This is a genomic window from Mesorhizobium sp. C120A (genome assembly GCF_030323105.1).
Classification (GTDB): Bacteria; Pseudomonadota; Alphaproteobacteria; order Rhizobiales; family Rhizobiaceae; genus Mesorhizobium.
Map to the genome: position 1 here is coordinate 2784322 of NZ_CP100476.1, position 55152 is coordinate 2839473.

56 protein-coding genes and 2 pseudogenes (2 of these 58 cut by a window edge) are annotated in these 55152 nt (G+C 63.2%); 35 read left to right on the forward strand and 23 right to left on the reverse strand.

Going from position 1 to position 55152, the window contains the following annotated elements:
• Positions 1-861 carry the 3' end of a GcvT family protein gene (locus NL532_RS13435; protein ID WP_023682201.1) on the forward strand. Its footprint begins 1581 nt before the window's first position, so only the last 861 of its 2442 coding nucleotides appear in the window; its start codon lies beyond the left edge, outside the window; its stop codon occupies positions 859-861.
• 113 nt (positions 862-974) lie between these two features.
• On the opposite strand, the gene NL532_RS13440 is transcribed toward NL532_RS13435, so the two are convergent.
• Entirely contained in the window at positions 975-1367 is a 393-nt protein-coding gene (locus NL532_RS13440; protein ID WP_023682200.1) for a DoxX family protein, read from the reverse strand.
• Between the two features lie 207 nt (positions 1368-1574).
• Between NL532_RS13440 and NL532_RS13445 the strand changes: the two genes are divergently transcribed.
• On the forward strand, positions 1575-2063 hold the full coding sequence (locus tag NL532_RS13445; protein WP_023829224.1) for a hypothetical protein: 489 nt from the start codon (positions 1575-1577) through the stop codon (positions 2061-2063).
• Positions 2064-2137: 74 nt separating this feature from the next.
• On the opposite strand, the gene NL532_RS13450 is transcribed toward NL532_RS13445, so the two are convergent.
• On the reverse strand, positions 2138-2914 hold the full coding sequence (locus NL532_RS13450) for a VOC family protein (RefSeq protein WP_023682198.1): 777 nt from the start codon (positions 2912-2914) through the stop codon (positions 2138-2140).
• Between the two features lie 194 nt (positions 2915-3108).
• Between NL532_RS13450 and NL532_RS13455 the strand changes: the two genes are divergently transcribed.
• The 7 genes from NL532_RS13455 to NL532_RS13485 all read left to right on the forward strand — a co-directional run bounded on the left by NL532_RS13455 (position 3109) and on the right by NL532_RS13485 (position 9406).
• Positions 3109-3828, forward strand: a complete 720-nt coding sequence (locus tag NL532_RS13455) for a gamma-glutamylcyclotransferase (protein WP_023829225.1) — start codon at positions 3109-3111, stop codon at positions 3826-3828.
• 130 nt (positions 3829-3958) lie between these two features.
• Positions 3959-5314, forward strand: coding sequence for an NAD(P)-dependent oxidoreductase (locus NL532_RS13460; protein ID WP_023829226.1), 1356 nt, complete (start codon positions 3959-3961; stop codon positions 5312-5314).
• Between the two features lie 5 nt (positions 5315-5319).
• Positions 5320-6162: a class I SAM-dependent methyltransferase gene (locus tag NL532_RS13465; protein ID WP_023690824.1), complete on the forward strand. Its 843-nt coding sequence runs from the start codon at positions 5320-5322 to the stop codon at positions 6160-6162.
• A 12-nt stretch (positions 6163-6174) separates the two neighbouring features.
• Entirely contained in the window at positions 6175-7488 is a 1314-nt protein-coding gene (gene preA / locus NL532_RS13470) for an NAD-dependent dihydropyrimidine dehydrogenase subunit PreA (RefSeq protein WP_023668204.1), read from the forward strand.
• A gap of 454 nt (positions 7489-7942) precedes the next feature.
• The gene (locus NL532_RS13475) at positions 7943-8461 is read left to right on the forward strand and encodes an RrF2 family transcriptional regulator (protein ID WP_023668205.1); all 519 of its coding nucleotides are present in this window, start codon (positions 7943-7945) and stop codon (positions 8459-8461) included.
• Between the two features lie 32 nt (positions 8462-8493).
• Positions 8494-8952: a carboxymuconolactone decarboxylase family protein gene (locus tag NL532_RS13480; protein ID WP_023712065.1), complete on the forward strand. Its 459-nt coding sequence runs from the start codon at positions 8494-8496 to the stop codon at positions 8950-8952.
• A gap of 76 nt (positions 8953-9028) precedes the next feature.
• A complete protein-coding gene (locus NL532_RS13485) occupies positions 9029-9406 on the forward strand; it encodes a DoxX family protein (RefSeq protein ID WP_023690828.1) in 378 nt (125 codons plus the stop codon).
• A 2-nt stretch (positions 9407-9408) separates the two neighbouring features.
• Here the strand turns inward: NL532_RS13485 and NL532_RS13490 are convergent, their stop codons facing one another.
• Both NL532_RS13490 and NL532_RS13495 read right to left on the reverse strand, forming a co-directional pair.
• Positions 9409-10131: an SDR family oxidoreductase gene (locus NL532_RS13490; protein WP_023829227.1), complete on the reverse strand. Its 723-nt coding sequence runs from the start codon at positions 10129-10131 to the stop codon at positions 9409-9411.
• Positions 10128-10967: an SDR family oxidoreductase gene (locus tag NL532_RS13495; protein WP_023687992.1), complete on the reverse strand. Its 840-nt coding sequence runs from the start codon at positions 10965-10967 to the stop codon at positions 10128-10130. The genes NL532_RS13490 and NL532_RS13495 overlap by 4 nt, the downstream gene beginning before the upstream one ends.
• Positions 10968-11066: 99 nt before the next feature.
• On the opposite strand from NL532_RS13495, the gene NL532_RS13500 reads away from it, so the two are divergent.
• Positions 11067-11939 (forward strand): helix-turn-helix transcriptional regulator, encoded by an 873-nt coding sequence (locus NL532_RS13500; protein ID WP_023712061.1) that lies wholly within the window; start codon positions 11067-11069, stop codon positions 11937-11939.
• A 10-nt stretch (positions 11940-11949) separates the two neighbouring features.
• Here NL532_RS13500 and NL532_RS13505 read toward each other — a convergent pair whose 3' ends face one another.
• The gene (locus tag NL532_RS13505) at positions 11950-12591 is read right to left on the reverse strand and encodes a TetR family transcriptional regulator C-terminal domain-containing protein (protein WP_031203200.1); all 642 of its coding nucleotides are present in this window, start codon (positions 12589-12591) and stop codon (positions 11950-11952) included.
• A gap of 243 nt (positions 12592-12834) precedes the next feature.
• Here NL532_RS13505 and aptA point away from each other — a divergent pair, with 243 nt between their 5' ends.
• The 5 genes from aptA (at position 12835) to NL532_RS13530 (ending at position 17771) form a co-directional block, all read left to right on the forward strand.
• On the forward strand, positions 12835-14163 hold the full coding sequence (gene aptA, locus NL532_RS13510; protein ID WP_023712059.1) for an omega-aminotransferase AptA: 1329 nt from the start codon (positions 12835-12837) through the stop codon (positions 14161-14163).
• 69 nt (positions 14164-14232) lie between these two features.
• Entirely contained in the window at positions 14233-15483 is a 1251-nt protein-coding gene (locus tag NL532_RS13515; protein ID WP_023829228.1) for a Zn-dependent hydrolase, read from the forward strand.
• Positions 15484-15545: 62 nt separating this feature from the next.
• Complete coding sequence (gene hydA / locus NL532_RS13520; RefSeq protein ID WP_023712057.1) at positions 15546-16997, forward strand: dihydropyrimidinase; 1452 nt, start codon at positions 15546-15548, stop codon at positions 16995-16997.
• Entirely contained in the window at positions 16994-17371 is a 378-nt protein-coding gene (locus NL532_RS13525; RefSeq protein ID WP_023668216.1) for a hypothetical protein, read from the forward strand. The genes hydA and NL532_RS13525 overlap by 4 nt, the downstream gene beginning before the upstream one ends.
• Positions 17372-17387: 16 nt before the next feature.
• Positions 17388-17771 carry a hypothetical protein gene (locus tag NL532_RS13530; RefSeq protein WP_027050643.1) on the forward strand — a complete coding sequence of 128 codons (384 nt, stop codon included), beginning with the start codon at positions 17388-17390 and terminating at the stop codon, positions 17769-17771.
• Between the two features lie 17 nt (positions 17772-17788).
• On the opposite strand, the gene NL532_RS13535 is transcribed toward NL532_RS13530, so the two are convergent.
• The gene (locus NL532_RS13535; RefSeq protein ID WP_031193071.1) at positions 17789-18193 is read right to left on the reverse strand and encodes a cupin domain-containing protein; all 405 of its coding nucleotides are present in this window, start codon (positions 18191-18193) and stop codon (positions 17789-17791) included.
• A gap of 110 nt (positions 18194-18303) precedes the next feature.
• Between NL532_RS13535 and NL532_RS13540 the strand changes: the two genes are divergently transcribed.
• The 5 genes from NL532_RS13540 to NL532_RS13560 are packed head-to-tail and all read left to right on the forward strand — an operon-like array spanning position 18304 to position 22661.
• Entirely contained in the window at positions 18304-19095 is a 792-nt protein-coding gene (locus NL532_RS13540) for an ABC transporter ATP-binding protein (protein ID WP_023687997.1), read from the forward strand.
• The gene (locus tag NL532_RS13545) at positions 19088-19621 is read left to right on the forward strand and encodes an endonuclease domain-containing protein (RefSeq protein WP_084012971.1); all 534 of its coding nucleotides are present in this window, start codon (positions 19088-19090) and stop codon (positions 19619-19621) included. Before NL532_RS13540 ends, NL532_RS13545 begins: the two co-directional genes overlap by 8 nt.
• On the forward strand, positions 19622-20500 hold the full coding sequence (locus NL532_RS13550) for an ABC transporter permease (protein WP_023829229.1): 879 nt from the start codon (positions 19622-19624) through the stop codon (positions 20498-20500).
• Positions 20497-21651 (forward strand): ABC transporter permease, encoded by a 1155-nt coding sequence (locus NL532_RS13555; RefSeq protein ID WP_023729376.1) that lies wholly within the window; start codon positions 20497-20499, stop codon positions 21649-21651. Before NL532_RS13550 ends, NL532_RS13555 begins: the two co-directional genes overlap by 4 nt.
• 38 nt (positions 21652-21689) lie before the next feature.
• Positions 21690-22661, forward strand: coding sequence for an ABC transporter substrate-binding protein (locus NL532_RS13560; RefSeq protein ID WP_023682178.1), 972 nt, complete (start codon positions 21690-21692; stop codon positions 22659-22661).
• A 48-nt stretch (positions 22662-22709) separates the two neighbouring features.
• Here NL532_RS13560 and NL532_RS13565 read toward each other — a convergent pair whose 3' ends face one another.
• Entirely contained in the window at positions 22710-23168 is a 459-nt protein-coding gene (locus NL532_RS13565) for an Lrp/AsnC family transcriptional regulator (protein ID WP_023682177.1), read from the reverse strand.
• 123 nt (positions 23169-23291) lie between these two features.
• On the opposite strand from NL532_RS13565, the gene NL532_RS13570 reads away from it, so the two are divergent.
• Entirely contained in the window at positions 23292-24575 is a 1284-nt protein-coding gene (locus tag NL532_RS13570) for a cystathionine gamma-synthase family protein (RefSeq protein ID WP_023729374.1), read from the forward strand.
• Between the two features lie 245 nt (positions 24576-24820).
• On the opposite strand, the gene NL532_RS13575 is transcribed toward NL532_RS13570, so the two are convergent.
• From NL532_RS13575 to NL532_RS13585, 3 genes are all read right to left on the reverse strand, one after another.
• Positions 24821-26470 carry a thiamine pyrophosphate-binding protein gene (locus tag NL532_RS13575; RefSeq protein ID WP_023688002.1) on the reverse strand — a complete coding sequence of 550 codons (1650 nt, stop codon included), beginning with the start codon at positions 26468-26470 and terminating at the stop codon, positions 24821-24823.
• Positions 26467-27642: a CaiB/BaiF CoA transferase family protein gene (locus NL532_RS13580; RefSeq protein ID WP_023829230.1), complete on the reverse strand. Its 1176-nt coding sequence runs from the start codon at positions 27640-27642 to the stop codon at positions 26467-26469. Before NL532_RS13580 ends, NL532_RS13575 begins: the two co-directional genes overlap by 4 nt.
• An 82-nt stretch (positions 27643-27724) precedes the next feature.
• Positions 27725-28657, reverse strand: coding sequence for an alpha/beta fold hydrolase (locus NL532_RS13585; protein ID WP_023753549.1), 933 nt, complete (start codon positions 28655-28657; stop codon positions 27725-27727).
• 139 nt (positions 28658-28796) lie between these two features.
• Between NL532_RS13585 and NL532_RS13590 the strand changes: the two genes are divergently transcribed.
• The 4 genes from NL532_RS13590 to NL532_RS13605 all read left to right on the forward strand — a co-directional run bounded on the left by NL532_RS13590 (position 28797) and on the right by NL532_RS13605 (position 31909).
• Complete coding sequence (locus tag NL532_RS13590; RefSeq protein ID WP_050590969.1) at positions 28797-29672, forward strand: alpha/beta fold hydrolase; 876 nt, start codon at positions 28797-28799, stop codon at positions 29670-29672.
• Positions 29669-30118, forward strand: a complete 450-nt coding sequence (locus NL532_RS13595; protein WP_023741716.1) for a MarR family winged helix-turn-helix transcriptional regulator — start codon at positions 29669-29671, stop codon at positions 30116-30118. The genes NL532_RS13590 and NL532_RS13595 overlap by 4 nt, the downstream gene beginning before the upstream one ends.
• Before the next feature lie 98 nt (positions 30119-30216).
• A complete protein-coding gene (locus NL532_RS13600) occupies positions 30217-31224 on the forward strand; it encodes a ribonuclease T2 family protein (protein ID WP_023741715.1) in 1008 nt (335 codons plus the stop codon).
• Between the two features lie 70 nt (positions 31225-31294).
• Positions 31295-31909, forward strand: coding sequence for a hypothetical protein (locus NL532_RS13605; RefSeq protein WP_155923541.1), 615 nt, complete (start codon positions 31295-31297; stop codon positions 31907-31909).
• Positions 31910-31914: 5 nt separating this feature from the next.
• Here the strand turns inward: NL532_RS13605 and NL532_RS13610 are convergent, their stop codons facing one another.
• Positions 31915-33201, reverse strand: coding sequence for a GGDEF domain-containing protein (locus tag NL532_RS13610; protein WP_023829232.1), 1287 nt, complete (start codon positions 33199-33201; stop codon positions 31915-31917).
• A gap of 234 nt (positions 33202-33435) precedes the next feature.
• Between NL532_RS13610 and ettA the strand changes: the two genes are divergently transcribed.
• From ettA to NL532_RS13625, 3 genes are all read left to right on the forward strand, one after another.
• Positions 33436-35085, forward strand: a complete 1650-nt coding sequence (gene ettA / locus NL532_RS13615; protein WP_023688009.1) for an energy-dependent translational throttle protein EttA — start codon at positions 33436-33438, stop codon at positions 35083-35085.
• Positions 35086-35134: 49 nt separating this feature from the next.
• Positions 35135-35905, forward strand: coding sequence for a trans-aconitate 2-methyltransferase (gene tam, locus NL532_RS13620; protein WP_023753545.1), 771 nt, complete (start codon positions 35135-35137; stop codon positions 35903-35905).
• Between the two features lie 131 nt (positions 35906-36036).
• On the forward strand, positions 36037-37158 hold the full coding sequence (locus NL532_RS13625; RefSeq protein WP_023668239.1) for a beta-ketoacyl-ACP synthase III: 1122 nt from the start codon (positions 36037-36039) through the stop codon (positions 37156-37158).
• Here the strand turns inward: NL532_RS13625 and NL532_RS13630 are convergent, their stop codons facing one another.
• Positions 37159-37305, reverse strand: coding sequence for a hypothetical protein (locus NL532_RS13630; protein WP_023749129.1), 147 nt, complete (start codon positions 37303-37305; stop codon positions 37159-37161).
• 71 nt (positions 37306-37376) lie between these two features.
• Between NL532_RS13630 and NL532_RS13635 the strand changes: the two genes are divergently transcribed.
• Positions 37377-37994, forward strand: coding sequence for an MOSC domain-containing protein (locus NL532_RS13635; RefSeq protein WP_023829233.1), 618 nt, complete (start codon positions 37377-37379; stop codon positions 37992-37994).
• Between the two features lie 59 nt (positions 37995-38053).
• Here NL532_RS13635 and NL532_RS13640 read toward each other — a convergent pair whose 3' ends face one another.
• Together NL532_RS13640 and NL532_RS13645 are read right to left on the reverse strand one after the other, a co-directional pair.
• Complete coding sequence (locus tag NL532_RS13640; RefSeq protein ID WP_023729364.1) at positions 38054-38896, reverse strand: SDR family oxidoreductase; 843 nt, start codon at positions 38894-38896, stop codon at positions 38054-38056.
• Positions 38897-39041: 145 nt separating this feature from the next.
• A complete protein-coding gene (locus NL532_RS13645; RefSeq protein ID WP_023668243.1) occupies positions 39042-40004 on the reverse strand; it encodes a D-amino acid aminotransferase in 963 nt (320 codons plus the stop codon).
• A 152-nt stretch (positions 40005-40156) separates the two neighbouring features.
• On the opposite strand from NL532_RS13645, the gene NL532_RS13650 reads away from it, so the two are divergent.
• A complete protein-coding gene (locus NL532_RS13650; RefSeq protein ID WP_023735978.1) occupies positions 40157-40663 on the forward strand; it encodes a hypothetical protein in 507 nt (168 codons plus the stop codon).
• Between the two features lie 6 nt (positions 40664-40669).
• On the opposite strand, the gene NL532_RS13655 is transcribed toward NL532_RS13650, so the two are convergent.
• Positions 40670-40984: a DUF2293 domain-containing protein gene (locus tag NL532_RS13655; protein ID WP_023668245.1), complete on the reverse strand. Its 315-nt coding sequence runs from the start codon at positions 40982-40984 to the stop codon at positions 40670-40672.
• The gene (gene tsaA / locus NL532_RS13660; protein WP_023712421.1) at positions 40981-41487 is read right to left on the reverse strand and encodes a tRNA (N6-threonylcarbamoyladenosine(37)-N6)-methyltransferase TrmO; all 507 of its coding nucleotides are present in this window, start codon (positions 41485-41487) and stop codon (positions 40981-40983) included. Before tsaA ends, NL532_RS13655 begins: the two co-directional genes overlap by 4 nt.
• A gap of 166 nt (positions 41488-41653) precedes the next feature.
• On the opposite strand from tsaA, the gene NL532_RS13665 reads away from it, so the two are divergent.
• Together NL532_RS13665 and metF are read left to right on the forward strand one after the other, a co-directional pair.
• Complete coding sequence (locus NL532_RS13665; RefSeq protein ID WP_023688015.1) at positions 41654-42676, forward strand: ArsR/SmtB family transcription factor; 1023 nt, start codon at positions 41654-41656, stop codon at positions 42674-42676.
• Positions 42676-43593 (forward strand): methylenetetrahydrofolate reductase [NAD(P)H], encoded by a 918-nt coding sequence (gene metF / locus NL532_RS13670; protein WP_023829234.1) that lies wholly within the window; start codon positions 42676-42678, stop codon positions 43591-43593. Before NL532_RS13665 ends, metF begins: the two co-directional genes overlap by 1 nt.
• 449 nt (positions 43594-44042) lie before the next feature.
• Here the strand turns inward: metF and NL532_RS13675 are convergent, their stop codons facing one another.
• On the reverse strand, positions 44043-44960 hold the full coding sequence (locus NL532_RS13675) for a DMT family transporter (protein WP_023682155.1): 918 nt from the start codon (positions 44958-44960) through the stop codon (positions 44043-44045).
• Positions 44961-45170: 210 nt separating this feature from the next.
• On the opposite strand from NL532_RS13675, the gene NL532_RS13680 reads away from it, so the two are divergent.
• On the forward strand, positions 45171-46391 hold the full coding sequence (locus tag NL532_RS13680; protein WP_023668250.1) for an alanine racemase: 1221 nt from the start codon (positions 45171-45173) through the stop codon (positions 46389-46391).
• Here the strand turns inward: NL532_RS13680 and NL532_RS13685 are convergent.
• The gene (locus NL532_RS13685; protein WP_023690857.1) at positions 46388-47119 is read right to left on the reverse strand and encodes an SDR family oxidoreductase; all 732 of its coding nucleotides are present in this window, start codon (positions 47117-47119) and stop codon (positions 46388-46390) included. The two genes, NL532_RS13680 and NL532_RS13685, sit on opposite strands and share 4 nt — an antisense overlap.
• Positions 47120-47248: 129 nt before the next feature.
• Here NL532_RS13685 and NL532_RS13690 point away from each other — a divergent pair, with 129 nt between their 5' ends.
• Positions 47249-48148: a LysR family transcriptional regulator gene (locus NL532_RS13690; protein WP_023753542.1), complete on the forward strand. Its 900-nt coding sequence runs from the start codon at positions 47249-47251 to the stop codon at positions 48146-48148.
• Between the two features lie 25 nt (positions 48149-48173).
• On the opposite strand, the gene NL532_RS13695 is transcribed toward NL532_RS13690, so the two are convergent.
• The gene (locus NL532_RS13695; protein ID WP_023746924.1) at positions 48174-49403 is read right to left on the reverse strand and encodes a lytic murein transglycosylase; all 1230 of its coding nucleotides are present in this window, start codon (positions 49401-49403) and stop codon (positions 48174-48176) included.
• Between the two features lie 32 nt (positions 49404-49435).
• Entirely contained in the window at positions 49436-50233 is a 798-nt protein-coding gene (locus NL532_RS13700) for a glycoside hydrolase family 25 protein (RefSeq protein ID WP_023753540.1), read from the reverse strand.
• A 283-nt stretch (positions 50234-50516) separates the two neighbouring features.
• Between NL532_RS13700 and NL532_RS13705 the strand changes: the two are divergent.
• Positions 50517-51895: pseudogene (locus NL532_RS13705) on the forward strand (serine hydrolase domain-containing protein).
• A gap of 123 nt (positions 51896-52018) precedes the next feature.
• Here NL532_RS13705 and NL532_RS13710 read toward each other — a convergent pair.
• The 3 genes and pseudogenes from NL532_RS13710 to NL532_RS13720 form a co-directional block, all read right to left on the reverse strand.
• Positions 52019-52675: pseudogene (locus tag NL532_RS13710) on the reverse strand (class I SAM-dependent methyltransferase); the annotation flags it as partial.
• On the reverse strand, positions 52672-53970 hold the full coding sequence (locus NL532_RS13715; protein WP_031203211.1) for a BtaA family protein: 1299 nt from the start codon (positions 53968-53970) through the stop codon (positions 52672-52674). The pseudogene NL532_RS13710 and the gene NL532_RS13715, both read right to left, overlap by 4 nt.
• 31 nt (positions 53971-54001) lie before the next feature.
• Positions 54002-55152, reverse strand: partial view of a hydantoinase B/oxoprolinase family protein gene (locus tag NL532_RS13720; protein WP_286488130.1) — the final stretch only. Its footprint extends 2809 nt past the window's final position; the window shows 1151 of its 3960 coding nt (coding positions 2810-3960); the start codon falls outside the window, past its right edge; it ends in the stop codon at positions 54002-54004.

The window sequence follows — 55152 nt, forward strand, 5'->3', positions numbered from 1 at the left end:
AAGCTCATCGGCGATTTCACGCTGGCCAATATCGGTGCCACCAATTCCAACGGGACCGAGTGGTTCATCGCCGGCTCCGGTATCGCCGAGCAGTATCATATGCGCTGGTTCGAGGCGCATTTACCTGCGGATAGCTCAGTGCGCATGGAGGCGCTGGGGCAGAAACTGACCGGTCTGGCGATCGCCGGACCCAAGGCGAGGGAGGTGCTGGCGAAGGTCAGCCGCGCGGATGTCGCCAACACCGCATTCCCCTTCATGGCGGTCGCGAAAATGGACATCGGCACGGCGCCGTGCCTGGTCGGCCGCGTCAGCTACACCGGCGATCTCGGCTACGAGATCTGGGTGGCGCCGGAATATCAGCGCGCTGCCTTCCAGGCGTTGATGGCGGCAGGCGCGGAATTCGGCCTCGGCCTGTTCGGCTCGCGCGCGCTCAATGCGCTGCGGCTGGAGAAAAACTACGGCTCATGGGCGCGTGAATACCGGCCGATCTACGGGCCGCTGGAGGCCGGGCTCGACCGTTTCGTCGCCTATGGCAAGGATGCCGATTTCATCGGTAAAACCGGCGCTCTTGCCGAGCGCAAGCAGGGCGGCAAGCTCAGGCTGCGCACATTTATCCTCGACGCCGACGATGCCGATGTCATCGGCGACGAGCCGATCTGGTACGATGGCGCGGTGCGCGGCTGGGTGACGTCGGGCGGCTATGCGCATCACTCGAAGAAATCCGTCGCCATCGGCTATGTGCCGAAGGAGATCGCAGACAAGAGCGACGGCTTCGAAATCGAACTTTTGGGCAAGCGCCACGCGGCGCGCGTTCAGGCAGCGCCGCTCTTTGACGCGAACTTCGAGCGAATGCGCGCCTGAAGCGCTTCGGCTTCGCCGAGGCGCTTCAGATTCTTGTTTTGTGCAAGTCGTTTTTTGTGCAAGTCGTTATCCCAAAACCGCTGCGCACTTTTGGGCGACATGCATCAGGCGCGTCAGGTGCTGCGGCGGTTGTCGAGCGCGAAGGCGCCGGCGCCGGCAAACACCAGATAGAGGAAGATGAAGCAGAAGGAGATTGCCGCGTCGCCGCTGTTGTTGACCGGGAAGAAGTCGCGCGGGTAGTGCGCCATGAAATAGGCGATGGCCATCTCGCCGGCCAGAAGGAACGCGACCGGGCGGGTGAACAGACCGAGCGCCAGCAGGATGCCACCGGCGAACTCCAGGATGCCTGCCGTCGCCGTCAGGCCGGTAAGAGCGTGAGGCTCGGCGCTGACCGGAAAATTGAACAGTTTCTGCGAGCCATGTTCGACGAACTGCAGGGCTGTGATGATGCGCAGGACGCCGAGTGCCTGCGGCTGAAATCTGGCGAGACCGTCAAAAAGCTTCATCTAAACTCCATTTTTCCAACCATGTGGCCCGGCCATAAATCATCACCCGGCGCTGGACCATTCACTTCCCATGGCCTGTCATCAACAATCGGTGATTGCAATTATTTCCAGTCTGACTTCGAAATTTGCTCTCGTTATGGTTGCATAGATCTCGTTAAGGTTGTATATCTGCGAGTAGACACTCCAAACCAGACGGGTTCCTTCGCCATGAAAAAAGCCGCCATCAGCCTGTTCGCAATCCTCGCAAGCACCAGTTTCGCGATGGCCGCTGATGCTGGCTGCGATGCCTTCAAATGGCCGGTGACACGCGAGCAGGAACTGTTTCCGGCGGCGCCCGCCGCGCAGTCCGGTGCCTCTCTTGCTTTCGGCGAAGCCGCGGATATGGCGCTGGAGCCGGTCGATGCGGTCAGCTTCACGGTCTCACCGCAACGCGCGCCGGCAGCCGGCACGTTCGGCGCGACGGCAAACGTGGCCGTGCCACCGGAAGGAGAGCTCCAGATCAGCCTATCCGACGAGGCCTGGGTTGACGTCATTCAGGATGGCCAAGCCGTGAAATCAGCGGGTTTCAGCGGCGTGAAGACCTGCCCCGGCATCCGCAAGAGCGTGCGCTTCAAGCTGACGCCTGGCGCAGCCACGATCCAGCTCAGCGGCGCCAGGAAAGAGAACCTCAAGGTTGCTGTGCTGGCGCCAGAGTGACCGCCCCGGACGCGCCTCTCATCGCACCGGCGGCGCGATGAGAGCAGTTCCGTGCAGGCGAGTACCGGAGGGGATCAGCGGCCCGGCGCGATCAGCGCGAAATAAGCGCCTTGCGGATCGGTGAACTGGGCAATCCATTGGCCGGTCGGCACCGGCATCGGACCCATGACAATTTTGCCGCCATTGTCGGTGACGCGTTTGGCGGCTGCGTCGATGGCGTCGACATTGAAGTAGAACAGCCAGACCGGCACCGGCAGCTGTTGCGGCTTGTTCATGATGCCGCCGCCGGATTCAGGGCCGGCTGAGAAGGTCTGATAGATGCCCATCTCGCCGACGTCCATGCTACCGGCATCAGTCCAGCCGAACTGGCTGGAGTAGAAATCGAAGGCCTTCTGGCGGTCGGACGCATAAAGCTCGTGCCAGCCGACATGGCCCGGCGTCGTTGCCGGAAGGACGGGCTGGTCGGGACCATTGGGCTGCAGGAACATGAAGGCGGCGCCTTGCGGGTCGGCGACGACGGAGAAGCGGCCGACGCCGGGAATGTCGTCGGGTTCGCGGTGAACAGTCCCGCCGGCGGCTTTCAGTGCCTCGGTCGAGGCATCGGTATCGCTGGTGTGCACATAGCCGAACCAGGCCGGCTTCAGACCCGTCCTGGCTGCTTCCTCGGGCAGGGTCATCAGCCCGCCCACGCCACGCTCGGCGGAGTTCACCACGATATAGCGCGGCATGCTGGGCGCTTTGTCGAAGGGCTCGGCCCGCCAGCCGACCACGGTGGTGTAAAATGCTTGCGCCGCATCGAGGTCGCTGGTCATCAACTCGTACCAGAAGAAGGGCATTGGGGATTTCGGCATTTTCGGTCTCCTCACCTTCATGCATAGATCGTCGTCCGATCCATCAAAGGACGTTTTCAGCGACGCAAATCCGACAGCGAAGCGGAGAAAGTTCAACGGCTGCGTTGACACGTCGTTCCGCACTTCGGCCCACCGGCGGCTTGCACATGCGGCGGTTTTCGACTTTCCTTGGGCAAACGAGGGGTAGTCGTTTCATGCGCCTTATGTCGCTCACGCCTGAGCTTGTGTCACTGTGTCATCGCGAAGAGGTCGATCCCGGACCCGACTGCAGTTGGACGCAGCTGAACGATGAGGATTACCGGACCTTGGCCTTGCGGCTGTCTGAAGAAGCAGACGAGGGGCCTTTGTGGGTGTTCGCCTATGGCTCGCTGATCTGGAAGCCGGCTTTCGAATCCGTCGAACGCCAGCGCGCCACTGCTTTCGGCTGGCACCGCTCCTTCTGCCTCGACATGGTGCGCTGGCGCGGCAGCGTCGCGCAGCCGGGGCTGATGATGGCGCTCGAACGCGGTGGCCGATGCGACGGCGTCATCTACCGCCTGCCCGACGGCGACAAGCCGCAGCAGATCGAAAGACTGCTGCGGCGCGAGATCGACGATCATGAGAGTGTCAGCTCGGTCCGGTGGGTTCCCGTGCGCACCCAGCAGGGCCGGATACGGGCGCTCGGCTTCTGGGTCGGGGTGACGGGCAGGGGAACCTCGCTCGGGCAGCCGCTGGACAAGGTGGCGGGGGTGCTTGCCAGAGCCTGCGGCCATGTCGGCTCAGGCGCGGAATATCTCTACAACACCGTCAGCCACCTCGAGGAATTCGGCATCCGCGACCGCAATCTGTGGCGGCTGCAGCAACTGGTTGCCGACGAGATCCGGTCGATCCATGGCCGCTACGAGCTCCGGCCTTTCGCCCGTGCCATAGGCTGAAAGCCATAACATGAGTAGTCAAATCATATTATGGGCTAGTCTTTTCAATGGCTTGCGGCGAAAATTGACCAATTGATAAAAAAATAAAACGTGCTAGCCTTCCCCAAAACGAAAACGTGGGGAACTGACGATGCCAGAAGGCCAGTTCAAGGACGGCATTGCCGGCGGCCGGCTTGCCGCCGACCAGTACGCCGAGAATTTTTCCGACCTGCATCCGCCGCTCGATCACCACGAGGCGCTGGTCGAATCCGACCGCTGCTATTTCTGTTACGATGCGCCGTGCATGAATGCGTGCCCGACCTCGATCGACATTCCGCTGTTCATCCGCCAGATCTCGACCGGCAACCCGATCGGTTCGGCCAAGACGATTTTCGACCAGAACATATTGGGTGGCATGTGCGCCCGCGTCTGCCCTACCGAGACGCTGTGCGAAGAGGTCTGCGTGCGCGAGGTGGCGGAAGGCAAGCCGGTGCAGATCGGCCGCCTGCAGCGCTACGCCACCGATGTCGCCATGGCCGAGCACAAGCAGTTTTATTCGCGCGCTGAATCGACCGGCAAGTCGGTCGCCGTGGTCGGCGCCGGTCCGGCCGGCCTCGCCGCGGCGCACCGGCTCGCCCGCCATGGCCACGAGGTGACCATACTGGAAGCCCGCCCGAAGGCCGGCGGCCTCAACGAATACGGCATCGCCGCCTACAAGAGCATCGACAATTTCGCCCAGGCCGAAGTCGACTATGTCACGGGGATCGGCGGCATCGATATCCATAACGGCAAGGCGCTCGGCCGCGACTACCAGCTGTCGGATCTGATCCTGAATTACGATGCCGTCTTCCTCGGCATGGGGCTTGGCGGCGTGAATGCGTTGCGCACGGATGGCGAGGACGCCGATGGCGTTGTCAATGCAGTCGAATTCATCGCCGAACTGCGCCAGGCCAGCGATCTCTCGAGCCTGCCAATCGGCCGGCGCGTCGTCGTCATCGGCGGCGGCATGACGGCGATCGACGCCGCCGTGCAATCGAAGCTGCTCGGCGCCGAGGAGGTGACGATCTGCTACCGGCGCGGCCAGGAACACATGAACGCTTCCGAGTTCGAGCAGGATCTGGCTGCCGCCAACGGCGTCACCATCCGCCACTGGCTGCAGCCGAAGCGGGTCATCACTGAGGCCGGCAAAGTGTCGGGCATCGAACTCGAATACACCGCGATGAACGGCGACAGGCTTGCCGGCACCGGCGAGCGGCTTACGCTGGCCGCCGACCAGGTGTTCAAGGCGATCGGCCAGAGCTTTGTGCCGGCGGCACTCAACGGCAGCGGTGCTGCGATCGAACTCGAAGCCGGCCGCATCAAGGTCGACGCAGAAGGGCGCACCTCGCTCGCCAATGTCTGGGCCGGCGGCGACTGCATTTTTCGCGGCGACGATTTGACGGTATCGGCCGTCGCGCAAGGCCGCGATGCGGCGGAGAGCATCAACCGGAGTCTGGCACAGGGATAGAGATCATGGCCTCAGTGGAATCAGGCATCGCGCGTCACTACGACGTCTCGGATCTTGAGCAGCACATTCTTGCCGTGCTCGCCGATACCGGCGTGGAAATTGCCCATCTACGCGCTGGCGATCTCGAAGCGGTCGACGAGTTCCACATTGGCGGTATCGCCGCCACCAGGGAACTCATCGGCCAGATGGGTTTGAAGCCGGGGGCCAGGCTGCTCGACATTGGTTCCGGCGTGGGTGGTCCAGCCCGCTTCGCCGCCAACAATGCCGGCGCCGATGTCACCGGCATTGATCTGACGCAAAGCTATGTCGACATCGCGACCAGCCTGTCGAAGCGGGTGGGAATGGCCGACAAAGTCCGGTTCGTGCAGGGCAGCGCGCTGGACATGCCGTTCAGCAACAAAAGCTTTGATACGGCCATGATCCTGCATGTCGGCATGAATCTTCCCGACAAGAAAAAGCTGATGAGCGAGGCGGCGCGTGTGCTCAAGCCGGGCGGCGTCTTTGCCGTCTACGATGTGATGCGGCTCAAGGCAGGTGCGCTGACCTATCCGCTGCCATGGGCATCCGACGAGAGCATGTCCTTCGTTGCCACGCCCGACGACTATCGTTCGGCTGCCGCCGCCGCGGGGTTCTCTGTAACCGCCGAGCGCCCTCGTGGCGCCTTCGCCATCGAATTTTTCGACACGATACGGGCGCGCATGGCTGCGGCGCAGGCGGAAGGAAAAAAGCCGCCGCCTGGCGTTAATCTTATCATGGGCGAGAACGCCGGCACCAAGATCGCCAATCTCACCCCCGCGCTTAAAGGCGGCATTCTCGCACCCGTGGAAATGCTCCTTCGTCTCGGTTGAAAGGGACCTGTCATGGCAGACATCCGCAACAATTTCGTCGGCATCAAATCGCCCAATCCGTTCTGGCTGGCTTCGGCGCCGCCGACCGACAAGGCCTACAATGTCATCCGCGCCTTCAAGGCGGGCTGGGGCGGCGTCGTGTGGAAGACGCTGGGCGAAGAAGGTCCGCCGGTGGTCAACGTCAACGGCCCGCGTTATGGCGCGATTTGGGGGGCCGACCGGCGCCTGCTCGGCCTCAACAATATCGAGCTGATCACCGACCGCGATTTGCAGGTCAATCTGCGCGAGATCAAACAGGTCAAGAAGGACTGGCCCGACCGCGCCATCGTCGTCTCACTGATGGTGCCATGCGTCGAGGAAAGCTGGAAGGCGATCCTGCCGGTGGTCGAGGAGACCGAAGCCGACGGCATCGAGCTCAATTTCGGCTGCCCGCACGGCATGTCGGAACGCGGCATGGGCGCGGCTGTCGGCCAGGTGCCTGAATACATCGAAATGGTAGTGCGCTGGTGCAAGGCCAACACCCGCATGCCTGTCATCACCAAGCTGACGCCGAATATCACAGATGTGCGCAAGCCGGCGCGCGCCGCACTCTCCGGCGGAACCGACGCGGTGTCGCTGATCAACACCATCAACTCGATCACCGGCGTCGACCTAGACAGTTTCGCGCCGCAGCCGACCATCGACGGCAAAGGCTCGCATGGCGGCTATTGCGGCCCGGCGGTGAAGCCGATTGCCATGAACATGGTGGCCGAGATCGCCCGCGATCCGGAAACGCGCGGCCTGCCGATCTCCGGCATTGGCGGCATCACCACCTGGCGCGATGCGGCTGAATTCATGGCGCTCGGCGCCGGCAATGTGCAGGTGTGCACGGCGGCGATGACATACGGCTTCAAGATCGTGCAGGAGATGATCGCCGGTCTCGAAAACTGGATGGACGAGAAGGGCCATGCCTCGCTCAACGACATTGTCGGCCGCGCCACGCCCAATGTTACCGACTGGCAGTATCTCAACCTCAATTACATCGCCAAGGCGCGTATCGATCAGGACGCCTGCATCAAATGCGGCCGCTGCCACATCGCCTGCGAGGACACTTCGCACCAGGCAATCACCAACATGGTCGACGGCGTCAGGCATTTCGAGGTGATCGAGGCCGAATGCGTCGGCTGCAATCTGTGCGTCAATGTCTGCCCGGTCGAGAACTGCATCACCATGGAGCCGCTGGCCGCCGGCGTGATGGACCAGCGCACCGGCAAGCCGGTGTCGCCGGTCTATGCCAATTGGACGACACACCCGAACAACCCGATGGCCAAGGTGGCTGCGGAGTAGACTTGGGTTCCTCGCCCCGATCGACGTCTACGTTGTGCACTCATCTTCTGTGACTGGTCGGCGTGAGGGCTTGGTTGCCACGTGGTTCCCCCAATCCGTCGCTGCTTCGCAGCGCCGCCTTTCCTCCCTCCGGAGGGAAAGGAAGGGAGCTTTACTGGACGAACGTTGGACGGCAAAAAACTTGGCGCCGTTCCTCTCCCCCGTCGATCGGGGGAGAGGTGGCTCGGCGAAGCCGAGACGGAGTGGGGGTCGATCAGCGCAATATAAGACAATGCATGCGCCAAGCCGCCATACACGCTATCGCCACAGACCAGCCGCCCGGAAATGTGTGCAGGCCGCAGACCGGGATGCCCAAGTTCTGTGAAGCCATTGCTATATGTGAATTTCCGCATTTCCCTATTGCAGATAAAATTTATCTAGGATAAAAGATATCCATGAATAGGAGCGCAACATCGTGAAGCTGGGCGAGGGTGTAGAAGCGGCCATCCATTGCGCGGCCACACTGGCCAGCGTGGAGGGCAACAGCACGATACCGGGTGCTGCTTTGGCAGAGTCCTTCGGCCTGTCGCCGAGCTATCTGCTGAAACATCTGAACCAGCTGACGGCTGCGCGCATCCTGGAATCGGTGCCGGGACCGGCGGGCGGCTACCGGCTGGCGCGTCCGGCCGAGCGCATCACGCTGCTCGATATCGTGCTTGCGGTCGAGGGTCGCGAGCCGGCCTTCCGCTGCGGCGAGATCCGCCAGCGCGGCCCGGTCAAGATCGATGCTTCGGCCTATGTGAAGCCGTGCGGCATCAATGCCGCGATGCTGAAAGCCGAGCGTGCCTATCGCGCGGCCCTCGCGGAAACCCGGTTGTCCGACATCGTGGCTGACTACAAGGCCGAAGGCGATCCGCGATCGTTTGCCGCCAGCTGTGCCTTTGTGGCGCGCCATCAGCGGCCGCAGAAACCCGCTTCGACCAAACAGATTTAATCCCCCGCCAAACAGATGTGAAAGGAAAGACGATGAAACAGAGACTGCAATTCTTCGCCAAGGCGCCTGAGATCATGAAAGCCGTGTCGGCGCTCAACAAGGCGGTCGACGAATGCGGGCTTGAAGTGAGCCTGCTGCATTTGATCAAGCTCCGCGCCTCGCAGATCAATGGCTGCTCCTACTGCGTCGAGATGCATAGCCGCGAGGCGAGGCGCGATGGCGAAACCGAGACACGGCTCTATCTGGTTTCGGCCTGGAAGGAATCGCCGCTGTTTTCCGAGCGCGAACGCGCGGCGCTTGCTTGGACCGAGGCAACGACCCTGATCGCCAACAATGGCGTTTCGGACGAACTCTATGCCCGCACGCTAGAGCACTTCTCGGAAGAGGAACTGGTCAAGCTGTCGGTCGCGATCGGCATGATCAACACCTGGAACCGGCTCTGCATCCCGTTCCACGCCATTCACCCGATGCCGGTTGCCAAAGCAGCCTGACCGTCCGGTTAGTCATGGAGCGCCGTGGAAAGGGCGGCGCTCCACCTGTTTCATGCTTAAGTACGGGGAAGATTTCATGCCTGTCGATTTGCCTTCGACCCTGTTGTTTCTCGGCCGCCTGTTGCTTGGCGGCGCCTTCGTTGTCGCGGGACTGCGCAATGTTCAAAACGAGGCGTTCCTGACCGGGCTGATGGCCGCGCGCGGCGTGCCGCAGGCGAGATTGGCGTTGTGGGCCGGCATCGTCCTGCAGACCATTGCCGGCGCGCTGGTGATGGCCGGCCTGTGGACCGCGATCGCCAGTGCTGTGCTGGTGCTGTTTCTCATTGTCGCGACGCCGATGTTCCACAATTTCTGGGACCATCAGGGCCCGGACCGGGCCTCGCGCATCAACGGCTTCGTCGGCAACGTCGCCCTGGCCGGAGGCTTTCTCACGCTGATCGCGCAGTCGCTGTAAGGTCACGCCGCGAAGCGCAAACCGCCGTCGCAGGTCAGCACCTGGCCGGTCATGAAGCCGTTGGAGACGAGAAAGGCGATTGCGCCGGCGACGTCTTCGGCGCGGCCGATCCTGCCCACCGGGGTTTTGCCGGCATATTCGCTGAACACCGCCTGCCGCTGGTCTTCGGCCAGAAAATCCCACCATGGCGTGTCGATGACGCCGGGCGCCACGACGTTGACGCGCAGAGGCTTCAGTTCGACCGCCAGGATCGGCACCACCGTCAGCAGCATGCCGTTGACGGCGGCAATGCCAGCCACGCCGGGCGCCGACAATTGTGCCGACACCGCCGAGATGAAAGTGACCGATCCCGATCTGTTGAGCGTCGGTAAGGCTGCCTGCAAACAGGACAGCTGCGGCCTGACTTTCTCGTCGACGCCGCCGGCGATGTCTGAGAGGTCGAGGGTTTCGAACCGCCCAAGTCCCTTGCCGCCGCTGGCAGCCAGCACGAGGTGATCGAACGGTCCGAGTTCCCCAAAGAACTGGCGGACTTCGTCCGGCTTCGAAGCATCGAAGGCAGCTTTTTCGGCGGCGCCGCCGAGGCTCTTCCAGGCGCTGGTGAGCTTGTCCTGGTTTCGTCCGGTGATGGTCACCTTCATGCCTGGGCCCAGCAGTTGTCGCGCCGTTGCCAAGCCGATGCCGGATGAGCCGCCGATGACGACCGTGTGTTCGATCTTGCCGGTCATGAATGCTGTTCCTTCGATTTTGCGGAGGCTTGGCCGACGAGGTCGAGGCTCAGGGTTCGCAATTGCTGTCTGGCCTTGGCGTCATAGGCTTGTGCGTTGGCGCGGGATTCCTTTTGGCCATCGAAATAGAGGCCACTGCGGCCCTCCAGGGCGGGCGATGTCGCGAGGTTGAGAATGGCGTCGGCGCCGGTCTCGACCGAACTCCATGGCGTCACGCCGGCCTGGCGGACCATGGTGGTGTTCATGTAGCTCGCCGGATGCAGAGCGTTCACGGTGACGCCGCTGCCTTTCAACTCTCCGGCCAGGTCGATGGTGAACAGGATCTGCGCCAGCTTGCTCTGGCAATAGGCGCGCACGCCGTCATAGGAACGTGTCAGCATGACATCGCCGAAATCGATCGCCTGCTGGCCGGCCGAGGCGACGTTGATGATGCGCGCCGGCGAACTCGCCTTGAGCAGCGGCAGCAGTTCCGAGGTCAGCAGGAAACCGGCGAGATAGTTGACCGCAAAGCGCAGTTCGAAGCCGTCGGCGCTGAGCTGTCGCTTGGCGCCGGCCGTGCCGATGCCGGCATTGTTGATGAGGATGTCGAGCCGGTCGGTTTTTGCGCGTACGGCCTCGGCGAGGCGGCGGACCTCGGCTAGCGAGGCGAGGTCCGCGGCGAGGAACTCGGCTTTGCCGCCGGCGGATTCGATTTCTGCGACGGCTGCCTTGCCGCGAGCCGCGTCACGGCCATGCACCAGCACGCGCGCGCCGCCGGCGCCCAGCCTTTGCGCGACGACACGGCCGACGCCATCGGTCGAACCGGTGATGAGGATTGTCTTGTCTTTCAGATCCATATTCAGAGCCTCCATCTCTCTGGATGGAAGATGGGGCGCCTGACGCAGCCCAAACAGTTCAAACTTTATCCTGGTATCAATACTGCTATAATAGCTCTCATGGATGCTATCACGCACTCCGCTGAAGACAGCCGCCGGCGCGAGCTTGGCGCCTTCCTGCGCTCGCGCCGCGAAAGATTGACGCCGTCCGCCACCGGCATCGCGACCGGCCTGCGGAGACGCACGCCAGGCTTGCGTCGCGAGGAAGTGGCGATGATCGCCGGCGTCGGCACCACCTGGTACACATGGCTAGAGCAGGGGCGCGAGGTCAGACCCTCGGTGGAGGTGCTAGCGGCGCTCAGCGAAGCGCTGCGCCTCGACGCCGTTGAAAGGCGGCATCTGTTCATCCTGGCAGGCCGCCAGCAACCGGAGAACCGCGTGGCTGCGCCGGAAAAGGTCGATGGCCCGCTAATGCATATGCTGGAGAGCCTGGTGATGCAGCCGGCCTATGTCGTCGGGCGGCGCTGGGATGTGCTGGCCTGGAATCCGGCGGCGGTAGCGGTGTTCGGTGATTATGGCCTGCTAGAGGGCGACGCCCGCAACATCGTCCACATGGTGTTCACCAATCCGCATCACCGGCGCCTGCTGGTTGACTGGGAGCAATTGGCGCGCACCGTGCTGGCCTCGTTCCGGGCGGAAAGCGCCCGCTATGTGGGCGATGCGGATTTCGAGCGGCTGATCGTGCTTATGACGCGCTCAAGTCCGGAGTTTCGCGACTGGTGGCCGCAACGCGACGTGGCACGCCGATTGTCGGGGGTGAAACATGTCCGACATCCGAGAGCCGGCGCCATGACGTTCGAGCATATGAGCCTGTCGATCGACGACGGCTCGGACATGAAGCTGATCGTCTACACGCCGCTGGCCGAACAGAATTCGATCGAGAAGCTGCAGAATTTGCTTGAGGCGATGCCGGCGGAGCGCCGCAGCGCCTGACGCCCAAAGGTCAGCCCTTCGGCTTCAGCCCATCAATGAACAACTGCTCCAGAAACCGCGCCGCATCCTCGAAGCGGCCGTCGCCGCCGCGATCGGCGCCGAGCACGGCACGGACCTGGACATCGAAATCGGCATAGTGCTGCGTCGTCGCCCAGATCGAAAAGATCAGGTGCCAGGGATCGGTGCGGGCGATTTTTCCCGCGCGCATCCAGCCCTTGATGACGTTGGCCTTCTCGTCGACCAGTGTCTTCAGTTCACCCGCCAGCAGCGGCATGATGCGTGGCGCGCCTTGCAGGATCTCGTTGGCGAACAGCCGGCTCTCCCTGGGAAAATCACGCGCCATTTCGAGCTTGCGCCTGATGTAGCTCCTGAGCTCGGTCAGGGGATCGCCGATATCGTCGAGTTCGCGCAGCGGCGCCAGCCAGGTCGCCAGCAGCCGCTCCATCAGTGTCTCGTGAATGTCTTCCTTGCGGCGGAAATAATAGAGCAGGTTCGGCTTCGACATCCCGGCGGCCTCGGCGATCTGGTCGATGGTCGAACCGCGAAAGCCGTTGGCGGAGAAGACTTCGAGGGCTGCCTCCAGGATCAGTTCGCGCTTTTCCTGCTGGATGCGGGTGCGGCGAGGGGCGGAGCCTTCCACGGCGTTGGTCATGTGGCCGAGCCTTGGTCGCGCGGGTCATCTGGACCAATTCTCTGGACCAGTTTTTCTCTTACCCGTGGAGCGCACTTCGGAGGCCGCATTTCCGCTAGTAATCCCTTGACCGCCGACAGGGCGGTGCTAACGTTTGTCCAATCGGTCAAAAATTTGCGTAGCATGAAAACGCAGCAAAGACCAAGCTTTGGAAAGACCAAGCGTTAGCCGCACCGAAACAGGTTACAAGGGGAAGTCTTGGTCATGTCCAACCGGCTGAAAGTCACGCCGAACGATCTCAGCGCATTCTGGATGCCGTTCACGGCAAACCGGCAGTTCAAGCAGGCGCCACGCATGTTCGTGTCCGCCAAGGACATGCACTACACCACCAGCGACGGCCGCAAGGTGCTCGATGGCACCGCCGGCCTCTGGTGCGTCAATGCCGGCCATTGCCGTCCCAAGATCACCGAGGCGATCCAGCACCAGGCGGCCGAACTCGACTATGCGCCGGCCTTCCAGATGGGCCACCCCATCGTGTTCGAGCTGGCCAACCGCCTGGTCGATCTCGCGCCCAAGGGCATGGACCATGTCTTCTTCACCAATTCCGGTTCGGAATCGGTCGAAACGGCGCTGAAGATGGCGATCGCCTATCACCGTGTGAAGGGCGAGGGCGCGCGCACCCGCCTGATCGGCCGCGAACGCGGGTATCACGGCGTCAATTTCGGCGGCATCTCGGTCGGCGGCATCGTCACCAACCGCAAGATGTTCGGCACGCTGCTCGGCGGCGTCGACCACATGCCGCACACGCATCTGCCGGAAAAGAACGCCTTCTCCAAGGGCGTGCCGGAATATGGCGCGGAACTCGCCAACGAGCTGGAGCGCATCGTTGCCCTGCATGACGCCTCGACCATCGCCGCCGTCATCGTCGAACCGGTCGCCGGCTCCACCGGCGTCATCCTGCCGCCGAAGGGCTATCTGCAGAAACTGCGCGAGATCTGCACCAAGCACGGCATTTTGCTGATCTTCGACGAGGTCATCACCGGTTTCGGCCGTCTCGGCGCGCCGTTCGCAGCGGATTATTTCGGCGTCACGCCCGACATCATGACCACCGCCAAGGGCGTCTCCAACGGCGTCATCCCGATGGGCGCGGTGTTCGTGAAGAAGGAAATCCACGACGCCTTCATGACCGGCCCCGAGCACATGATCGAGTTCTTCCACGGCTACACCTATTCGGGCAATCCGATTGCGTGCGCCGCGGCACTCGGCACGCTCGACACCTACAAGGAAGAGGGCCTGCTCACCCGTGGCGAGGAACTGGCGCCCTACTGGGAAGATGCGCTGCATTCGCTGAAGGACGAGCCGCATGTCATAGACATCAGGAATATCGGCCTGATCGGCGCGATCGAACTGGCGCCGATCGCCGGCAGCCCGACCAAGCGGGCCTTCTCGGCCTTCGTCAAGGCGTTCGAGCGCGGCGCGCTGATCCGCACCACCGGCGACATCATCGCGCTGTCGCCGCCACTGATCATCACCAAGGGCCAGATCAACGAATTGATCGACCATGTCAGAGAAGTGCTGAAGGCGATCGACTAATCTATCCAGCCAGTCGGGCGGCGGCGGGAACCGCCGCCCGGTTGGTTATATGAAATGAGAGGACTTTGAATGGCCGCCCCGGGCGAGAATCTGCGAATCAATTCAGACCGTTTGTGGGATTCCATCATGGAGATGGCGAAGATCGGCCCCGGTATTGCCGGCGGCAACAATCGCCAGACCGTGACCGACGAGGACGGCGAGGGACGGCATCTGTTCAAGCGCTGGTGCGAGGCGGCCGGGCTCGAAATGGGGCTCGACGAAATGGGCACCATGTTTGCCCGCCGGGAAGGCGCTGATCCCAGCCTGCCGCCGGTTTATGTCGGCAGCCATCTCGACACGCAGCCGACCGGCGGCAAATATGACGGCGTGCTCGGCGTGCTCGGCGGGCTGGAGATTATTCGCTCGCTTAACGATCTCGGCATCCAGACCAGGCATCCGATCGTCGTTACCAACTGGACCAATGAGGAAGGCTCGCGCTTTGCCCCGGCGATGATGGCGTCCGGCGTGTTCGCCGGTGTGCTCGATCAGGCGGACGTGTATCAGCACACTGATAAACAGGGGAAAAAGTTCGGCGAGGAGCTGGAGCGCATTGGCTGGAAGGGAACCGAGAAGGTCGGCGACCGCAAGATCCACGCCTTCTTCGAACTGCATATCGAGCAGGGGCCGATCCTCGAGGACGAAGGCATCGACATTGGCGTCGTCACCCACGGCCAGGGCCTGAAATGGCTGCAGGTAACGCTGACCGGCAAGGAGGCGCATACCGGCTCGACGCCGATGCCCAAGCGCCGTAATGCCGGTCTAGGCATGGCGCGCGTGATCGAGCTGGTGCATGAGATCGCCATGGACTACCAGCCCGACGCCGTCGGCGCGGTCGGCCACATGGAGGTGTTTCCGAACTCGCGCAACATCATTGCGGGACGCACCGTCTTCACCATCGACATCCGTTCGCCCGAGAAGGAAGTGCTGGACGCTATGGATGGGCGCATACGCGAAGGCATCGACACGATCTGTGAGGCGCTCGACATCCAGTACAAGGTCGAGCAGGTCGGCGCTTTCGATCCGGTCACCTTCGATGCCGGCTGCGTCAAGGCGATCCGCGACGCAGCCGAACGGCTCGGCTATTCCCACCGCAACCTCGTCTCCGGCGCCGGCCACGACGCCTGCTGGATCAACCGCGTCGCGCCGACCGCTATGGTGATGTGCCCCTGCGTTGACGGGTTGTCACACAACGAGGCCGAGGAAATCACCAAGGAATGGGCCGGCGCCGGCGCCGACGTGCTGTTCCATGCGGTGGTAGAGACAGCGGGGATCGTGGCGTGAACTAAGATCTGTATTCAAAACGACGCTCACAAGAAGCGCGAAGAGAACAAGGGAACACGACAATGACCAAAGTCATCCGAAACGGCACCATCGTCACCGCCGACCGCACCTGGAAGGCCGATGTGCTGATGCAGCACGGCAAGATCGTCGCCATTGGCTCGAACCTGCATGGCGACCATGAGTTCGACGCCAGCGGCTGTTACGTCATGCCGGGCGGCATCGATCCGCACACCCATCTCGAAATGCCGTTCATGGGCACCTATTCGGCCGACGATTTCGAGTCCGGGACGCGTGCGGCCCTTTCCGGTGGCACCACGATGGTGGTCGATTTCTGCCTGCCGGCGCCGCAGCAATCGCTGCTGGAAGCGTTGCAGATGTGGGACAACAAGACCTCGAAGGCTGCCTGCGACTACTCCTTCCACATGGCGATCACCTGGTGGGGCAAGCAGGTGTTCGACGAGATGGCCACCGTCGTCGACAGAGGCATTACCTCGTTCAAGCATTTCATGGCCTACAAGGGCGCGCTGATGGTGGACGACGACGAGATGTACGCGTCGTTCCAGCGCTGCGCCGATCTCGGCGCGCTGCCGCTGGTTCATGCCGAGAATGGCGACGTGGTTGCGGCGCTGTCGCAAAAGCTGCTCGCTGCCGGCAATAATGGTCCCGAGGGACACGCCTATTCGCGGCCGCCGGAAGTGGAAGGCGAGGCGACCAACCGCGCCATCATGATCGCCGACATGGCCGGCGTGCCGCTCTATGTCGTGCATGTGTCCTGCGAGCAGAGCCACGAAGCGATCCGCCGCGCCCGCCAGAAGGGCATGCGGGTTTTCGGCGAGCCGCTGATCCAGCATTTGACGCTGGACGAGAGCGAGTATTTCGACAAGGATTGGGACCATGCGGCGCGCCGCGTCATGAGCCCGCCCTTCCGCAACAAGCTGCACCAGGATTCGCTGTGGGCCGGCCTGCAGGCGGGATCGCTGCAGGTGGTGGCGACCGACCACTGCGCCTTCACCACCAAGCAGAAGCGCAACGGCCTCGGCGATTTCACCAAGATCCCGAACGGCACCGGCGGGCTCGAAGACCGCTTGCCCGTGCTGTGGACGACGGGCGTCAACACCGGGCGGCTGACGATGAACGAGTTCGTCGCGGTGACTTCGACCAACATCGCCAAGATCCTCAACATGTATCCTAGGAAGGGCGCCATCGTCGAAGGCGCGGACGCCGACATCGTGGTGTGGGACCCCAGCGCCAAGAAGACCATCACCTCGAAGAAGCAGCAATCGGTGATCGACTACAACGTCTTCGAAGGTTTTGAGGTGACCGGCCTGCCGCGCTTCGTCTTTTCGCGCGGCGAATTGTCGGTCGAGGAAGCGGAGGTCAAGGCCAAGCCCGGCCATGGCGAATTCGTCGCCCGCGAGCCGAACGCGGCGGTCAACCGGGCTCTGTCGACCTGGAAGGACATTACCGCGCCGCGCAAGGTGGAACGCACCGGCATTCCGGCGACAGGCGTTTGACGTTGCGGAGCCCGGGGGCGCTCATTTCACTGGTCGTGGCGATGGTGGTCGCTGGTCCGGCAACAGGGGCCGAGAGGCTGGCCGGCTCCTGGGGCAACGATGCCGGCTGTGTCTTTGCAAAGGCCGGTTTTCAGGGCCGGGACGATTATATCGTGCTGACCGCCGAAGGCATCGAGACCTATGGCAGCGGCTGCCGGTTCGCGCAGCAATTGACGTGGGCGCCGGGCACGCAATCGCTTGATGCGACCTGTTCCGCCGAAGGCGAGGCGGGGACGACGGCTGAAACCGTTGTGGTCACCAACAAGGGCGAGGGTGGGTTCTTCGTGACCATTCCCGGTCTTGAAGAAATGGGGCCGTTGCAACCGTGTTCGTGACGTTGGAGCTGGGGGAATGAGCGCGCGCGGTTTGGGGCCGTCTGTTGCGATGATAGTCGTTCTGGCTGCGGGTCAGGCCCTTGCGGCAGGCATCGACCTGACGAAACCCTATGGGGACAAATATGGCTGCATCAACCGCAACGGCCAGGAAGTCGCCGCCGATCGGATGCTGCTTTTGACCGACGAGGCATTGGTCACCGCCGCCAGCGCCTGCACCTTCACGGAGAAGCAAGCGCAGGCTGATGGGTCGCTGGTGGTGACGGCAACATGCGAGGCGGAAGGCGAAGAGGGACAGGAGCCGACCAAATTCACCATCAAGCGCAGCGCCAAGAACGCCAAGAAGCTGACGGTCGCCGACGACGACGGCAATGTCATGGGCGAAGTGGCGCGGTGCAAATGACGGCAGTCCCGTCAGCGTCAGGCCACCAGCGCATCCAGTTCCGGCAACAGGACGACGCTTTCCTGTTCATTGGGATCGGTGCGGGCGATGACGGCCGAGGACGGGGCGTTGCTCAGATTGGCCGGCAGATGCGGTACGCCGGCCGGGATGTAGAAGAGGTCGCCGGCCTTGACGACGATGTGGTTCTCGAGCCTGTCGCCATACCATGTGTGGACCTCGCCCGAGAGCACATAGATCGCCGTCTCATGGCTTTCATGCAGATGCGCCTTGGCGCGGGCGCCAGGCGGCAGGGTGAGCAGATGCATGCAGATGCCGGACGAGCCGACCGTCTCGGCTGCAATGCCGGCAAAATAGGTCAATCCCTGCTTGCCTTCATAAGTGCTTTCAGGACGGATAAGGTGACAAGTGGGTTTGGGCGACATCGGCAAGGCTCCGGGCGTCGATTGGGTGGGATTGGACGAGTGGAAAGCAACATCAACGCGAATGCAACGGCATTTCATCCTGGGCGGCTGCGAGAGGCAGGCAGCAAGCGATGACGGGACAATCGCCAGCCGTCGTCTCGGCAAGCAGACTTGGCCTTACCTTTCAGACCAATGACGGTCCGGTAGAGGCGCTCTCCAATGTCGACCTGACCATCGGCAAGGGCGAGTTCGTCTCCTTCATCGGCCCATCGGGCTGCGGCAAGACCACCTTGCTGCGCGTCATCGCCGATCTGGAAAAACCGACATCGGGCACGATCTCGGTCAACGGCATGACGCCGGAACAGGCGCGCGAGAAACGCGCTTATGGCTACGTCTTCCAGGCGGCAGCCCTTTTCCCGTGGCGCACGATCGAGCGTAACGTGGCGCTGCCGCTGGAGATCATCGGCCTTTCGAGAGCGGAGCAGGCCGAGCGCATCAAGCGCACGATGGAGCTCGTCAACCTCTCCGGCTTCGAGAAGAAATACCCCTGGCAGCTTTCCGGCGGCATGCAGCAGCGCGCTTCGATCGCCCGCGCGCTCGCCTTCGACGCCGACCTGTTGCTGATGGACGAGCCCTTCGGCGCGCTGGACGAGATCGTGCGCGATCATCTCAATGAACAGCTTCTGGAATTGTGGGCGCGCACCAACAAGACGATCTGCTTCGTCACCCATTCCATCCCCGAGGCGGTGTATCTGTCGACGCGCATCGTCGTCATGTCGCCGCGCCCAGGTCGGGTTACCGACATCATCGAATCGACGCTGCCAAAGGAGCGGCCACTGGACATCCGCGAGACACCGGAGTTTTTGGCGATCGCGGCCCGCGTGCGCGATGGGTTGCGGGCAGGGCACAGCTATGATGATTGAGGGGGCGAACGACCGGCTGGCTCCTCTCCCCAACGGGGAGAGGGTGGCCGGAGCGAAGCGGAGGTCGGGTGAGGGGGCGGCGCCGACGGATCCGACCAAGAGAAATGTCGGGGCAACCGCTCGCGCCCGAAAGCTGCGGTTTGACGAGACCGAAGCTGAATACCGGCTTTGGGGGGAATTGAGAGGACGTCATCTCAACGGCTACAAATTTGTGCGGCAAGTGCCGCTCGGACCTTTCATCGCGGACTTCGTCTGCCGCGAGCAGGGGCTGATTGTCGAACTTGATGGCAGCCAACACGCGGATTCACTGACCGATCCCGCCAGGACAGCCTGGCTGAACGGACAAGGTTATTCGGTTCTGCGCTTCTGGAATCACGAAGTTTTGGCTGAGCGCCGAGCGGTCCTGGATACGATCTTGGCTTGTCTCGACGGAAAGATTTCTACCCCCTCACCCGACCTCCGCTTCGCTCCGGCCACCCTCTCCCCGTTGGGGAGAGGAGGGCGCCCCGCTGGCGAGGCGCGATAGATGGACACCTTCCGCGAAAAACTCATCCCCGTGACCTCCATCCTCCTGGGCGTGGTGGTGCTCTGGTATGTCTTCGCCGTCATCCTCAACGCGCCGTTCCAGCGCGACCTCGACCGGCGCGCCGGGGAAACCCACGGCACCGTCGAATTCATCGGCAAGACGCTGTCGCAGCCCAAGCCGACGCTGCCGGCGCCGCATCAGGTGGCGGTGAACTTCTTCGAGAACACCTTCCTGCGGCCCATCACATCGAGCCGAAGCCTCGTCTACAATGCCTGGGTGACCCTGTCGTCGACGTTGCTCGGCTTTGCCTTCGGCACGGCGCTCGGCATGGTCATCGCGGTCGGCATCGTGCATGTGGCGACGCTCGACCGCAGCCTGATGCCGTGGATCATCGCCTCCCAGACGATTCCCATTCTGGCCGTGGCGCCGATGATCATCGTCGTGCTGGGGGCGATCGGCATCAGCGGTCTGATCCCAAAGGCGATGATCTCGACCTACCTGTCGTTCTTCCCGGTGACGGTGGGCATGGTGAAGGGCCTGCGCTCGCCCGAACTCATGCATCTCGACCTGATGCACACCTACAATGCCAGTGTCTCGCAGACCTTCTGGAAGCTGCGGGTGCCGGCCTCGGTGCCGTTCCTGTTCACCTCGATGAAGGTGGCGGTGGCGGCGAGCCTGGTCGGCGCCATTGTCGGCGAACTGCCGACCGGTGCTGTCGCCGGCATCGGCGCCAAGCTTTTGGCAGGTGCCTATTACAGCCAGTCCATCGACATCTGGTCCGCCCTTGTGGCGGGCTCGGTGGTGGCGGCCCTTCTGGTCATGGTGGTCGGCATAACCGGGCGCCTCGTTGACCGCGCCATGGGCGGGAGGCCGGCATGAACTGGCTGAAGCCCTCCTGGCAAGCCGTGCTGGCCGTTGCGCTGTGCCTCGTCGCCGTCGCGCTCGGTGCGATGTCGAAGCCGGAAGCGGCCGCCCTTGCAGACCCGACGGCAAGCTTCGACTACCCCTATTTCGGGATAAAGACCCCGATGATCGGCCTGGCCGTGCTGGCAGGGCTGATCTCGATGATCAGAATTTCGCCGCTGGCCGAGGCTGCGGTGCTGTTCATCGGCGCTCATCTCGTCGCCTGGATGCTGATCTCGGGCATTACAGGTTTCGAAGGCACGGCATTGGCGCCGTATTTCCTGCTGCTCGCCGCTGCCTGGCTGCTGGCCTGGCGCTGTGTGGCGGTGCTGTCGGGGCTTCGCCCGATGGCAAAAGGGGCGCGGATGGCGCTGCGCCTCATCATCCCGGCGATCTTCGGCGCCTGGATCCTGATCATATGGGAAGCGGTGACGCGTGGCGCCGGCATTCCCTTCATCCTTTTGCCGCCGCCGAGCGCCATCGGTGTGCGCATCGCCAGTTCCCTGCCGGTGCTCGGCGCCGATATCAGGCAGACCATCTTCAAGGCGGTGATCTTCGGTTATGTCATCGGCAGCGGCGCCGGCTTCCTGGTGGCGATTGCGGCCGACCGCGTGCCGTTCCTGCGCCGCGGTCTGCTGCCGATCGGCAATATGGTCTCGGCGCTGCCGATCATCGGTGTGGCGCCAATCATGGTGATGTGGTTCGGCTTCGACTGGCCGTCCAAGGCCGCGGTCGTCATCATCATGACCTTCTTCCCAATGCTGGTGAACACGGTTGCCGGTCTTGCCGCCTCCGGCCATATGGAGCGCGACCTGATGCGCACCTATGCGTCGGGCTACTGGCCAACACTCTTGAAGCTCCGGCTGCCGGCGGCAGCGCCCTTCATCTTCAACGCGCTGAAGATCAACTCGACGCTGGCGCTGATCGGCGCCATCGTCGCCGAGTTCTTCGGCACGCCTGTGGTCGGCATGGGCTTTCGCATCTCGACCGAGGTCGGGCGGATGAACATCGATATGGTCTGGGCCGAAATCGCAGTTGCAGCACTGGCGGGTTCGGTCTTTTATGGCGTGGTCGCTCTCGTCGAGAGAGCCGTCACGTTTTGGCATCCCTCTGTCCGTGGTGGATAGGGCGGTGGGTTCGGGTGTTAACTTCAGAGGGTAAAAACATGAAAAGACTGATCATTCCGATGCTGGCCGGCGCGATGTCGCTGGCCGCGTTCCAGGCAATGGCCGCCGACAAGGTGACCTTGCAGCTGAAATGGGTCACGCAGGCGCAGTTTGCCGGCTACTATGTCGCCAAGGCCAAGGGTTTTTATGAAGCAGAAGGCCTCGACGTCGACATCAAGCCGGGCGGTCCCGATATCGCACCCGAGCAGGTGATCGCCGGCGGTGGCGCCGACGTCATCGTCGACTGGATGGGCGGGGCGCTCGCCGCGCGCGAAAAGGGCGTGCCGCTGGTCAACATCGCCCAGCCGTTCAAGAAGGCCGGTATGGAGCTGGTCTGCCCGAAGGACGGCCCGATCAAGACCGAAGCCGATTTCAAGGGTCACACGCTGGGCGTCTGGTTCTTCGGTAACGAATATCCATTCTACGCCTGGATGAACAAGCTCGGCCTGAAGACCGAAGGCGGCCCGGACGGCGTCACGGTTTTGAAGCAGAGCTTCGACGTGCAGCCGCTGATCCAGAAGCAGGCGGATTGCATTTCGGTCATGACCTACAACGAGTACTGGCAGCTGATCGATGCCGGCTACAAGCCGGACCAGCTCACCGTGTTCAACTACTCGGCGATGGGCAACGACCTGCTTGAGGACGGGCTCTATGCCTCGGAAGACAAGCTCAAGGATCCGGCTTTCGAAGACAAGATGGTGCGTTTCGTGCGCGCCTCGATGAAGGGCTGGAAATATGCCATCGACAACAATGACGAGGCCGCGGGCATTGTCATGGACGGCGGTGGCCAGGACGAAAACCACCAGAAGCGGATGATGAGCGAAGTCGCCAAGCTGATCGACAATGCCGACGGCAAGCTCGACCCGGCGACCTACGAGCGCACCGCCAAGGCGCTGCTCGACCAGAAGATCATCACCAAGGCGCCGACCGGCGCCTACACCACGGCCATCACCGACAAGGCGATCAAATAAGCCTGGCCAGGCAATTTCGACCTCGAGAGCGGCGCCTTTGACCAAATGTCAGAGGCGCCGTTCCTTTATGGTGTTCATGACGAAGCTGGTCTCGATCGAAGCGACGCATTTCAGCCGCGCGATCTTTTCCTTGATGAAGCGCTCGTACTGTTCGAGGCTGCCGGTCACCACCTTCAGCACATAGTCGCGCGACCCGGTGACGAGGTGGCATTCCAGCACCTCCTCCCACCCGCGGATGGCGTCCTCGAACATGACGATCTCGTCCTCGTTCTGGCGGCTGAGCCGAACGGTGGCGATGGCGACCATGTTCCAGCCGAAGGCGGCCGGGTCGACCAGCGTGGTATAGCCCCGGATAATGCCGGCCTCCTCCAGCCGGCGTACCCTCCTCAAACATGGCGACGGCGACAGGCCGATGCGCTCCGCAAGCTCATTGTTGGTGATGCGGGCGTCGGCCTGCAGCTCGCGCAGGATCTTGCGGTCGAAATCGTCGGCTATCTTCTGCTGCACTTTTGCTCTCGCTCGGCAATTTGTTGCCGGGATGCAGCCATGCGAGGCCGAAAATAGCAAGGACTGGTGGACCGGGATCGCATAAATTGCTGGACGAGACTCCTCTAGAACGCAGGAAAAGCCATGACCGCGCCGCGCCCGTCGAAAACCCACATCGGCAACCACAAGCTCCATCCGGAAACGTTGATGTTGAGCTATGGCTTCGATCCGCAACTGTCGGAAGGCGCCGTCAAGCCGCCGGTGTTCCTGACCTCGACCTTCGTGTTCAAATCGGCGGAGGAGGGGCGCGATTTCTTCGACTACACATCCGGCCGCAAGGAGCCGCCGAGCGGCACGGCGTCCGGCCTGGTCTATTCGCGCTTCAATCATCCCAACTCCGAGATCGTCGAGGACCGGCTGGCGGTCTATGAGGGAACGGACGCCTGCATCCTGTTCTCGTCCGGCATGTCGGCGATCGCCACCACGCTGCTCGCCTATGCCCGTCCGGGCGATGTCATCTTGCATTCGCAGCCGCTTTACGGCGGCACTGAGACGCTTTTGACGCGCACGCTGTCCGGCTTCGGCATCGGCGCTGTCGGCTTCGCCGACGGCGTCGACGAGAAGGCGGTGCGGGCCGCTGCTGATGCAGCGGTGGCGAAGGGGCGTGTCTCGGTCATTCTCATCGAGACGCCGTCAAATCCGACCAACAGCCTGGTCGACATCGCACTGATCCGGAAGATTGCCGACGAGATCGGCGCAAGCCAAGGCTCGACGCCGATCATCGTCTGCGACAACACGCTGCTCGGCCCGGTGTTCCAGCGGCCGATCGAACATGGCGCCGATGTCTCCGTCTATTCGCTGACCAAATATGTCGGCGGCCATTCCGACCTGATCGCCGGTGCGGCGATGGGCAGCAAGGCGGTGACCAAGCCGATCAAGGCGCTGCGCGGCGCCATCGGCACGCAACTCGACCCGCATTCCTGCTGGATGCTCGGCCGCTCGCTGGAGACGCTGTCCATCCGCATGGAGCGCGCCAACGACAATGCGCGGCTCGTGGCCGAATTCCTGCGCGATCACGCCAAGGTCGAGAAGGTGCATTACCTGCCGTTCCTGGGCGAGGATACGGCAGCGGGACGGGCCTACAAGGCGCAATGCAGCGGCGCCGGGTCGACATTTTCTTTCGATATCAAAGGCGGAGAGAAGGCGGCCTTCGCATTTCTCAACGGGCTGCAAATATTCAAGCTGGCGGTGAGCCTCGGCGGCACGGAGTCACTCGCCAGCCACCCGGCGGCGATGACGCACTCCGGCATTCCCTTCGACGTGCGCCAGCGCATTGGCGTGCTGGAGACCACGGTCAGGCTGTCGATCGGCGTCGAGCATCCGGACGATCTTATCGCCGACCTGACGCAGGCGCTGGCAGCGGTCTGATAGCTCGCTTGTAGATATCAGGAAAGGGGCGATCGTCTTGGCAGCGTCGGCGGGACAGCACCCCCCTCTGTCCTGCCGGACATCTCCCCCTCAAGGGGGGAGATCAGCAGCTCTGACCATAGCGCCCTGTCTGCAACGCTGCAGATTGGCGAAGGGCGACATGACATCCAATCTCCCCCTTGAGGGGGAGATGTCCGGCAGGACAGAGGGGGGTGTGACGGAACTCGGCTTTCGCTGCTAACTTCTCAGCTCTTGTCGCGGATCTGCGTCATCGTCCGCGTCGGCGTGATCGCCTCGGGATCGAGCCTGATTTCGACGATCGCCGGCTTGCCGCTGGCGCGGGCACGCTCGAAGGCAGGGGCAAAATCTGCCGTGTTCTCGACCGTCTCGCCGTGGCCGCCATAGGCGCGGGCAAGAGCGGCAAAGTCAGGGTTCTTCAGATCGGTGGCGACGACACGGCCGGGATAGTCGCGCTCCTGGTGCATGCGGATGGTGCCGTAGATGCCGTTGTTCACGACGATTACGATGATCGGCAGGTCGTATTGCACGGCGGTAGCGAATTCCTGTCCGTTCATCAGGAAGCAGCCGTCGCCGGCAAAGGCGATCACGGTGCGGTCGGGATGGAGCGCCTTGGCGGCGACCGCAGCCGGGGTGCCGTAACCCATCGAACCGGAGGTCGGCGCGCCTTGGGTGGCGAAGCGGCGGAAGCGGTGGAAGCGGTGCACCCAGGTGGCGTAATTGCCGGCGCCGTTGGTGAAAATGGCGTCATCGGGCAAAATCTTTTCCAGATAGTTCATGATCGGCCCCATCTGGACCGGGCCGGGGCCGGTCTCAGGCGGCGTCGACCAGTCGAGGTAGGCAGCGTGTGCTTTCGCTGTCTCACCCGCCCAGGCTGGCGTGGAGGTTGGCTTGCGCTTGGCAAAAGCCTCGACGAAGGCCGAAGGCGAAGCGTTGATCGCCAGGGTCGGCCGGTAGACGCGGCCGAGTTCGCCGGCATCGGCATGGACATGGACCAGCGTCTGGTCGGGGTAAGGGCTCTTCAGCAACGTATAGTCGGAGGACGGCATCTCGCCCATGCGGCCGCCGATCAGCAGCACCAGGTCGGCCTGCTTGATGGCGGTGGCCAGCTTCGGGTTGATGCCGATGCCGACATCGCCGGCATAGTTCGGGTGCAGATGGTCGAACAGCATCTGTCGGCGGAAGGAGCAGCCGACCGGCAGCGACCAGGCCTCGGCAATGGTGCGCATACGTGCCACCGCTTCCTCGTCCCAGCGTGTGCCGCCGAGGATGACGAAGGGACGGTTGGCTTTGGCCAGAAGCTTTTCCAAAGCATCGAGTTCGGCTTCGCCGGGCCGGGTTTCGACCGGCGTGTGCGGCAAGGCCGCGGGCGCGTCGACAAGACTGGTCAGCATGTCCTCCGGCAGCGAGACGACGACGGGGCCGGGGCGGCCCGATGTCGCGACAGCAAAGGCGCGGGTGACGAGTTCGGGGATGCGCGCGGCATCGTCGATCTCCACCACCCATTTGGCGATGTCGCCGAAGAAGCGCTTGTAGTCGACCTCCTGGAAAGCCTCGCGCTCCTTGGCGTGGCTGGCGACCTGGCCGATGAACAGGATGACGGGTATCGAATCCTGCATGGCAATGTGAATGCCGGCCGACGCATTGGTGGCGCCGGGGCCGCGGGTGACGAAGCAGATGCCGGGCTGGCCGGTCAGCCGCCCCTGGCAGTCGGCCATCATGGCGGCGCCGCCTTCCTGTCGGCAGACAATGGTGCGGATGGGCGAGTCATGCAATGCGTCGAGCACCGCGAGATAGGATTCGCCGGGCACGCAGAAGATGCGGTCGGTGCCGTTCGCCTCGAGTGCGTCGACAATCAGTTGTCCACCGGTCTTCATCGTCCAGACTTCTCCAGTTCGGCAAGAATTTCTTCGGTATGTTCGCCAAGGCGTGGCGAAGGGCGTTCATAGACCAGCGGTGTGCCGGACATCACCATCGGCGCGCGCACCGAGGGCAGACGATTGCCATGGCCATCGTCGAGGTCGAGCCGCATGCCGCGTGCGATCGTCTGCGGGTCGGCAAACATCTGGCCGATATTGTTGATCGGGCTCGCCGGCACGCTTGCCGCTTCGAGCTTGGCCAGCAACGGGTCTCGGTCCCAGTTCTTCAGCGTCTCGATCATGTGCTCGCGCAATTTCACCCGGTTGGCGACGCGGGCCGGATTGGTGGCGAAATCGGGATTCGCTGAGAGATGGTCGAGTCCGACGGCGGCGCAGAATTTGGCGAACTGGCCGTCATTGCCGACCGCCAGGATGATATGGCCGTCCCTGACCGGGACAACCTCATAGGGCGCAATGTTCATATGCGCATTGCCCATCTGCACCGGCGCCTTGCCGGAGACGAGATAGTTGAGGTTCTGGTTGCCGAGTGCGGAAATCTGCGTGTCGAACAGGGCCATGTCGATATGCTGGCCTTCGCCGGTCTTTTCGGCATGGCGAAGCGCTGCCTGGATGGCGATCACCGAATAGAGGCCGGTGAAGATGTCCGATATGGCGACGCCGGCCTTTTGCGGCTCGCGCCCGACCTCGCCGGTGATCGACATCATGCCGGCCATGGCCTGGATGATGAAATCATAGCCGGCGCGTGGGGCGTAAGGCCCGTCCTGGCCGAAGCCGGTGATCGAGCAGTAGACGAGCTTTGGATTGATCGCCTTCAGGCTCTCGTAATCGAGCCCGTATTTCTTCAGGCCGCCGAGCTTGAAATTCTCGATCAGAATGTCGGCCGTGGCAACCAGCCGGCGCACCGTCTCGGCCCCTTCCGATGTCGAGAAATCGACGGCGATGGAACGCTTGCCGCGATTGCAGGAATGGTAATAGGCGGCCGACAGGTTCTCGCCATCATGGCTCATGACGAAGGGCGGACCCCATTTGCGGGTATCGTCGCCGCCGTCGGGGCTCTCGACCTTGATGACATCGGCGCCGAGATCGGCCAGCAATTGTCCTGCCCAGGGGCCGGCCAGGATGCGGGCGAGTTCGACGACGCGGACGCCTTTCAGCGGAGGTTCAGCCATAAATCACCAAAAACGGGTCGGAACCGCAGCCTCTATCAACCCGGGATGCCGCTGTCACGGGCCTTGCGGTAGGCCAGCGATGTCACTCTTTGAGCACGCTATCGGCCCAGGCAGCGAAATCGTCCATAACGGTGTCGCGGTTCACCTCGTTCAGGCTTTCGTGGCGGGTGTCGGCGTAAACCTTTGAAACCAGATTCGAAAAGCCCATCGCGCGCATCCGCTTGGTGAGATGATCGATGCCTTTGCCATAGTCGGAGGCCGGATCCTTCTCGCCGCCGACGATGCTGACGGGCAGGTCGCGCCTGATGCCGGCAAAGCCCGCATCCTTGCCGCCTTTCTGCGCCATCTCCACGACATCGCGCCACATCGAGATCGAGGCATCCCAGCCGCACAGCGGGTCGGCAATGTACTTGGCCACTTCAGCCTCGTCGCGCGACAGCCAGTCGAACGGCGTCTTGTGGTTGGGCACCGCCTTGCCCCAGGCCTGGAAGGTCAGTTTGGGCAAGACGCGTGAGGGAACATCGGAGCCGAGCCTGAAGCGCTCATAAGCGAGGATGGCGAGTGCAAGCTGACCAAGCAGGCCTTGTGAGAAATTGCCGTTCCAGATCGCCGCGGCGTGGACGCGCGGCGAGTGCGCCAGCAGGTAGTTGAGCGCCACCGACGCACCCATCGAATGGCCGAACAGGATGACCGGCAGGCCGGGCTGCTCCTTCGCAATCAAATCGTGGACTGCGTCGACATCGGAGATCACCTTGGCCGGGCCGCTTGTGCCGGCGAATCTGCCGAGCGGGGCATCGGGCGCCTTGGTCGCGCCATGGCCGCGATGGTCGTGGACGTAGACATGAAAGCCGCGGGTGCTGAGGTAATCGGCGAAGCGGGCATAGCGCGCGGCGCGTTCGGCCAGGCCGTGATTGACCTGGACTACCGCGCGTGGAGAGCCCCCCGCGTGCTTCACATAGAGATTGAGCGTGGCCCCGGTCGGTGAGGCCAGCGTCGTCTGCTTGTCAAATGCCATGTCTCGCTCCCTTGGCGACTGTTGGGCGACGGCGTGACCGACGTCAAGGGGAGGTCGAAATCAGCCGGCGTCACTATTGACAGTGTGCTGTCAATTTGGCTATATGACAGCATGCTGTCAATTGGATCGGAGCATGACCATGAAAACCGTTTCGCGCCGCGCGTTTCTGCTGGCGAGCCTTTCATCCGCAATGCTCCTGCCCGGCATTGCTTCCAGCCAAACCAGGGAGATGACCATGAAGACCATTGCCGGCCCGCAGGGCCAGCTTGCCGGCTACGACATCAAATCCGGCGGCGGCCTGCCGATCCTGTTCGCGCATGGCGATTGCAGCCGCGCCACACAGTGGAACCGGGTGATGCAGCTCACCGCAGGTGGCCGTGAGGCGGTCGCCTTCGATTTTCGCGGCCATGGCGCATCGGCGCCTGCAGCTGATGCCGACTACGGCTATGACGGCCGTGCCGACGATATTGGTGCGGTGGCCGATGCGTTCGGCCTGAAGCGGTTTGTCCTCGTTGCACATAGCGGCGGCAGTGGGGCCGCGCTCGCCTATGCCGCCGGCCATCCCGACCGTGTTGCCGGCATCCTGCTGGTCGATCCGGCGACCGATCCGCGCGCCCTGCCCAAAGAGATTCGCGACGGGTTCGTGCACGATCTGGCGGGGCCAAACGGCGGCGACGTCCTGAGCGCTTATTACATCTCGATCGCCGGCTCCAACCCAGATGTCCGCAAACAGGTCATCGCCGATGCGGCGGTGGTCGATCCGGCGGCTCGGGCAGGCGTCGGCAAGGCGCTGGCGGAATGGAATCCCGAGCCGACGCTCGACGCCTATCGTGGGCCGATCTTCGTGCTGGCCACGGAGGCCAATGACAATGCGGCGGCTCTGTTTCGGCTGCGCAGCCGAATTGGCCACAGAACCGTCGCCGGTTCCGGCCATTGGGTGATGCTTGACAAGCCGGAGGCGGTGGCTGAAGCCGTCAACACTTTCGTTTCCACCATCGAGGCCGGCCAGAAATGACAAGCAGGACCGAAGCCGGAGATGTGCTCACCGAACTGGTGCTTGCCGTGTTCCGGCTGAATGGCGGGTTTCTCGACGCGGCCGACCGGCTGGCGGAGCCTGCCGGGTTGACGGCGGCGCGCTGGCAGGTTCTGGGCGCGGTGCTGAAGGAGCCGAAATCGGTGGCCGACATTGCCCGCGACATGGGGCTTGCGCGCCAGAGCGTGCAGCGCCTGGCCGATATTCTGGCCGCCGAAGGGCTTGCCGCCTATGCGGACAACCCGGCGCACCGCCGCGCCAAGCTCCTGGCGATGACCGATGCCGGCCGGGCCGCGATCAGGGATATCGGCACGCGCCAGCATGTCTGGGCCAACCGCATCAGCGAGGGCATCGGGCCTCGCGTGCTTGAGACCGCGCTTGATCTGCTGCGTATGTTGACGAAGCGGGTCGAGGAGGGCGGGGTCTGATCGACCGAGCGATTGTTTTTTGCGGCGGACGAAAGAAATCGTAATTCTGACATGTCACACGTTTCTAGCTTGCGCTATGAAACGCTAGGAGTGCTGGAATGCGGATATCGGCGATATGGGGTGCGGTGTTGGTGGCGCTGGCCGGTGTCGGCCTAGCGCGCGCCGATGTGAAGATGAGCGGCTCCTTCGTGGCCGATGCTGCCTGTCCAGCAACGCAGGCAATCAAGAGCGGCAAGAACCCCGGCAATATCGCGACAACGGCTGGACAGAGCTACGACCTCCTGGCCGGCAACAAGGATGCGCCGACGCATTACCTCATCCGCGTGCCGGGCGCCGATCCTGAGCGTCGCTGGGTCAAGATCAGCTGCGGTCATGTCACCGGCGGCAGCGCAGCCGCCCTGCCGGCCGCGCCCGCCGATCAGGGCAAGCCTGCGGCTTCGGGAAAACCCGAATATGTTTTCGCGCTGAGCTGGCAGCCGGCCTTCTGTGAAACCAAGTCGAGCAAGCCCGAATGCCAGGCGCAGACGGCGGGCGGCTTCGACGCGTCGCATTTCACGTTGCATGGGCTCTGGCCGCAGCCGAATGGCAATTTCTATTGCCAGGTGCCGGCGAGCGACAAGGCCAATGACAATCCGGCCCATTGGGCAGACCTGCCGCCGGTCAACCTCGATGCCAATACGCGCGCCGAACTCGACCAGGTGATGCCGGGCACCGCCTCCAAGCTCGAACGGCATGAATGGATCAAGCACGGCACCTGCTACGGCAAGAGCCAGCAGGAGTATTTTGCCGAGGCGCTGAACCTGATGCGGGCGGTGAATGCCTCGCCTGTGCGCGAGCTCTTCACCAGGAACGTCGGCAAGCAACTGACTTCGGACCAGATCCGCAGCACCTTCGACAGCGCCTTCGGCGCCGGGGCGGGCGCGCGGGTGCGTGTCTCCTGCCTGGTCGATCCGTCGAGCGGCAGGCGGCTGATCGGCGAGCTGACGCTCGGCCTGACCGGCCCGATCGGCCCCGACAGTTCGCTGGGCACTCTCATGCTCGCCTCGGCGCCGACGACCAAGGCGGGCTGTCCGAAGGGCTCGGTCGATGCGGCCGGGTTCCAGTAGGATATCCGTCTGTCGCTTGGCAGTGACGCGGTGATATGGTCTGGATGTGTTTCATTCGGCGGGGGGGGCGATGAGTGGCATGACATCAGGCGCGCTGGCGCGGCTGGCTTTCTGGGCCAGGGGGATGACCGCCATAAAAGACGGCCGCATGGAATGGCCGGGCTTTTCCTATACCGATGCCGAGTGGGCGCGCATGCGCGTGCTTGCGGCGCCGATCGGGGCAGGCCGCTACCAGCTGTTCACTTGGGTCAATGCCGCGATCTTCATCGCCATTGCCGCGCTCGGCATCGTCTGTGTCTTCCTGCCGCTGGCGACACTTTTGTTTCCGGTGCCGGCCGACACCAGCGCGCTCAAATTCTCGGCTCTGCTGGCGGCGTGTGCCTTCCTCATAATCGGGCTCGGCTTGCCGATCTCCATGCGCCTGTCGAGCGCGTTGGCCATCTCCCGGGAGATGCGCGCCGGTCTTGTCGGCGAAGCCGGTGACGAAGCGCTGGCAGCAAAAGTGTCTTGGCAGATCAACCGCATCATGCTGGTCATGTGCGGCCTGCTGGTGCCCGGCATTCTGTTGTTCATCGCTTATGACATCGACGCCAGTCCGATCATCACCACGCTGAAATGGCTGGCCATCGCGCTGATAGCCGTTTCAGTTGCGGTCGGCGCGTTGCAGCAGCGCAAGCGGAGCTGACAACCTTATCCGCTGACGCCACGTGTGGACAATGTCCAGGCACTGAGGTCTTCGGCATCGTCATGCGCTTCGCCGACGACGCGGTCACGCCCGGTGGACTTGGCCCTGTAGAGACGCTCGTCGGCAAGGGCGAAGAGATCGGCAAGCGAGCCTACGGTCTCATCGACAGTGGCGATGCCGGCGCTGACGCTGATGTCGAACCGGTTTGCGCACGTCTTGACGGCCTGGCGAATGTTTTCGCCGAGCAATCTGGCGACCGCATGCGGTTGCGAGCAAAGGATGGCGAACTCCTCGCCGCCGATCCTGAAAACCTGATCGTGCGCGCCGGCCGCCTGGGTCAGCACCTGGGCGATCGATCTCAGCACCCTGTCGCCCTCGGCATGGCCGAAGCGATCGTTGATCGACTTGAAATGGTCGACGTCGACGATCAGCAGGCTGAGCGGCTGGGCCGTGCGCAGGCTGACAGCAACCAGACGTTCGCCGTCGCTGTCAAAGCGTCCCCTGTGCAACAGGCCGGTGAGGCCGTCGCGGCCGACATGTTCGACCAGGGCTTCGTAGCGCTCGCGGTAGGTCAAGGTATCGAAGACGTCGGACAATCCGCGCGGTGCGGTAACCCGCCGCGTTTCGAACCATCTGAGGTAGGCGACAAGCATGGCGCTGTAAGCAAAAGCGGCACCCATCTTGGCGAACCAGCCGCCGAAGAAGACGGCGATCGGTGCGCCTGCGACGAAATGCAGGGCGGTGAAAAATCCGGCCTGGTCGAAGGTGAGCACGCAGGCGACGCAAATCAGGATGCGGGAGAACGGCGCCTTGCGCAGATAACGCCCGAGCTTTTCGTAAAGCAGGATGATCAGGATGGCGTCGATGAAGAGCAGCGTCGTGCCCCACACCATCAGCCAGCCCAACTGGTCGATGAAACCGATATCGGGAAGCTTGCCGTCGGAAAGGGCTGAAATATCGTGCAGGCGCAGGATCAGGACCAGCCCGATCATCAAGGCGTTGCCGAGCAAAAGGCCATAGATCGGCTGGCGCACCGTGGCCGCATCTTCCTTCATGTAGAGCAGAAGCAGCATCACCAGCTTGCCGGAAAACAGCACCGCCGAGCCTGGCGAGACCATGCCGAAGGGCAAGGCGACATAGAAGACGCTGGCGAGATAGGTTTCGAGGAAATGCATGGCGCCCAGCGCGCAGACGAAGACGCCGAGGCCGATGCGATCCCTGAAGCGGAACAGCGTGACCATGACGCTGAAGTAGACGACCGCTTCGGCAAGGAGCAGGAAACTGTTCAGCACTACCTTCGGTCCGATCTTTACTTTCGATCGCGACAGGCCAGCGATCGATCCTGTTTTGACGCTGAAGGGTTAACCGGGGATTTCAACGCTCCCTACAACCGGCGGAAAACTTAACGTGCGGTGTACACCCGGCTTGAAATGGCAAAAGCGATTGCCGTTCGGCCCGGCATCGCCTACATAGCGGCCAACCTCCATTCAATCCGACATTTCGGTCAATCATCAAGGAAAGCGCGCGTGGCACGCCAGTTCATCTATCACATGGCCGGCCTCAACAAGGCCTATGGCACCAAGAAGGTGCTTGAGAATGTCCATCTCTCCTTCTATCCCGACGCCAAGATCGGCATCCTCGGCCCCAACGGCTCGGGTAAGTCGACGATCCTCAAGATCATGGCCGGGCTCGACAAGGAGTGGAACGGCGAAGCCTGGCTCGCCGAAGGCGCCACCGTCGGCTATCTCGCGCAGGAGCCGGCGCTCGATGCCAACAAGACGGTGTTCGAGAACATCATGGAAGGTGTCGCCGCCAAGACCGCCATCATCGAGCGCTACAACGAATTGATGATGAACTACTCCGACGAGACGGCCGACGAGTCCGCCAAGCTCCAGGACGAGATGGACCGGCTCAATTTGTGGGATCTGGAACAGCAGGTCGAGATGGCGATGGAAGCGCTGGGCTGCCCGCCCAAGGATTCCGAGGTCACCAAGCTTTCGGGCGGTGAGCGCCGCCGCGTCGCGCTCTGCCAGCTGCTGCTGCGTCAGCCCGACCTCTTGCTGCTCGATGAACCGACCAACCATCTCGACGCCGAGACCACGGCGTGGCTGGAAAAACACCTGCGCGCCTATCCCGGCGCGGTGATGATCATCACCCACGATCGCTACTTCCTCGACAATGTCACCGGATGGATCCTCGAGCTCGATCGCGGCCGCGGCATCCCCTATGAGGGCAACTACACCAAATACCTCGAAGCCAAAGCCAAGCGCCTCAAGCAGGAAGGCCGCGAGGACGACGCCCGCCAGCGTGCCATCGGTCGCGAACGCGAGTGGATCCAGTCCAGCCCGAAAGCTCGCCAGACCAAGTCCAAGGCGCGTATCCAGGCGTTCCAGGACCTGCTGGATGCAGCCGACAAGCGGCGTCCGAGCGATACGCAGATCGTCATTCCGCATGGCGAACGGCTCGGCAATGTGGTGATCGAGGCGGAAGGCCTGTCGAAGGGCTTTGGCGACACGCTGTTGATCGAGGGTCTGGAATTCAAGCTGCCGCCAGGCGGCATCGTCGGCGTCATCGGCCCGAACGGCGCCGGCAAGACGACGCTGTTCCGCATGATCACCGGCCAGGAAACGCCGGATGCCGGCTCTGTCCGCATCGGCGAAACGGTGAAGCTCGGCTATGTCGATCAGAGCCGCGATGCGCTCGATCCGTCAAAGACCGTCTGGGAAGAAATCTCGGGCGGCGCCGAAGTGGTCAAGCTCGGCAAGTTCGAGGCCAACACCCGCGCCTATTGCGCATCGTTCAACTTCCGTGGCGGCGACCAGCAGCAGAAGGTCGGCAACCTCTCCGGCGGCCAGCGCAACCGCGTCCATTTGGCCAAGATGCTGAAGACCGGCGGCAATGTGCTGCTGCTCGACGAACCGACCAACGACCTCGACACGGAAACGCTGGCGGCGCTCGAAGACGCGCTGGAAAATTTTGGTGGCTGCGCGGTCATCATCTCGCACGATCGTATGTTCCTCGACCGCCTGGCCACCCACATCCTCGCCTTCGAGGGCGACAGCCATGTCGAATGGTTCGAGGGCAATTTCGAGGACTACGAGCAGGACAAGATCCGCCGGCTCGGCCCCGAGGCCGTCAACCCGCACAGGATGACGTACAAGAGGTTGACGCGGTAAGGGAGCAACCGGGGCGGCGAATTTCTCAACTGATACGAGGAAAGCTTGAATGACCGACTGGTCAGCCGCCCAATATCTGAAATTCGAGGATGAGCGCACGCGGCCCGCGCGCGATCTTGTTGCGCAGGTGCCGGTGGATTTCCCGCGCCGGGTGGTCGACATCGGCTGCGGCCCGGGTAATTCGACCGAGCTGCTGGTCGAGCGCTGGCCGGATGCTGATATCAGCGGCTTCGACACCTCTCCCGACATGATCGAGAAGGCGAAGGCGCGCCTGCCCAGCGTCAATTTCGACCTCGCCGATGCCTCGACATGGCGACCGGCCGAGCCGGTCAACGTCATCTTCGCCAACGCGGTATTCCAGTGGCTGCCCACCCACCCGGTAGTGTTCCAGCGGCTGATGGGCTTTCTCGCCCCCGGTGGCGCGCTCGCCGTCCAGATGCCCGACAATCTGCTTGAGCCGTCGCATCAGGTGATGCACGAGACGGCCGCCGAAATGCCGTTCGCCGCCAAGATGGCAGGTGCTGCGCGCGGACCGCTGCCGGCGGTGTCGTTCTATTATGATCTCTTGTCGCCGCTCTCCGCCCGGGTGGATATCTGGCATACGGCCTACAATCATCCGCTGACCGACGCCGAGGCGATCGTCGAATGGGTGAAGTCGACGGGGCTGAAGCCTTTCCTCGATCCGCTGGACGCCGACGAGCGCAAGATCTTCCTCGACAGCTACACGGCCAAAATTGCCAAGGCCTATCCGAAGACCGCAAACGGCAAGGTGCTGCTGCGCTTTCCGCGTATCTTCATCGTCGCCAAGCGGGCCGGCTAGCACTCCCGATGACATCCGGCCACAGCCTATGGTTTAAGCCGGCGTAAACCGGTGGGGTGAGAAAAGTGTTGTGTCGCGCCCCTTCGTCGTTCACATGAGAACGACAACGCCTGCGCATGGACGGACTGGATATGCATCGCGTCATCATCAGCGGCATTGGCGTTGAAATCCCTGAAGCCAAGATCACCAATGAAGAACTGGTCGCCAGCTTCAATGCCTGGGTCGACACCGAGAATGCGCGCCGGCAAGGCACGGATGAGACGCTGCTGCAGAAATCCGACAGCGCCTTCATCGTCCATGCCTCGGGCGTCCAGACCCGCCATGTGATCGAGCGCGAAGGCATTCTCGATCCGACCCGCATGGCGCCGCGCATTCCGGCGCGGCCCGATGACGCGCTGTCGCTGCAGGCCGAGTTTGGAGTGGCCGCGGCCCGGAAGGCGCTCGACCATGCCGGCCTGAAGCCGTCCGACATCGACCTGGTGATCTGCTCGGCCTCGCACCAGCAACGGCCCTATCCGGCGATCGCTATCGAAATGCAGGAGGCGCTGGGCACCAAGGGCGCCGGCTTCGACATGGGGCTTGGTTGTTCATCGGCCGCGGCCGCCTTGCACATTGCGGCCAATCTCGTGCGGGCGGGTGCGCACAAGCGCGTGCTGGTGGTCACGCCGGAGATCATCACCGGCCATCTCAATTTCCGCGATCGGCAGACGCATTTCATCTTCGGCGATGCATCGGTGGCGATGGTGGTCGAGGGGCTGGGCGAGGGCGAGAGGCGGCCGGGGCGTTTCGAGGTGCTGGACACGCGCACCTGGACGCAGATGTCGAACAATATCCGCACCAATCTGGGCTATCACACCCGCACCGCCCAGGACGATCCTTACATGATCAACCTCGAAGGCAATCTGATCAAACAGGTCGGCAACAAGGTGTTCAAGGAAGTCACCGTCGCCGGCCACAAATTCATTGTCGAATTCCTCGCCGAGCACGGGCTGACGCCGCAAGCCATCAGGCGATTCTGGCTGCATCAGGCCAATGCGCGAATGAACGCCATGATCCTGAAACTGGCCTTCGGCCACGAGGTCGACCATGACCGCGCGCCGATGGTGCTGGAGCGGCTCGGCAACACCGCCGGCGCTGGCGCCATCATCGCGCTGTCGGAAAACCACGCCGACATGAAGCCCGGCGATTTCGGCGTGCTGTGCGCCTTCGGCGCCGGCTATTCGATCGGCGGCGCGCTTTTGCGGATGCTGTAATCAGGCCGGCATGAACGGCACCAGCATCGGTACGCTGCGGGCATAGTCGTCATAGGCGTTGCCGAGTTCTCCGCGCAGAAAGCGTTCCTCCAGCCTTGCCTTCATGACGATGCCGATGGACGCCATCAGCCGGTTTGATCGAATCATCATCGCTTTCGACTGGACCCGAGCCCACGGCTACGGCTAATGCGACGTCATCCTGCAGAAGGAACGAAGCCATGCTGGACCTCTTCCCGGAGTCTGAGAAGCCGGTCGAAATCATCCCCGCCAGGAAGCTGTCCGCCAAAGTGGCCGCTTTGTACGTCGCACCGTCAGATCACTTCCAGACGCGCCCAGTGGAAGCATTGCAACTCGGTTTCGAAGGCATCGACGGCGACTTCCACGCCGGCGCCACCCGTCGTTCCGGCGGTCGCGAACCCTGGTATCCGCGCGGCACCGAAATCCGCAACGAGCGGCAGATATCAATCGTAGCAGCGGATGAACTCGCCGTCGTTGCCGAGCGGATGGGGCTGGCCGAGATCAAGCCGGAATGGATCGGCGCCAATCTGCTGATCGAAGGCGTGCCGCATCTCTCGATGCTGCCGTCAGGCACGCTGCTGTTCTTTAGAGGTGGCGTGACGATCAAGGTCGATGCGCAGAACGGGCCTTGCCGGCTTGCTGGACGTTCGATCGCCGAAAACGCCGGGATGGCCGATCGGGAGGCCGGCGCGCTGGCCTTCCCGAAGGCGGCGAAACGGCTGCGCGGTCTCGTTGCCTGGGTCGAGAAACCGGGTCGTATGACAACAGGGGAAGAGATCTCGGTGCGCGTGCCCGAGCAGTGGATTTATCGATCCTAGTACCGGGCTAGGGCACGGGCTGCGCCGCCGGGGCGACGCAGCCGGATTTCAAGACGCGCTCAGGCCGCCTTGCGGTTCTTCTTGGCGCCCTGCGCCTCGACGGAAACGTGGTCCCACTTTTCCCACAGCGCGATGCGGTTGGCGTATTCCTGCTTGATCATCGGCAGGCCGCCATCGCCGAAGAAGACGCGCAGCGGCGGCTCGGCCGCGTCGACGATTTCAAGCATCGCCGGTCCGGTGGCCTCGGGGTCGCCGGCGACCGAGTTGGCGCGGCGTTCCGCCATCTTGGCGCGGGCCGGCGCGTAAGCCTCGATCGCTTTGGAGACCTTGGCCGAGGCGCCGGACCAATCGGTGGAGAAGCCGCCCGGTTCGACAAGCGTCACATGGATGCCGAATTCGGCGACCTCGATGCTGAGCGACTGGCTGAAGGCTTCGAGCGCCCATTTCGAGGCATGGTAAAGGCCGAGCGACGCAAAGGCGTTGACGCCGCCGATCGACGAGATCTGGATGATGTGGCCGGAGCCCTGCGCCCGCATGATCGGCAAAGCCGCCTGGGTGACCCAGAGCGCGCCGAACACATTGGTTTCGATCTGGTCGCGGGCTTCCTGTTCGCTGACTTCCTCGATGGCGCCGAAATGGCCATAGCCGGCATTGTTGATGACGACGTCGAGCCGGCCAAAGCGCTTGTGCGCCTCGGCGATGGCCGCTTCGACAGCCTTCTTGTCGGTGACGTCGAGCTTGATCGCGGCGACATTATCGCCGTATTTCGCGACGAGATCGGCGAGCGTGCCGGCATCGCGCGCGGTTGCGGCGACACGGTCGCCGCGAGCGAGTGCGGCCTCGGCCCAGACTCGGCCAAAGCCTTTCGATGATCCGGTGATGAACCAAACCTTGCTTGTCATGACGTGGAATCCTTGCCCATGCGGGCCGTGAACTGGGAAGCGGAGGCTTCTCCGCTTCCGCGATATACGGTGCGTCGAGCGATTTTCCAGAGGCGAGGGGGAATCTTTTTGGTCACGTCATCGTGTGGAGCAGGACCTTCGCCGGTCAGGGATAGCGCACCGGGCTCGACCAGGCCGGGTCGTCATGCTTTTGCCAGTAGAGCGCCATCAAGCGCTTTGTGATCCCGCCTATCTTGCCGTCGGCGACAGCAGCGCCGTCGATCACTGTCACCGGCATGATGCCGCCGGCGGTGGAAGTGATGAAGACTTCGTCGGCAGCCTTCAGCGCGGCAACGCTGACGTCGACGGCCGTGGTGGGAAGCGCTGCCTCGGCGCAGAGGTCGAAGACGGTGCGCCTGGTGATGCCGGGCAGCACGCCGGCGGCTGGCGTCGACAGCCTGCCGTCCTTGACGCAGAACACGTTGAAGCCGGGGCCTTCGGCGACATTGCCGTTGAAGTCGAGAATCAATGCGGTTTCGGCCCCACGATCATAAGCGTCGTAGAGGCCGCGCACGAGGTCGAGCCAGTGGTAGTTCTTGATCGCCGGATCGATCGAGACCGGCGGAATGCGCACCTTGTCGCTAATGGCGACATGCAGGCCGCGCCGCAACTGCTCGGCATTGGCGACCGAGCCGAAGGGAACTGCGAAGGCCATGAAGCGGTTGACCGCCTGGCGCGGATCGCGGCTGAAGGTCGGCGAGGCGCCGCGTGTGCACAGCATTTCGACATAGGCGGCGCGATGGCCCGACAGCGCCACGCAATTGTGCAGAATCTCGGCCACACCATCGCGGTCGGACGGGATCGTCATGCGCAGTTTTTGCAAGCCGGCGAAGAAGCGGTCGAGATGCAGGTCGAGTCGGAAGAAGCTCCCGTCCCAGACATGCACGGTGTCGTAGGTGGCGTCGGAATGCAGAAAGCCCCAATCCAGCACCGAGATCTTGGCTTGCGACATCGGCAGATACTGACCATCGAGAAAGGCGATGCCGTCGGGATAGGAATGCGGATCGATATGGCGATCCGACAAAGCCGGCAATGGCACAATGCTACCGGCTGCTGCGCTTCGGTTCATGGCGATTGGTCCCTTCGGCTTGATGCGGCAGATTCAAGCTAGTGGTCCCCTGCAGGCGGCATAGGGCCACCCAACCATCGCTGTTTGTCCTAGGTAGCACATTCGATATGCCCTATGGTCCGGCTTGAAAATATCCGGCCGGGAGGGGCAAAATGGGCAGATCTTTTCGGACCATCAGCTTTGCAATTTTCCTCGTCTTCGTCACTGGCCATGCCTTCGCGCAATGCGCTCGCGAGGGCGAGGCGCTGTGCCAGAACGGCCAGACCTATCGTTGCGAGAAGATGGGCAGCGAGCTGACGCCGATCTTTCAGAACGTGCCTTGCGTGGTCAACGCGGCGGGGCTCAACGGCGTCTGGACCGGCAGCGGTCATCAAAGTCCGGCCGGGGCTGCCGGCGCCGATTGGGCGATCGCAATGACAATCGGCGATGGCGCCGCGTCGATCGACTATCCGTCGCTCGGCTGCGGCGGATCGTTGACCCAGATTTCTCGCGACGACAGTTCGGCGGAATACCGGGAAAACATCAGCTACGGCCAGGACAAGTGCATCGACGGTGGCGGCATCACCGTCCGATTTTTCAAAGGGAACCTGTCCTGGACCTGGGTTGGCCAGGCCGACGGCCAGCCCTACAATGCGGTTGCCGTATTGAAGCGACGGTAGCTGAAGTTATTCCTCTTCGTCCTCTGCATCGAGCAGGCGCGTGGCGCGCCAACGGGTCAGCACCATGTTTGTTTGCTCGATGACGAAGAACCGCGCCGAGTCGCGGTCATAGCCCTCGGCCAGCAGCTTTTCATAGTCGGTATGGCCGTGCCTGATATGGGCGATCGTCGCCAGCCAGACCGCGATGCCCGGCGGCAGCGTCTTCATGTGCACGGCGCCGGCCTCGGTGCGGATTTTCTCCATATCGGCATAGGGCGCCAGGGGCAGCAGTGCGGTCAGCGCCTTGGCGATGGCGCGGCGGCGGCCGGTGGGCGCGCTCATTTTTCGTCACGCCCGGCAATGGTCGCCTCGGGAAAGGCGTCGGTCGAGGCGAAATAGGGCTTGATGTCGATCACCGGGGTGCCGTCGAGCACATCGATGGCGTCGATGGCGATGCGGCCGTGGTCGATGTCGACGGCGATCAGCCTGGCGATATGCAGCCCGACTGGGTTCGGCCGGGCAGGGGAGCGCAGCGAGAAAACGCCTTTCGGCTCAGCCGCATGGCGGGGTCTCTGGACAATCAGTGCCCGCGGCGCGTGATGCAGCCAGGACAGGATGACGATGTGGCTGGCCCGCTCCAGCGCAAGCAGGCCGTCGCGATAGGCAGGGTCGATGAGAACCGTGGCCGCCTGTCCGGCCTCGCGCGCCGCGCGCATGTTCTTTGGGCAGGTTTGCCTGGATGTCCATGGCGAGGCGATGCGGCCGATGAACACGATATGGCCATCCGCCGGCATGTCAGCCGGGTCAGTCTGCAGGAGCTTTTCGCCGTCGCGCGTCTCGAACATGGCTTTCGCCCTAGCACAAGTTTGCAGCCGATCGTCAGGGAAAAGCGGTTCTCTCGGGCGGGGACCATGTGTGCGGCATTTTCTTGTCAGGAAGCGACATAGGCCTTGCTATGCCGCCAAAGCTGACATAAACATATGTTTATATCTTTTCAACGAGAATACGCCAATGCATGTTTCGCTCGATACGATGGTTGATACGTTGAAGGCTGCGGCCGAATCGAGCCGGCTCCGCATCCTGGCGCTGCTGTCGCGCGGCGATCTCACCGTGTCCGACCTCACCGAGATCCTCAGCCAGTCGCAACCGCGGGTGTCGCGGCATTTGAAGCTGCTGCTGGAGGCCGGGTTGATCGGCCGCTACCAGGAGGGCTCGTGGGCCTTCTTCCGGCTGTCGGATACGGATTCCGCGCGCGACTTCGTCATGGGGCTGGTCTCTGGCATTCGCGGCGCCGATCCACAGGTCGAGCGCGATCTCGAGCGGTTGGCATCGGTCAAGCGCAAGCGCCAGGACCGTGCCGCCGAGTATTTCTCCGAGAACGCCGCCAGCTGGGATCACATCCGCTCGCTGCATGTGCCGGACCGCGCGGTGGAAGCCGCACTCCTCAAGCTGGTCGGCAAGCGGCCGTTCCAGTCGATGCTAGACCTCGGCACCGGTACCGGGCGGCTGCTGGAGATATTTTCGCCGCTCTACCGGCGCGGCGTCGGCATCGACATGTCGCGCGAAATGCTGACGGTGGCGCGGGCCAATCTCGACAAGGCAGGCATCGCCAATGCGCAGGTCCGCCAAGGCGACATTTTCGCGCCGCCGGTCGAGCGCGACGCCTTCGACCTCGTCACCATCCATCAGGTGCTGCACTATCTCGATGACCCGGCACGCGCCATTCGCGAGGCGGCGCGGCTGCTGCGTCCGGCGGGCCGGCTGGTGATCGTCGACTTCGCGCCGCATGCGCTGGAGTTCCTGCGCGACCAGCACGCGCATGTCAGGCTGGGCTTTTCCGACCGGCAGATCTCAGAATGGTTTGCCGAGGCCGGGCTCGATCTCGAGGATGCCCAGGAATTCGAGCCGCGCGGCGGCAACGAAGCCAGGCTCACCGTCAAGCTGTGGCTCGGCCGCGACCGCCGCATGCTGATGGCCGAGCCTTCCAATGACACCCAACCCACCAAAGCGTACCCTATGGGGGAAATCGCCTGATGAACCAGTTCCGCTTTTCCCGCCGTCCCGACATTGGCGACAAGGTCCGCGTCTCCTTCGAGTTCTTCCCGCCGAAGACCGACGAGATGGAAGCCAGGCTCTGGGACACCGTCACCAGGTTGGAGCCGCTGAAGCCGAGATTCGTCTCGGTGACCTATGGCGCCGGCGGCTCGACGCGGGAGCGCACGGCGCGCACGGTCAAGCGCATCCTGAACGAGACGACGCTGACGCCGGCGGCTCACATGACCTGCGTCGACGCCGCCCGCCATGAGGTCGACGCCGTCGTCCGCGAATTCGCCGATATGGGCGTGAAGCGCTTCGTCGCCTTGCGTGGCGATCCGGCGGCCGGCGTCGGCACCGCCTACCGGCCGCATCCCGATGGCTATGCCAATGGCGCCGAACTTGTCGGAGCGCTGAAGGACGCCGGCGATTTCGACATCTCGGTCTCGGCCTATCCCGAAAAGCATCCGGAAAGTCCGGACTTTGCCACCGATTTCGATATGCTGAAGCGCAAGGCCGACAATGGCGCGACGCGGGCGATCACCCAGTTCTTCTTCGACAACGATCTCTACGAGCGTTATGTCGAGAAGGCGCGCCGTGCCGGCATCTACATCCCGATCGTGCCTGGCATCCTGCCGGTGCACAATTTCACCCAGGTCGCCAATTTCTCGGCGCGCTGCGGCGCGCTGGTGCCGGCATGGCTGGCCGAGCGTTTCGAAGGGCTGCACGACGATCCGCAGACGCATGCGCTCGTGGCGTCTGCCGTGGCGGCCGAGCAGGTGCTCGATCTCGTCGAGCGCGGCGTCAGCGACTTCCATTTCTACACCATGAACCGGGCCGACCTGGTGTTTGCCATTTGCCATATGATCGGCATCCGCTCCCACGAAACAGAGGCAGCTGGATCCGCCGCCGCCTGAGCTTCATCGTGGTATGAAATCTGAAATGCAAAAGGCCGGGCGAAACACCCGGCCTTTCGAATTTGTGGGCTATTGCTGCTGTTCTTCCGCTCCGGCGGTTACGGAAGAACACCTATGATAAGGGCGCCAATGAAGGCAAATGCAGCACAGATCATCAATGCGTTGATTGGCCTCGTAAGTCCCATGTCATAGTCTCCTCTTCAAGAGCTATGGGTGGAGTCTAGGGGCATTTGTGCCACAGGCAAGCGGAAAATATGCTGCAATGCGACGCGATTGTGGAATTTGCGACCTGCCACCTGGCGTTAGGCATTGAAACTCTTCGGCAAAACCCGCTGGTAGCCTGTGAATAAATTGTGACGTGGCTGTGACGAAAGCGAGGCATGGCAGCGCTACCAGACCTAAAGCGCGTCGTTGTTCCAAAACCGCTGCGCACTTTTGGTCGACGGGCATTAGCGCCGACCAAACAACCGCCCGTCGATCGTCACCAGGCCAAGCGCGATCAGTGCCATGCCGCAGAACTCGAACAGAGCGAGCCGCTCGCCGAGGAACAGGAGGCCGAGCAGGATGGCGCTGGCCGGGACGATGAGCGTGACCAGCGAGGCGTTGGTGGCGCCGGCCGAGGCGACGAGGTTGAAATAGAGGATGTAGGCGAAGGCGGTGGAGAGCAGCGCCAGCGCCAGCACCGCCGTCCAGACCGGCGGCGAGGCCGAGAACAGGCCGGCCGGGCCATAGGTGAGCAGCACCACCGGGATCATGATGATGGTCGACGCCGTCAATTGTCCGGTGGCGATGACCGGCGAGGGCACGCCCTTGAAGCGGCGGGCAATCATCAGCGCGACGGCGTAAGACAGCGAGGCGCCGATCAGCGCGAATTTCGCCCAGACCGGGCCGCCGAGCCCGGCCAGCAGGCCGGGGCCGATCATGACAGCGGTGCCGGCGATGCCGAGCCCGATGCCGGCAAGCTTGTTCCAGGAGAGCTTTTCGTCCGCTGTCAGCGCGTTGGCGAGGATCAGCGTCCAGAACGGCGTCGTCGCGTTGAGCACCGAGGCGACGCCGGCGCCAAGCGCGGTCTGGCCGGCAAAGATCAGCGAGAACGGGACGACATTGTTGGCGAGCGCCAAAAGGAAAAACAGGCCGGCATGCGGGAAGGCGAGGCGGAAGGACGGACCGCGAATGCCGAGATAGAGCTGCAGTGCAATGGCCGCAATGGCAACGCGAAACAGCACCAGCACCAGCGGGTGCATTTCGGCAACGGCGATGCGGGCAAAGAAGAACGAGCCGCCCCAGATGGCGCCGAGCAGCAGAAGCTGTCCCCAGTCCCTCAGCGTCATCGGTCCGCGCTGCACGGCTGTCGTGGCTATTGCCATCGTGAACGTCCTCCCCGCGGCATCAATGCCAGCCACTCAGGCAGAAGGCATATCGGGTCCGGCGACAAGAGCCACCCGAAACCTGATTGCTGACAACAGTGCTGCCAGGAGGATGCGCCGCTGGGTCAGTGCCCGCCAGACACAGAATTGTTTTCTTTGGCCGCTAGCTTGGATTAATTGTGCGCAGCCGAGAAGTCAGGGGATTCGTCCATGCAGCGATTCGAGAATGCCCGCGAGGCGGCGCTGGCGCTTCGGCCGGACGATCCGGTCTACTGCTTTCGCCCGCAGGTGCTGAAGGCGGATGCCAAACAGTTCATGGGCATGTTTCCCGGCAAGACCGCCTACGCAGTCAAGACCAATGGCGAGCAGATCGTGCTGAAGGCGCTGGTCGAAGCCGGCGTCACCGCCTTCGATGTGGCCTCGCCCGGCGAGTTCGCCGCAGTGCGCGCCGTCTCACCCGACGCCGAGATGCTCTACATGCATCCGGTCAAGGCGCAGTCGGACATCAAGCTTGCGCTGGAAAAATACGCCATCCGGGTCATTTCGCTCGACCATGAGGACGAGATCACCAAGCTGACGCGGGTGGTGCGGGCGCTTGACATCGATCCGGGCTCCATCAGCGTGTTCGTGCGCATCCAGACCAAGGGTTCGGCGGCCTATGAACTGTCGAAGAAATTCGGCGCCGGGCCGGCCTATGCTGTGGAACTCGCCGAGCGACTCAACCGCACCGGCTACAAGGTCGGCCTGTGCTTTCATGTCGGCAGCCAGATCGAGGATCCCGACACCTATGAACGGGCGCTGGCCTCCGCCGATTGGGTGCGCAACCGGCTGACCTTCGACATTGCGGGCCTCGATGTCGGCGGCGGCTTTCCCGCCGAGTACGGCCATGACCCCAATCGCAAGCAGATCGAGATGCCGTCGCTCGGCCAGATCATGTCGCGGCTGTCGGGCGACCTGAGGGAATACCAGTTCGACCAGATCCCGTTGGTGGCCGAGCCCGGCCGGGTGATCGTGGCGCGCTGCCTGTCGCTGATCGTGCGGGTGCTGCTGCGCAAGGGCAAGCGGCTCTACATCAATGACGGCATCTGGGCGTCGCTGTCGGATTCTTGGACCGGCAAGATCACACTGCCGGCCCGCTTCATCCCCGATCCGGCGATCCGCTCGCGCAATGGCGAGGAGAAGAACATCGTGCCGTTCAAGGTCTGCGGCGCGACCTGCGATTCCGTCGACATCCTGTCGCGGCCGTTCTGGCTGCCGGAAACCGTCGACACCGGCGACTGGATCGAGATCGGCCATATCGGCGCCTATTCGCTGTCGCTAAGAACCCGCTTCAACGGCTTTTATCCCGATACCTTCGTCGAGGTGACGACGCCGTTTGACGAAGGCGATGCGCCGCAGGGATTCGCCAGCCTGGAGACGATGGCGGACTAAGCGACCCCGCCACCGGCCTGGATATTCTCGCCGGTCAGCCAGCGGGCCTCGTCGCTGGCCAGGAAGACCGCGACATCGGCAACGTCGCGGGGCGCGCCGATCCTGCCAAATGGAGACATGCCGGCCGCCACGGCGCGATCGCGCTCGGGAAGCAGGTCCGTGTCGGTGAAGCCAGGCGACAGCGCATTCACGGTGATGCCGCGCGGTCCGAGTTCACGCGAGAGCACACGGACGAATTGTTCGACGGCGCCCTTGCTGCCGAGATAGAGCGCCGTTTGCGTGAAGAACATCTTGGTGCCGCCGGTGGAGACCGCGATGATGCGGCCGCCGTTTCGCACACGGCGCGCTGCTTCCTGAAGCACGAAGAACGTGCCCTTGGCATTGGTGCCGAAGACATGGTCGAAATCGGCTTCGGTTGCCTCGGTCAGAGGCTTGATGACGGCGACGCCGACATTGGCAACCACGATGTCGATCGCGCCGAACTCACTCTCAGCCTCGTCAAACAGGCGATGAATATCCGAGACGCTTGATATGTCGGCCTGGACGGCGATCGCCTTTCCTCCCTTGCCGGCGATGGCGGCCACGACCTCGTCAGCGGCTTCGTGGTTGCCGACATAGTTGACGACGACGGCAGCGCCCTTGGAGGCGAGGCCTTCGGCGATGGCTCGCCCAATGCCGCGCGAACTGCCGGTGACGAGTGCGGTTTTGCCTTGCAAGGACTTGGGCATGATACGTCCTTCAATCATTCAGGCCCGTGCCGGATTCATCCGACGGGTCCGCTAGTCGAGAAATAGGGCCATGCAACTGATCAGATAATGGCCTATTATCTGACTAGCTTGTTAATCTAGGGATACACAATGCGCGGTTCTGAATTCGCCGAGCTCAAGGCATTTGCCGCAATCGTGGAAGAGCGTAGTTTCGTCCGCGCCGCCGCCCGGCTGCGTGTTTCCCCGCCGGCGCTCAGCCAGTCGATCCGGCAACTGGAGGCTCGCATCGGCGTCAGGTTGCTGAATCGCACGACGCGTAGTGTTTCACCCACTGGTGCCGGCGAGACGCTGTTTGCGCGCCTTGCCGTTGCGTTCGAAGAGCTAGAGGGCGCCGTAGCGGACATTCATGCCGCGCGTGATCGGCCGGCGGGTTCGCTACGAATAAACGTGCCGCGTGTTGCCGCGGTGCGGTTCATCGGCCCGATCCTTGGCGACTTCCAACGCGCCTATCCTGATATAGCGCTGACCGTCATCGTCGACGATACGCTGACCGACATTGTTCGAGGACGGTTCGATGCCGGAATCAGGCTTGGCGAGCGGCTGGAGAAGGACATGGTGGCAGTGAAACTGAGCGGGGATTTGCAGATGGCGGCGGTGGCCGCTCCCGTCTATCTCGAAAATCGGGCCATACCGCGCCATCCGCAGGAGTTGCATCAGCACCAATGCATAAAATTCCAGTGGCCTGGTGGCGGCAACCTCTATCGATGGGAGTTCGCGCGCGGCAAACGGTCTCTGGAAATCGCCGTCGAGGGCAGCCTGACTGTCAACGACACCGAGCTGATGCTGAACGCGGCGCTGGGTGGAGCAGGCGTTGCCTACATGATCGACTATCAGGTCCAGTCCTGGATCGATGCGGGCAGGCTGATGAGATTTCTAGAGCCCTGGTCGCCCAGCTTTCCAGGCTTCTTCCTGTATCACCCGAGTCCGAGGCACGTCCCCCCGGCTTTGCGGGCATTTATCGACTTCGTCCGGGCAAGGAGTAGGGAATAAGGAACCCAGCTTGGGCAGATTCTACTCACAGTTTCCCCAAAAGCTCCGGCGTCGGCCAGCCGTCTACCGGCATGCCGAGCCGCATCTGTTCCTTGCGGATGGCTTCGCGGGTGTTGGTGCCCAGAATGCCGTCGACGGTGCCGACGTCATAGCCCCTGGCTTCGAGCTTAGTCTGCAATTCCTTCATCTGGTCGCCATTGAGCCCGGTTTCGGGATTGCGCGGGTCGAACTGCTTTGCCCCGGCTAGCCGGCTGGCGAAGTTGGCGGCGGTTAGCGCGTAGGTGAAGGACTGGTTCCATTCGAGATAGACGTCGAAATTGTCGTAGGCGAGGAAGGCCGGACCTTTGCGGCCCATCGGCAGCGCCAGGCCGGCCTTCAGGCCATTGTCGATCAGCGGCGTGCCATCGGGATTGGTGACGCCCCAAGCGGCCCATTGCGACAGCGGCAACTTGTTGGTGCGGCCGGTCTGCTCCCAGGGCATGTCCTCGGGCACGCGCACTTCCTCGATCCAGGGCTGGTCGCGTTTCCAGCCGCGCGACAGCACCTTGTTGGCCGTGGTCATGATCACGTCGGGTACGCTGCGCCTGAGGTCGACGATGCCGTCGCCGTCGCCGTCGACTCCGCGCGCGAGATAATCGGAAGGCAGGATCTGGGTCTGGCCGATCTCGCCGGCCCAGGCGCCGGTGACGTCGGCCGGAACGACGCCGCGATCGATCAGCGTCAACAGCGGCACCAGTTGCGGCCGAAACAGCTGCGGGCGGCGGCAGTCATGCGACAGCGTCACCAAGGCGCTCAGCGTGTGGAAATCGCCCTGTACGGCGCCGAAATCGGTCTCCAGCCCCCAGAAGGCGGTGATGATCGGCGCCTGGACACCGAACTGCTGGTCGGCGCGCGCAAAGATTTCGGCGTATTTCTTCAGGTTGGCCGCGCCCTGCTTCAGCCGGTAGGCCGAGATCATGCGGTTGGAGAACTGGATGAAGGTCTGGGCGAAGACGCCCTGGGCGCGGTCACGCGCCAGCACCTTGTCGTCGATGGCGGCGGCTTCCAGCGCGTCAAGGCCGACAGCGCCGACACCGGCCGCCTTGGCTTCCGCCGCCACGCCTTGCTTCCAGGTTTCGAAGTCGCCGCCGCATTCCTGCGCCGCCGCCGGCACGACCGCGGCGCCGAGCAGCAGGGCCGCGAGCAGCCCGGAGCGCAGGCGGCTCTTCGACTGTTTCCGGCGTGGATATCCCAGTGGTTGCAGGTAGGTGCGCATGGGACGTCGAAAAGCAGGCGGCAGAGCCGGTGTCAACGGGTGTTCTGCCGCAGCCACTTTTTCCAGGCTGCCTCAGTGCCGTTGAAGACGTTGATATCGGACTTGCCGGTCATGCCGGGAACGATACCGGTTCCGGTGTATTGCCAGAAGGTGAAAGGGTGGCTGCCGTACTTCTGGCGGGGGTGGCCGGCCACCGAGCGCAGCCAGTAGGGATAGCCGCGGAACGTCGAAAGGTCGTTATCGTCGAAGAAATCGACCGAGGTGTAGATGATCGGCTTCTTGCCGTAGTGCCGCTCGATCATCTCGAGAAAGGTGGTCATTTCGGCCCGCACCGTCGCCGAATCCGGGCGCAGCCGGCAGGTCGGCGATTGCGGGTTCCACTCCATGTCGAGCACCGGCGGCATGGCCGAGCGGTCGACGGGCACGTTCTGGATGAACCAGCGCGCCTGGGTGGCGGCCGGCGTGCAGAAATAGAAGAAATGGTAGGCCGCGCGCGGAATGCCATTGGCCTTGGTGCGCGACCAATGCTCGTTGAAATACTCGTCGAAACGGTCGCCGCCCTCGGTCGCCTTGATGAAGGCGAAGGAGATGCCGCTGGCCTTGGCCGTCGGCCAGTCGACCGAGGTCTGGTATTTGGAGACGTCGGTGCCGTGAACGGCATAGTTCCAGGGCGCGCCGCTATCCCATTCATGCGGCTTGGAGTCTTCGAAACGCGGTGCGCGCACGGCAACCGTCGGGCTGCTGGATGGCGACATCGAGGGCACGAGATCGCTGGCGGTCGAGCAGGCGGCCAGCAGCGTCAACGTGATGAGGGCCGCAAAACGGCGCATCGCATTTCCCGAGCCGGAATCAGCCGGTCGCTGTTGGGTTGTCGTTGCAAGTGCCCCTCAGGCGATCGCCCCACAGCATCGCCTGATACGCTATTTTCGTGCATGTCGTTGTCCCAAAACCGCTGCGCACTTTTGGGCGACATGCATCAGTGATCGCCGATCATGGTTGATAACAGGTTGACGGCGCTCGACAAGAACACCGATTGTGCGGAAGCAATGGCGGCAAATCGATGACATAAATCGGGCCGCAAGCCACGGCCAGCGGAAAAGCAGGGACGGAAAGATGCGGATCGCCGTGAAGATCATCAAATGGCTGCTCGGCCTGGTCGTGTTGGCCATAGCCGCCCTGTTTACCTGGCTCTACATCGCGCCGCCCGACCTGATCCGGGTCGGTTCCGGTTATTCCGCCAAGATTGTCTGCTCCAATGTTTTTATCGCCGGCCGTGATCCCAATGAGGTGCTTGCCATCGACGTGCAGGCGCCTGGCCATCCGCTTCTCAGGCTGATGAAGGTGTCGGTCGACAAGAACAGGGGACCGTCTCGGCCGGGCTGCTTGGCTTCCTCGGCAAGAGCGTTGCCGTTGCGCGCGCCGGCCTGGGTTGCGCGTCGGTTCCCGATGGCGACGTCGGCAAGGCACGGCGCACGTCAATCCCTGCCGAGGCGTCGGCGGCCACCAAGGGCGATCTGTGGCCCGAGGGAGATCGAGTCGACGCCTCGCAAAATCCCGAAATAAACAAGATCCTGGACGGTGCGGCAATGACCGGCATCGGCATGCGCGCCGTGGTGGTGGTCAAAAACGGCCGCATTGTTGCCGAGCGTTATGGCGACGGCTTTTCGGCGAAAACGCCGCTGCTGGGCTGGTCGATGACCAAGACGGTCAACGCCGCGCTCGTCGGCACGCTGGTCAAGGACGGCAAGATGGCGGTGACCAATCAGGGCCTGTTCGGCTCATGGAAGGCGGACGGCCGCGCCGCCATCAGCCTTGCCGATATGATGGCGATGTCGAGCGGACTCGAGTTCAACGAGGATTATGGCGACGTTGCCGATGTGACGCGCATGCTCTACCTCGAACCGGATATGGCGGGCTTCGCCGAGGCCAAGCCGCTGACCGGCGACGTCGGCAAGGTCTTTTCCTATTCGAGCGGCACGGCGGTGATGCTGTCGCGGCTGTGGCAGGATGCTATCGGCGACAAGGACAAGGCGCTGATGTGGCCAAGGGCAGCGCTGTTCGGGCCGCTCGGCATGCAAAGCGCGGTGCTCGAAACCGACGAGGAGGGTACCTTTGTCGGCTCATCCTACCTCTATGCCACGGGGCATGACTGGGCGCGGTTCGGCCAATTCCTGCTGCAGGGCGGCGTCTGGAACGGCAACCAGATCCTGCCGGCCGGTTTCGTCGACTGGATGTGCGAACCGGCACCGGCCTCGAAAGTCTACGGCAAGGGGCAACTTTGGATCGAAGCCCCGGGGGACGAAGGAAATCCCGGCGCCGGCGTCGCCGCCGGACTGCCCAACGATACCTACTGGATGGAGGGCCATGACGGCCAGACGGTCGCCATCATCCCGTCGGAGCAACTGGTGGTGGTGCGGCTGGGGTTGACGCCGGCCAAGCTCGGCTACCGGCCGCAGGTGATGGTCGGCGCGCTGATGAAGGCACTGCGCTAGCTCCCTTACCCTCCCTTGATTGGGAGGGCGGGGGCGTAGCGCCGGGACGGGGGTGCCTTGCGCTTCACCCCCACCCGCGCCTTCGGCGCGACCTCCCCCATCGAGGGGGAGGTAAGAGTGCGCGATCTTGACGACCGCCAGCCAGGCATAGCCGCGATAAAGCGCGCCGAAACAGAAGCTTGCGCCGGTTCGCCGAGATTCCGATTCCAAGACTTCGCGCAATGATTCACGTGGCGTGACATGGAATTTCTTGAGCCAGCCGCGCAGCAATGTCCGGAACCAGTTGGGCAAGCCTTCCTGCTGGCCGAAATCGACGACATGCAGCGAGCCGCCGGGTGCGAGTGCCGCAAGGGCTGCTGAAACCGTCTTTTCCCAGCCGGGGATCATCGACAGCGAATAGGACACGAAGATGCGGTCGAAGCGCTCGATGCCGAACAGCGTCTTGGCGTCGAAATCGGTGGCGTCGCCGCGCGCCAGCACGACGCGGCCGGACAGGCCGTCGCGGCCGATCGCCTTGCCGGCGGTCTCCAGCATCTCAGCCGAGATGTCGAGGCCGTAGAGGCGGGCGTCGGGATAGTGGCGGGCGGCAAGCGCGATGTTGCGGCCGGTGCCGCAGCCAAGTTCGAGCACTCTGCCATTCGCCGGCACATCCAGCCGGGATATCATCTGGTCGCGGCCGAGCAGGTAATATTTGCGGGTCAGGTCGTAGATGTGGCGCTGCCAGCGGTAGACGCCGTCCATCAGTTCGGCATGGTCGGCCGGCAGCTCGCTCGCGCTCATGCCGCGCGCTTCACATAGAGGTGGAAGCCGCCATAGATGGCCGAGCGGTCGCGGGCCGAACAGTCGCGCGAGGCCTCGTCCTCGTAGGTCCACTGGTCGAGCAGCGAGATCGAGACGCGGCCCGGCAGCAGGCTGGGCTCGGCGGCGGTACGGAAGATGACTCGGGCGCCGACCGAGGCGGTGCGGGTGATCTCCGACCAAAGGGCATTGAGCTGGTCGTCCGTCATCCAGTCCTGCGCGTCGAGCAGGACGAAACGGTCGACGGTGCTTGCGTCCTTGCCGGCCAGAAATTCGATCAGATTGGCGTGGTGGATGCCGACGCGATCGACATTGTTGCGGATCGCCTTGTAGTTGGCCTCTTCTAGATAGGCGGGCAGGGCGGCCTCACCCGGATTGGGATAGCGACGGGCGAAGGCTTGCCAAGCGAAGTAGTTGTTCTTCAGCGGAAAATCGCAAGCGAGCTTTTCCAGCCGGGCCTTCAGCACGCTGGCCATCGAACCATCGCCCGAGGTGATCAGCGAATCGTACTGCGCCGGCGGAATGCCGAGGCCGAACAGCGAAGCCTTGCGCGAGGTAGCCCAGCGCAACAGCTTCTTGTCGAAGACCGGCGCCAGCTCTTCGTTGAAGAAGCGGCGCTGGTCGGCGAGGCTCTTCGACGCCATGATACCGGCGGGATCGACGCCGAAGAATTTGGCGATGCGGTGGCCCATGGCGATGAACAGGCCGAGCAGGCCGGTCTGGTAGAAATTGCGGTCGAAGACGGTGATGCGCCGGCGGCCGGGCCAGCTGCGACGCTCCCAATAGTGGCGGCTGACCGGGTCGAGATGCGGCGCGATGAAGCGGTCATAGGCTTGCGAATTGTGGCTGGTGCCGGCGGCGCCGAAGAAACGGAACAGATCGCCCTGCGAGGGCAGATGCCGCACCGCCTCCAGCTTCATCCGGTTCAAGGCGATGTGGGCGGCGTTGAGGTCGACCGCATCGACGCGTTCAGGCGAGCGGGTGAGGTAGGCGAGGATGTTGCAGCCGCCCGACGCTATGGTGACGACGCGGTGACCCTGGCCAAGCTGCATGGCCTCCATGTCGACTTCAGGGTCTTCCCAGATCTGCGGATAGACGAGACCGGAAAACAAGAGGGCGAACAGCCGCTCCGAGATGCCGGCCTTCGACAGCGGGCGGTTCTGGTAGACGGCTTTTCCAACTTCCTTGCCGCGGCGAAAAACGAGATCCGAGGAGACGTCCGTCATGGCAAAGTGATTCCCCATTTGCTTTGCCGCAAGCGGGTAACTCAGGGGCATGACAGGCGGGTGACAGCCTGTTGACGCGAGTTCAGGCCTTGCCAAATCCCCCGGGTGTCGGCGTCGTCAGGATGACGGCGTCGCCGGCGTCGAGCACGGTCTGGTCGCAGGCCTTCAGCGTCTCGACGCTGCCGTCCTGGCGGCGGACCTTGGTCGAGCCGACCTCGCCGTCACCGCCGCCGTCGAGGCCTTGCGGCGGGCGGTTGCGGTGCGAGGACAGGATGGCGCATTCCATCTTTTCGAGGAAACGGATGGTGCGCCTGGTGCCGTCACCGGCATCCCATTTGCCTTTGCCGCCGGAGCCTTCGCGAATGTGAAAATCCTCGAGCAGCACGGGAAAGCGCAATTCCAGCACCTCCGGGTCGGTCAGGCGCGAATTGGTCATGTGGGTGTGGACGCCGGATGTGCCGGCAAAGCCGCGGCCGGAGTTCATCCGGCCTGCCGGCGAACCGGAGCAGATGGTCTCGTAATACTGGTACTGCTTGTTGCCGAAGGTCAGGTTGTTCATCGTGCCTTGCGCATTGGCCATGGCGCCCATGGCTCCGAACAGCGCGTTGGTGACATGCTGCGAGGTCTCGACATTGCCGGCGACGACTGCTGCGGGGTAGGCCGGCTTCAGCATCGAGCCGTCGGGGATGATGATGTTGATGGGCCTGAGGCACCCGGCATTCATCGGGATCATGTCCTCGACCATGACGCGGAAGGCATAGAGCACGGCGGCGCGGGCGACGGGCTCGGGCGCGTTGAAATTGTTCTTCATGACAGGCGAGGTGCCGGTGAAGTCGACGGTCGCTTCGCTCTTTTGCCGGTCGACCGTGATCTTCACCTTGATCACCTGGCCGGTGTCGGTCGGGTATTCATACTGCGAGCTGTTAGGCAGCCTTTCCAGCACGCGGCGCACGCTTTCGGCGGCATTGTCCTGGACATGGCCCATATAGGCCTCGACGACATCGAGGCCGAAATGGGAGACCATTTTGCGCAGTTCCGCCACGCCCTTTTCATTGGCGGCGATCTGCGCCTTTAGGTCGGCGATGTTCTGGTGCGGGTTGCGGGCGGGGTAGGGGTGGTCGGTGAGCAGCGTTTGCAGCTCCGCCTCGCGGAATTTTCCGCGATCGACGACGCGGAAATTGTCGAACAGCACGCCTTCCTCGTCGACCGTGGTGGCAAGCGGCGTCATCGAGC

What these genes read in the sequence shown, in the direction of transcription:
- NL532_RS13440 (WP_023682200.1), bottom strand. Translation starts at nt 1,367, where the DNA reads ATGAAGCTTTTTGACGGTCTCGCCAGATTTCAGCCGCAGGCACTCGGC.
- NL532_RS13445 (WP_023829224.1), top strand. Translation starts at nt 1,575, where the DNA reads ATGAAAAAAGCCGCCATCAGCCTGTTCGCAATCCTCGCAAGCACCAGT.
- NL532_RS13450 (WP_023682198.1), bottom strand. Translation starts at nt 2,914, where the DNA reads ATGCCGAAATCCCCAATGCCCTTCTTCTGGTACGAGTTGATGACCAGC.
- NL532_RS13455 (WP_023829225.1), top strand. Translation starts at nt 3,109, where the DNA reads ATGCGCCTTATGTCGCTCACGCCTGAGCTTGTGTCACTGTGTCATCGC.
- NL532_RS13460 (WP_023829226.1), top strand. Translation starts at nt 3,959, where the DNA reads ATGCCAGAAGGCCAGTTCAAGGACGGCATTGCCGGCGGCCGGCTTGCC.
- NL532_RS13465 (WP_023690824.1), top strand. Translation starts at nt 5,320, where the DNA reads ATGGCCTCAGTGGAATCAGGCATCGCGCGTCACTACGACGTCTCGGAT.
- preA (WP_023668204.1), top strand. Translation starts at nt 6,175, where the DNA reads ATGGCAGACATCCGCAACAATTTCGTCGGCATCAAATCGCCCAATCCG.
- NL532_RS13480 (WP_023712065.1), top strand. Translation starts at nt 8,494, where the DNA reads ATGAAACAGAGACTGCAATTCTTCGCCAAGGCGCCTGAGATCATGAAA.
- NL532_RS13485 (WP_023690828.1), top strand. Translation starts at nt 9,029, where the DNA reads ATGCCTGTCGATTTGCCTTCGACCCTGTTGTTTCTCGGCCGCCTGTTG.
- NL532_RS13490 (WP_023829227.1), bottom strand. Translation starts at nt 10,131, where the DNA reads ATGACCGGCAAGATCGAACACACGGTCGTCATCGGCGGCTCATCCGGC.
- NL532_RS13495 (WP_023687992.1), bottom strand. Translation starts at nt 10,967, where the DNA reads ATGGATCTGAAAGACAAGACAATCCTCATCACCGGTTCGACCGATGGC.
- NL532_RS13500 (WP_023712061.1), top strand. Translation starts at nt 11,067, where the DNA reads ATGGATGCTATCACGCACTCCGCTGAAGACAGCCGCCGGCGCGAGCTT.
- NL532_RS13505 (WP_031203200.1), bottom strand. Translation starts at nt 12,591, where the DNA reads ATGACCAACGCCGTGGAAGGCTCCGCCCCTCGCCGCACCCGCATCCAG.
- aptA (WP_023712059.1), top strand. Translation starts at nt 12,835, where the DNA reads ATGTCCAACCGGCTGAAAGTCACGCCGAACGATCTCAGCGCATTCTGG.
- NL532_RS13515 (WP_023829228.1), top strand. Translation starts at nt 14,233, where the DNA reads ATGGCCGCCCCGGGCGAGAATCTGCGAATCAATTCAGACCGTTTGTGG.
- hydA (WP_023712057.1), top strand. Translation starts at nt 15,546, where the DNA reads ATGACCAAAGTCATCCGAAACGGCACCATCGTCACCGCCGACCGCACC.
- NL532_RS13530 (WP_027050643.1), top strand. Translation starts at nt 17,388, where the DNA reads ATGAGCGCGCGCGGTTTGGGGCCGTCTGTTGCGATGATAGTCGTTCTG.
- NL532_RS13535 (WP_031193071.1), bottom strand. Translation starts at nt 18,193, where the DNA reads ATGTCGCCCAAACCCACTTGTCACCTTATCCGTCCTGAAAGCACTTAT.
- NL532_RS13540 (WP_023687997.1), top strand. Translation starts at nt 18,304, where the DNA reads ATGACGGGACAATCGCCAGCCGTCGTCTCGGCAAGCAGACTTGGCCTT.
- NL532_RS13545 (WP_084012971.1), top strand. Translation starts at nt 19,088, where the DNA reads ATGATTGAGGGGGCGAACGACCGGCTGGCTCCTCTCCCCAACGGGGAG.
- NL532_RS13550 (WP_023829229.1), top strand. Translation starts at nt 19,622, where the DNA reads ATGGACACCTTCCGCGAAAAACTCATCCCCGTGACCTCCATCCTCCTG.
- NL532_RS13555 (WP_023729376.1), top strand. Translation starts at nt 20,497, where the DNA reads ATGAACTGGCTGAAGCCCTCCTGGCAAGCCGTGCTGGCCGTTGCGCTG.
- NL532_RS13560 (WP_023682178.1), top strand. Translation starts at nt 21,690, where the DNA reads ATGAAAAGACTGATCATTCCGATGCTGGCCGGCGCGATGTCGCTGGCC.
- NL532_RS13570 (WP_023729374.1), top strand. Translation starts at nt 23,292, where the DNA reads ATGACCGCGCCGCGCCCGTCGAAAACCCACATCGGCAACCACAAGCTC.
- NL532_RS13575 (WP_023688002.1), bottom strand. Translation starts at nt 26,470, where the DNA reads ATGAAGACCGGTGGACAACTGATTGTCGACGCACTCGAGGCGAACGGC.
- NL532_RS13580 (WP_023829230.1), bottom strand. Translation starts at nt 27,642, where the DNA reads ATGGCTGAACCTCCGCTGAAAGGCGTCCGCGTCGTCGAACTCGCCCGC.
- NL532_RS13585 (WP_023753549.1), bottom strand. Translation starts at nt 28,657, where the DNA reads ATGGCATTTGACAAGCAGACGACGCTGGCCTCACCGACCGGGGCCACG.
- NL532_RS13590 (WP_050590969.1), top strand. Translation starts at nt 28,797, where the DNA reads ATGAAAACCGTTTCGCGCCGCGCGTTTCTGCTGGCGAGCCTTTCATCC.
- NL532_RS13595 (WP_023741716.1), top strand. Translation starts at nt 29,669, where the DNA reads ATGACAAGCAGGACCGAAGCCGGAGATGTGCTCACCGAACTGGTGCTT.
- NL532_RS13600 (WP_023741715.1), top strand. Translation starts at nt 30,217, where the DNA reads ATGCGGATATCGGCGATATGGGGTGCGGTGTTGGTGGCGCTGGCCGGT.
- NL532_RS13605 (WP_155923541.1), top strand. Translation starts at nt 31,295, where the DNA reads ATGAGTGGCATGACATCAGGCGCGCTGGCGCGGCTGGCTTTCTGGGCC.
- tam (WP_023753545.1), top strand. Translation starts at nt 35,135, where the DNA reads ATGACCGACTGGTCAGCCGCCCAATATCTGAAATTCGAGGATGAGCGC.
- NL532_RS13625 (WP_023668239.1), top strand. Translation starts at nt 36,037, where the DNA reads ATGCATCGCGTCATCATCAGCGGCATTGGCGTTGAAATCCCTGAAGCC.
- NL532_RS13630 (WP_023749129.1), bottom strand. Translation starts at nt 37,305, where the DNA reads ATGATTCGATCAAACCGGCTGATGGCGTCCATCGGCATCGTCATGAAG.
- NL532_RS13635 (WP_023829233.1), top strand. Translation starts at nt 37,377, where the DNA reads ATGCTGGACCTCTTCCCGGAGTCTGAGAAGCCGGTCGAAATCATCCCC.
- NL532_RS13640 (WP_023729364.1), bottom strand. Translation starts at nt 38,896, where the DNA reads ATGACAAGCAAGGTTTGGTTCATCACCGGATCATCGAAAGGCTTTGGC.
- NL532_RS13645 (WP_023668243.1), bottom strand. Translation starts at nt 40,004, where the DNA reads ATGAACCGAAGCGCAGCAGCCGGTAGCATTGTGCCATTGCCGGCTTTG.
- NL532_RS13650 (WP_023735978.1), top strand. Translation starts at nt 40,157, where the DNA reads ATGGGCAGATCTTTTCGGACCATCAGCTTTGCAATTTTCCTCGTCTTC.
- NL532_RS13655 (WP_023668245.1), bottom strand. Translation starts at nt 40,984, where the DNA reads ATGAGCGCGCCCACCGGCCGCCGCCGCGCCATCGCCAAGGCGCTGACC.
- tsaA (WP_023712421.1), bottom strand. Translation starts at nt 41,487, where the DNA reads ATGTTCGAGACGCGCGACGGCGAAAAGCTCCTGCAGACTGACCCGGCT.
- NL532_RS13665 (WP_023688015.1), top strand. Translation starts at nt 41,654, where the DNA reads ATGCATGTTTCGCTCGATACGATGGTTGATACGTTGAAGGCTGCGGCC.
- metF (WP_023829234.1), top strand. Translation starts at nt 42,676, where the DNA reads ATGAACCAGTTCCGCTTTTCCCGCCGTCCCGACATTGGCGACAAGGTC.
- NL532_RS13675 (WP_023682155.1), bottom strand. Translation starts at nt 44,960, where the DNA reads ATGGCAATAGCCACGACAGCCGTGCAGCGCGGACCGATGACGCTGAGG.
- NL532_RS13680 (WP_023668250.1), top strand. Translation starts at nt 45,171, where the DNA reads ATGCAGCGATTCGAGAATGCCCGCGAGGCGGCGCTGGCGCTTCGGCCG.
- NL532_RS13685 (WP_023690857.1), bottom strand. Translation starts at nt 47,119, where the DNA reads ATGCCCAAGTCCTTGCAAGGCAAAACCGCACTCGTCACCGGCAGTTCG.
- NL532_RS13690 (WP_023753542.1), top strand. Translation starts at nt 47,249, where the DNA reads ATGCGCGGTTCTGAATTCGCCGAGCTCAAGGCATTTGCCGCAATCGTG.
- NL532_RS13695 (WP_023746924.1), bottom strand. Translation starts at nt 49,403, where the DNA reads ATGCGCACCTACCTGCAACCACTGGGATATCCACGCCGGAAACAGTCG.
- NL532_RS13700 (WP_023753540.1), bottom strand. Translation starts at nt 50,233, where the DNA reads ATGCGCCGTTTTGCGGCCCTCATCACGTTGACGCTGCTGGCCGCCTGC.
- NL532_RS13715 (WP_031203211.1), bottom strand. Translation starts at nt 53,970, where the DNA reads ATGCCCCTGAGTTACCCGCTTGCGGCAAAGCAAATGGGGAATCACTTT.